47 protein-coding genes and 1 pseudogene (2 of these 48 cut by a window edge) are annotated in these 57,671 nt (G+C 69.5%); 26 read left to right on the plus strand and 22 right to left on the minus strand.

Going from position 1 to position 57,671, the window contains the following annotated elements; all coding sequences use genetic code 11:
• A protein-coding gene (locus HYG95_RS02210) for a polyamine aminopropyltransferase (RefSeq protein ID WP_181696316.1) crosses the window boundary here: on the plus strand, nt 1-55 show its end. The gene continues 1,475 nt to the left of window position 1, outside the view; 55 of the gene's 1,530 nt are visible here — the last part of the coding sequence; the start codon falls outside the window, past its left edge; the stop codon is at nt 53-55.
• A gap of 195 nt (nt 56-250) precedes the next feature.
• On the opposite strand, the gene HYG95_RS02215 is transcribed toward HYG95_RS02210, so the two are convergent.
• Nucleotides 251-586, minus strand: a complete 336-nt coding sequence (locus HYG95_RS02215; protein WP_181696317.1) for a hypothetical protein — start codon at nt 584-586, stop codon at nt 251-253.
• A 16-nt stretch (nt 587-602) separates the two neighbouring features.
• Nucleotides 603-1,670, minus strand: a complete 1,068-nt coding sequence (locus tag HYG95_RS02220; protein WP_181696318.1) for an NAD-dependent epimerase/dehydratase family protein — start codon at nt 1,668-1,670, stop codon at nt 603-605.
• Nucleotides 1,671-1,791: 121 nt separating this feature from the next.
• On the opposite strand from HYG95_RS02220, the gene HYG95_RS02225 reads away from it, so the two are divergent.
• From HYG95_RS02225 to HYG95_RS02280, 12 genes and pseudogenes are all read left to right on the plus strand, one after another.
• Nucleotides 1,792-2,406: a TetR/AcrR family transcriptional regulator gene (locus HYG95_RS02225; RefSeq protein WP_181696319.1), complete on the plus strand. Its 615-nt coding sequence runs from the start codon at nt 1,792-1,794 to the stop codon at nt 2,404-2,406.
• A gap of 86 nt (nt 2,407-2,492) precedes the next feature.
• Nucleotides 2,493-2,810, plus strand: a complete 318-nt coding sequence (locus HYG95_RS02230) for a nuclear transport factor 2 family protein (RefSeq protein WP_181696320.1) — start codon at nt 2,493-2,495, stop codon at nt 2,808-2,810.
• On the plus strand, nt 2,807-3,955 hold the full coding sequence (locus tag HYG95_RS02235; RefSeq protein WP_181696321.1) for an alkaline phosphatase family protein: 1,149 nt from the start codon (nt 2,807-2,809) through the stop codon (nt 3,953-3,955). Before HYG95_RS02230 ends, HYG95_RS02235 begins: the two co-directional genes overlap by 4 nt.
• A gap of 139 nt (nt 3,956-4,094) precedes the next feature.
• Complete coding sequence (locus HYG95_RS02240; RefSeq protein WP_067492235.1) at nt 4,095-4,412, plus strand: hypothetical protein; 318 nt, start codon at nt 4,095-4,097, stop codon at nt 4,410-4,412.
• A 119-nt stretch (nt 4,413-4,531) separates the two neighbouring features.
• On the plus strand, nt 4,532-5,785 hold the full coding sequence (locus HYG95_RS02245; RefSeq protein ID WP_181696322.1) for a transcriptional regulator: 1,254 nt from the start codon (nt 4,532-4,534) through the stop codon (nt 5,783-5,785).
• 88 nt (nt 5,786-5,873) lie between these two features.
• Nucleotides 5,874-7,361: an aldehyde dehydrogenase family protein gene (locus HYG95_RS02250; RefSeq protein WP_181696323.1), complete on the plus strand. Its 1,488-nt coding sequence runs from the start codon at nt 5,874-5,876 to the stop codon at nt 7,359-7,361.
• Nucleotides 7,361-7,768, plus strand: a complete 408-nt coding sequence (locus tag HYG95_RS02255; protein ID WP_181696324.1) for a DUF779 domain-containing protein — start codon at nt 7,361-7,363, stop codon at nt 7,766-7,768. The genes HYG95_RS02250 and HYG95_RS02255 overlap by 1 nt, the downstream gene beginning before the upstream one ends.
• Before the next feature lie 183 nt (nt 7,769-7,951).
• Nucleotides 7,952-10,297, plus strand: a complete 2,346-nt coding sequence (locus tag HYG95_RS02260) for a nitrate- and nitrite sensing domain-containing protein (protein ID WP_255494929.1) — start codon at nt 7,952-7,954, stop codon at nt 10,295-10,297.
• A gap of 1 nt (nt 10,298) precedes the next feature.
• Nucleotides 10,299-10,706: a roadblock/LC7 domain-containing protein gene (locus HYG95_RS02265; RefSeq protein WP_067492231.1), complete on the plus strand. Its 408-nt coding sequence runs from the start codon at nt 10,299-10,301 to the stop codon at nt 10,704-10,706.
• A gap of 11 nt (nt 10,707-10,717) precedes the next feature.
• A complete protein-coding gene (locus tag HYG95_RS02270) occupies nt 10,718-11,092 on the plus strand; it encodes a DUF742 domain-containing protein (RefSeq protein WP_067492230.1) in 375 nt (124 codons plus the stop codon).
• A complete protein-coding gene (locus HYG95_RS02275) occupies nt 11,073-11,672 on the plus strand; it encodes an ATP/GTP-binding protein (RefSeq protein WP_067492229.1) in 600 nt (199 codons plus the stop codon). Before HYG95_RS02270 ends, HYG95_RS02275 begins: the two co-directional genes overlap by 20 nt.
• Nucleotides 11,673-11,904: 232 nt before the next feature.
• Nucleotides 11,905-14,090: pseudogene (locus tag HYG95_RS02280) on the plus strand (molybdopterin-dependent oxidoreductase).
• A gap of 19 nt (nt 14,091-14,109) precedes the next feature.
• On the opposite strand, the gene HYG95_RS02285 reads toward HYG95_RS02280, so the two are convergent.
• Nucleotides 14,110-15,150 (minus strand): fused (3R)-hydroxyacyl-ACP dehydratase subunits HadA/HadB, encoded by a 1,041-nt coding sequence (locus HYG95_RS02285; RefSeq protein WP_181696326.1) that lies wholly within the window; start codon nt 15,148-15,150, stop codon nt 14,110-14,112.
• Nucleotides 15,151-15,262: 112 nt separating this feature from the next.
• Nucleotides 15,263-15,763 (minus strand): hypothetical protein, encoded by a 501-nt coding sequence (locus HYG95_RS02290; RefSeq protein WP_181696327.1) that lies wholly within the window; start codon nt 15,761-15,763, stop codon nt 15,263-15,265.
• A gap of 148 nt (nt 15,764-15,911) precedes the next feature.
• On the opposite strand from HYG95_RS02290, the gene HYG95_RS02295 reads away from it, so the two are divergent.
• From HYG95_RS02295 to HYG95_RS02305, 3 genes are all read left to right on the plus strand, one after another.
• Nucleotides 15,912-16,628 (plus strand): metal-dependent hydrolase, encoded by a 717-nt coding sequence (locus HYG95_RS02295; RefSeq protein ID WP_181696328.1) that lies wholly within the window; start codon nt 15,912-15,914, stop codon nt 16,626-16,628.
• 208 nt (nt 16,629-16,836) lie between these two features.
• Nucleotides 16,837-18,093: an alpha/beta hydrolase gene (locus HYG95_RS02300; protein ID WP_181696329.1), complete on the plus strand. Its 1,257-nt coding sequence runs from the start codon at nt 16,837-16,839 to the stop codon at nt 18,091-18,093.
• Complete coding sequence (locus HYG95_RS02305) at nt 18,090-18,902, plus strand: HugZ family protein (RefSeq protein ID WP_181696330.1); 813 nt, start codon at nt 18,090-18,092, stop codon at nt 18,900-18,902. The genes HYG95_RS02300 and HYG95_RS02305 overlap by 4 nt, the downstream gene beginning before the upstream one ends.
• 4 nt (nt 18,903-18,906) lie before the next feature.
• Here HYG95_RS02305 and HYG95_RS02310 read toward each other — a convergent pair whose 3' ends face one another.
• The gene (locus tag HYG95_RS02310; RefSeq protein WP_067492221.1) at nt 18,907-19,257 is read right to left on the minus strand and encodes a hypothetical protein; all 351 of its coding nucleotides are present in this window, start codon (nt 19,255-19,257) and stop codon (nt 18,907-18,909) included.
• Between the two features lie 69 nt (nt 19,258-19,326).
• Nucleotides 19,327-19,911, minus strand: coding sequence for an HdeD family acid-resistance protein (locus HYG95_RS02315; RefSeq protein ID WP_181696331.1), 585 nt, complete (start codon nt 19,909-19,911; stop codon nt 19,327-19,329).
• A gap of 172 nt (nt 19,912-20,083) precedes the next feature.
• Between HYG95_RS02315 and HYG95_RS02320 the strand changes: the two genes are divergently transcribed.
• Nucleotides 20,084-21,058 carry a glycosyltransferase family 9 protein gene (locus HYG95_RS02320; RefSeq protein WP_225280288.1) on the plus strand — a complete coding sequence of 325 codons (975 nt, stop codon included), beginning with the start codon at nt 20,084-20,086 and terminating at the stop codon, nt 21,056-21,058.
• On the opposite strand, the gene HYG95_RS02325 is transcribed toward HYG95_RS02320, so the two are convergent.
• Nucleotides 21,040-21,393 carry a helix-turn-helix transcriptional regulator gene (locus HYG95_RS02325; protein WP_181696333.1) on the minus strand — a complete coding sequence of 118 codons (354 nt, stop codon included), beginning with the start codon at nt 21,391-21,393 and terminating at the stop codon, nt 21,040-21,042. The genes HYG95_RS02320 and HYG95_RS02325 overlap by 19 nt on opposite strands.
• Before the next feature lie 184 nt (nt 21,394-21,577).
• Between HYG95_RS02325 and HYG95_RS02330 the strand changes: the two genes are divergently transcribed.
• A complete protein-coding gene (locus tag HYG95_RS02330; RefSeq protein ID WP_084456271.1) occupies nt 21,578-22,333 on the plus strand; it encodes a M23 family metallopeptidase in 756 nt (251 codons plus the stop codon).
• 3 nt (nt 22,334-22,336) lie between these two features.
• On the opposite strand, the gene HYG95_RS02335 is transcribed toward HYG95_RS02330, so the two are convergent.
• Nucleotides 22,337-23,233 (minus strand): LysR family transcriptional regulator, encoded by an 897-nt coding sequence (locus tag HYG95_RS02335; RefSeq protein WP_181696334.1) that lies wholly within the window; start codon nt 23,231-23,233, stop codon nt 22,337-22,339.
• A gap of 90 nt (nt 23,234-23,323) precedes the next feature.
• Between HYG95_RS02335 and mqo the strand changes: the two genes are divergently transcribed.
• Nucleotides 23,324-24,862 (plus strand): malate dehydrogenase (quinone), encoded by a 1,539-nt coding sequence (gene mqo, locus HYG95_RS02340; protein WP_181696335.1) that lies wholly within the window; start codon nt 23,324-23,326, stop codon nt 24,860-24,862.
• 191 nt (nt 24,863-25,053) lie between these two features.
• Nucleotides 25,054-26,076, plus strand: coding sequence for a hypothetical protein (locus HYG95_RS02345; protein ID WP_181696336.1), 1,023 nt, complete (start codon nt 25,054-25,056; stop codon nt 26,074-26,076).
• A gap of 6 nt (nt 26,077-26,082) precedes the next feature.
• On the opposite strand, the gene HYG95_RS02350 is transcribed toward HYG95_RS02345, so the two are convergent.
• The gene (locus HYG95_RS02350) at nt 26,083-26,409 is read right to left on the minus strand and encodes a hypothetical protein (protein WP_067492213.1); all 327 of its coding nucleotides are present in this window, start codon (nt 26,407-26,409) and stop codon (nt 26,083-26,085) included.
• 245 nt (nt 26,410-26,654) lie between these two features.
• Between HYG95_RS02350 and HYG95_RS02355 the strand changes: the two genes are divergently transcribed.
• Entirely contained in the window at nt 26,655-26,990 is a 336-nt protein-coding gene (locus tag HYG95_RS02355) for an RNA polymerase-binding protein RbpA (protein ID WP_067492212.1), read from the plus strand.
• A 63-nt stretch (nt 26,991-27,053) separates the two neighbouring features.
• Here the strand turns inward: HYG95_RS02355 and HYG95_RS02360 are convergent, their stop codons facing one another.
• From HYG95_RS02360 to HYG95_RS02400, 9 genes are all read right to left on the minus strand, one after another.
• Entirely contained in the window at nt 27,054-27,899 is an 846-nt protein-coding gene (locus HYG95_RS02360) for an ABC transporter permease (protein ID WP_247606747.1), read from the minus strand.
• Between the two features lie 41 nt (nt 27,900-27,940).
• Nucleotides 27,941-28,930, minus strand: a complete 990-nt coding sequence (locus HYG95_RS02365; RefSeq protein WP_181696337.1) for an ATP-binding cassette domain-containing protein — start codon at nt 28,928-28,930, stop codon at nt 27,941-27,943.
• Nucleotides 28,927-42,570, minus strand: a complete 13,644-nt coding sequence (locus tag HYG95_RS02370; protein ID WP_181696338.1) for an amino acid adenylation domain-containing protein — start codon at nt 42,568-42,570, stop codon at nt 28,927-28,929. The genes HYG95_RS02365 and HYG95_RS02370 overlap by 4 nt, the downstream gene beginning before the upstream one ends.
• A gap of 199 nt (nt 42,571-42,769) precedes the next feature.
• Nucleotides 42,770-44,335, minus strand: a complete 1,566-nt coding sequence (lnt, locus tag HYG95_RS02375) for an apolipoprotein N-acyltransferase (protein WP_370465649.1) — start codon at nt 44,333-44,335, stop codon at nt 42,770-42,772.
• 291 nt (nt 44,336-44,626) lie between these two features.
• On the minus strand, nt 44,627-46,210 hold the full coding sequence (locus HYG95_RS02380; protein ID WP_181696339.1) for an amidohydrolase: 1,584 nt from the start codon (nt 46,208-46,210) through the stop codon (nt 44,627-44,629).
• A gap of 30 nt (nt 46,211-46,240) precedes the next feature.
• Nucleotides 46,241-46,444, minus strand: coding sequence for a hypothetical protein (locus HYG95_RS02385; RefSeq protein WP_067492208.1), 204 nt, complete (start codon nt 46,442-46,444; stop codon nt 46,241-46,243).
• A gap of 32 nt (nt 46,445-46,476) precedes the next feature.
• Nucleotides 46,477-46,968, minus strand: coding sequence for an FxsA family protein (locus tag HYG95_RS02390; RefSeq protein WP_181696340.1), 492 nt, complete (start codon nt 46,966-46,968; stop codon nt 46,477-46,479).
• Nucleotides 46,969-47,041: 73 nt separating this feature from the next.
• Entirely contained in the window at nt 47,042-47,701 is a 660-nt protein-coding gene (locus tag HYG95_RS02395) for a response regulator transcription factor (protein WP_181696341.1), read from the minus strand.
• A gap of 21 nt (nt 47,702-47,722) precedes the next feature.
• Nucleotides 47,723-48,889: a sensor histidine kinase gene (locus HYG95_RS02400; RefSeq protein WP_225280297.1), complete on the minus strand. Its 1,167-nt coding sequence runs from the start codon at nt 48,887-48,889 to the stop codon at nt 47,723-47,725.
• A 56-nt stretch (nt 48,890-48,945) separates the two neighbouring features.
• Here HYG95_RS02400 and HYG95_RS02405 point away from each other — a divergent pair, with 56 nt between their 5' ends.
• A complete protein-coding gene (locus HYG95_RS02405; protein WP_067635509.1) occupies nt 48,946-49,713 on the plus strand; it encodes a TSUP family transporter in 768 nt (255 codons plus the stop codon).
• Here HYG95_RS02405 and HYG95_RS02410 read toward each other — a convergent pair.
• Nucleotides 49,710-50,354 carry a TetR family transcriptional regulator gene (locus tag HYG95_RS02410; protein ID WP_303745828.1) on the minus strand — a complete coding sequence of 215 codons (645 nt, stop codon included), beginning with the start codon at nt 50,352-50,354 and terminating at the stop codon, nt 49,710-49,712. The two genes, HYG95_RS02405 and HYG95_RS02410, sit on opposite strands and share 4 nt — an antisense overlap.
• Before the next feature lie 133 nt (nt 50,355-50,487).
• Between HYG95_RS02410 and HYG95_RS02415 the strand changes: the two genes are divergently transcribed.
• Nucleotides 50,488-52,017: a TldD/PmbA family protein gene (locus HYG95_RS02415; protein WP_181696342.1), complete on the plus strand. Its 1,530-nt coding sequence runs from the start codon at nt 50,488-50,490 to the stop codon at nt 52,015-52,017.
• A gap of 8 nt (nt 52,018-52,025) precedes the next feature.
• Nucleotides 52,026-53,405, plus strand: coding sequence for a TldD/PmbA family protein (locus HYG95_RS02420; protein WP_181696489.1), 1,380 nt, complete (start codon nt 52,026-52,028; stop codon nt 53,403-53,405).
• Between the two features lie 78 nt (nt 53,406-53,483).
• Here the strand turns inward: HYG95_RS02420 and HYG95_RS02425 are convergent, their stop codons facing one another.
• Nucleotides 53,484-54,641 (minus strand): erythromycin esterase family protein, encoded by a 1,158-nt coding sequence (locus HYG95_RS02425; RefSeq protein ID WP_181696343.1) that lies wholly within the window; start codon nt 54,639-54,641, stop codon nt 53,484-53,486.
• An 80-nt stretch (nt 54,642-54,721) separates the two neighbouring features.
• Between HYG95_RS02425 and HYG95_RS02430 the strand changes: the two genes are divergently transcribed.
• A complete protein-coding gene (locus tag HYG95_RS02430; protein ID WP_181696344.1) occupies nt 54,722-55,429 on the plus strand; it encodes a MerR family DNA-binding transcriptional regulator in 708 nt (235 codons plus the stop codon).
• 373 nt (nt 55,430-55,802) lie between these two features.
• Here the strand turns inward: HYG95_RS02430 and HYG95_RS02435 are convergent, their stop codons facing one another.
• Both HYG95_RS02435 and HYG95_RS02440 read right to left on the minus strand, forming a co-directional pair.
• Complete coding sequence (locus tag HYG95_RS02435) at nt 55,803-57,092, minus strand: acetyl-CoA C-acyltransferase (protein WP_181696345.1); 1,290 nt, start codon at nt 57,090-57,092, stop codon at nt 55,803-55,805.
• Between the two features lie 62 nt (nt 57,093-57,154).
• Nucleotides 57,155-57,535 (minus strand): PPOX class F420-dependent oxidoreductase, encoded by a 381-nt coding sequence (locus HYG95_RS02440; protein ID WP_181696346.1) that lies wholly within the window; start codon nt 57,533-57,535, stop codon nt 57,155-57,157.
• 67 nt (nt 57,536-57,602) lie between these two features.
• On the opposite strand from HYG95_RS02440, the gene HYG95_RS02445 reads away from it, so the two are divergent.
• Nucleotides 57,603-57,671, plus strand: partial view of a glyoxalase gene (locus HYG95_RS02445; RefSeq protein WP_181696347.1) — the beginning only. Its footprint extends 651 nt past the window's final position; the window shows 69 of its 720 coding nt (coding positions 1-69); it begins with the start codon at nt 57,603-57,605; the stop codon falls past the right edge of the window.

A 57,671-nucleotide genomic window follows, 5' to 3' on the forward strand; every position in this document is an offset into this window, starting at 1 on the left:
CTCCACCCTCATGCACCCGGTGATCCTCGACCTCCAACGCCAGGAATGGCGCTGAACCCGGCCCCGCCGCACGCCGGGTCCCTGACATCGACACCGAGGTCCTGATCCTGACAACCCGGTGAGCCGGATCGCCGGGACGGCACGGAATCCGCTTCAGCCGCACGCCGAGTCCCAGGACCGACCGAGGGTCCTACTCCTGATACGCCCGTGATCCTGGACGCGCAGCGCGGGGCATGGCGTCGGGTCCGGCTCACCCACAGGCCAATTGGGCTCCCATGATGGTCAAGGCCAGCACCGCCACCGCAGTCGACAGCGCCCGTCCCTGTCGCCGCATACGCCGGCCGAGACGGTTGAGCCGGGCACCTGCGCCCGTCGCCACGGCGCGCACCGCCGCACCAGCACTCAGCGCGGCCGAGGCCAGCCCGCGTCGCGCCCGGCGGTACACCGCGACCAGCGCTACGGACCGCAGCCGGTCCCCGAATACGGACGCGGTGTCCACAGATCCCGCGCCTTCGCCACCCGCGCGGCGGCGCCGCGTCCGTCGGAACGCACCGACGACGGTCAGGATCAGAGCGGTGATGAGCATCGTCTTCCCTTTCCGCTCAGCGTGTTCCGGCCGGAACGGCTGGTGCTGATCGACGCTTGCCCGGTGCGGTGACGATGCCGAAGGCGATCAGGCTGTCGGCTGTGTCGCGGACCGTCTGCTCCACCGGGCGCATGGTCCAGTCGAGTTCGCGGCGAGCCTTCTCGGCGCTCACCCGTTCGGCGCGGCCGAGGACCGGCACGGTGAGGCGGACGGTCTTGTCGAAGAGTGCGACGAGGCGGACCAGGGCGTTGGGCAGTACCCGCGTCGGCACGCGGAAGCCCTGGGGGCCGAAGTCGCGGGCGAGCATGCCTGCCAGCTCCCCCATCCACAGCGGCTCACCGCCACAGATGTACCGGTTGCCTGCTGCCGCGGGCACTTCCATGGCGAGCCGGTGCGCGATGGCGAGGTCGCGCACGTCGACCGGGGACCAGCCGGTGCGCACCGAACCCGGGACGTCGCGGGCGAGCAGGCGCTGGATCGGTGCGTGCGAGGTGCTGGTTCGTGGTTCGAGCAGTGGCCCGAGGATCATGCCCGGGTTCAGCACCACCAGTTCGAGATCGCTGGTGTCGCCGAGGGATTCGACGTACTCCCAGGCGGCGCGTTCGGCGAGGGTCTTGCTCTTCTGGTAGGCCGGAATCCGGTCGACGACCGACCAGTCGTTCTCGGTCCGCACGTCGCCGTTGTCGTGTCCGTAGGCGACCGCCGCCACCGACGAGGTGAGCACTACCCGACGCACCCCCGCCGCGGCGGCCGCGCGCAGCACCCGAAGTGTGCCCTGCACGGCGGGCTCGATGAGGTCGCGCTCGTTCTCCGGCGGACTGTCGGGGAACGGGGAGGCGACGTGCAGCACCGTGTCGCAGCCGGCTACCGCCTCGGCCCACCCGGCATCGTCGTCGAGCGTCGCGGCGGCGAATTCCAGGTCGCCGCCGGTGCGGCGGGCCAACTCGGTGAGGTGGGCGCGCTTGGCGGTGGCGCCCAGATCGCGCACGGTGCCGCGCACGGCGTATCCGTGTTCGAGCAGTTCGGCGATGCAGTGTCCGGCGACGAAGCCGGTGGCGCCGGTGACGAGAACCCTTGCGGTCATGGTGTTCTTCCGTTCCCTCGGAGGAGCCCACCCATCTGAGCGGTGCTCAGATAATCTAAGCACCGCATAGATATGCTGTCCAGTGCCTATTTTCCCGGGCGCGTCGCCTAGGCTCGGAGGAGTGAAGCGCACCAGTTACCACCACGGCGACCTGCGAGCCACCCTGATGGCGGCGTGCCTGCGCCTGATCGAGATCGAGGGGCTCGCGGCGGTGAGCCTGCGCCGGGTCGCGCGCGAGGCCGGGGTGAGCAGCGGTGCGCCGTACCACCACTTCGCCGATCGCGCCGCGCTGCTGTCGGCGCTGTCGGTCGACGGTTTCCAGCGCCTGGCCGAGGAATTGATCGCCACGCGGGCGCAGGCGAGCAGCCCACTGGCCGCGCTCACCGAACTCGCCGCCACCTATGTGCGGTTCTCCCGCGAGAATCCGGCCCTGTTCCGGCTGATGTTCCGGCCCGAATTGTCGCAACCGGACAAGCATCCCGACGCCGCGCACGCCGGTGACACGGCCTTCGGCGTGCTCGCCGACACCGTCACCGAATGTGTCGCCGCCGGACAACTTCCCGCGAACCAGGCCGACACGCTGGCCGTGGCATGGTGGAGTCTCGGCCACGGACTGGCCTCGCTGTGGCTCGACGGCCACCTCGAAAAGCGCAGTGAGCAGCTGGGAACCAACGCGCCCGACCTCGTCGACGAGATCATGCGCGCCTTCACCGCGCTCGTGGCCACGCGTACCTGAAAATTTTGCGATGCGGGGTGTGCGAGCGGCCCTAGAGTGGGTAAGGCTGTTCTACCCAGTGCGCCCGAACACGAGCAGGAGGCCCGATGGCTGAGACTGTGAAACTCGATCCCGCGGTCGAGGCGTTCGTCGACGCGCTCAACGCCCAGGACACCGACCGCTTCTACGGCGTGCTCGCCGAAGACGCCACCATGTCCGACGACGGCGTGGAACGCAACCTCGCGCAGTGGACCGAGGCCGAGATCTTCAGCGCCAACGGGCATCTGGAGGTCGACACGGTGGAAGCCGACGGACTCGAGTTCACCGCCGACTACACCAACAGCCGGTGGGGTTCCATGCGCACCACCTGGCGATTCGATGTGCGCAACGGCCTCATCAGCCGCTTCGAGACCGGACAGGCGTGAACGAACTTCTCCTCCCGCGTTACGGCCACGCGTCACTGGCCGACCTGCTCCCCTCGATCCTGGCCTGCCTCGGCGTGCCCGGCGAGCACGACCGCCTCGGTCTCGAGCTGGATGTCGACCATGTGTGCGTGCTGCTCGTCGACGGTCTCGGTGCCACCGCGCTGGACGCCGAAAGCGCTGCGGCGCCGTTTCTTTCGGGATTGCCCGCAGCCACCCTCGATGCCGGTTTCCCGAGTACGACGGCGACCAGCCTGACCACCCTCGGCACCGGTCTGCCGCCGGGTGAGCACGGCACCGTCGGCTACACCTTCCACCTGCCGGGGCAGGACCGCCTGTTCAACGGCCTGCGCTGGCAGCTCACCGGCGAGGGTCCGAAGGTCGACGCGATCGCCGAGTTCCCCCCGGAGCGAATCCAGCCGCACCGCACCACCTTCGAACGCGCGACCGCCGCGGGCATCGCGGCCGTCCAGGTGGCACCGAGCTACCAGGACGGCTCGGGTCTCACCCGCGCCGGCTGGCGCGGTGGCGGTTTCCGGACGGCGTTCTCGGTGGGCGACCTGGTCGACGGGGTGCTCACCGCGCTCGGCTCGGCACCGAAAAGCCTTGTCTACACCTATCATTCGGATCTCGACACCACCGGGCACGCGCGCGGCCCGCAGACCAGGGCATGGCGGTTCGAACTGGCCAACGTCGACCGGATCGCGGCCGAGCTGGCAGGCAACCTACCGCCGCGCTCGGCGCTGATCGTCACCGCCGATCACGGCATGGTGCCGCTGGTGCACCGCATCGACTTCGACACCCACCCGCACCTGTCCGAGGGCGTGCGCGCGCTCGGCGGCGAACCGCGGGCCCGCCACGTCTACACCGAAGCGGGGGCCACCGAGTCGGTCGCCGACACCTGGACGGGCACGCTCGGTGACGAGTTCGTGGTGCGTACCAAGGCCCAGGTCATCGAGGCCGGGTGGTTCGGCCCGCGCGTGCACCCCGAGGTGGCGGCGCGGATCGGCGATCTCGTGGTGGTCGCCACCGGGACGAGCGGGGTGATCCGCAGCGGCGCCGAGCCCCTGCAATCGCAGATGCCCGGCCATCACGGGTCGCTGACCGCCGACGAACTGCTCGTGCCGTTGCGAATCCACCGCAGCTGACCGCTGTGTTCGATGGTGCCGACCCGCGAGAGCCCTGCGTGGACATGCTCCGCTACCGCCTCCGGGCCCGCCGCGATCGGCATCTAGTCTGAAGCGGATCCCGGCGAGTCGTCCCGGGCGCGACCTTTCAGGAGGAACCATGCACGCCACCCGCAGCGGCGCCGTCGCGGTCGGACTCGCGGTGCTGGCGGCACTGGTGACCGGCTGCTCCGATGTCGAGCGCCTGCTCAACCAGGGCGGCGACACCCCCTGCCGCGATTACATCAATCAGGAACCGGACACCAAGCGGATCACCATCACCAAGGCGATCAAAGAGCAGACGGGCAACGACAACGAACCGGCGGGCACCGTGGTCGACGCGATGATCGTGCAGGTCGATCTGCTGTGCGCGGGCCAACGTAATATCGATACCCCCATCAAGAACGCCGATATCGCGGGCCTGTTCCTGAACAAATAACCGACCACGCGTCAAGCCGACGCGACAGGGCACACCCCGGTGACCCGGTAGTCCGCAAGCGATCCCGGCCCACGCCGGTGGCACACCTGATAGACAGGAACAGCCACCGACGAGCAGGAGTGAACGTGGGCGCATCCGACGATCCGATTCCCGGATCGCCCAGGCCCGACGGGCTCGCGGACTATCGCGGCGCGATCGAGAAGCAATGGAACCGCCTCGCCGCCCCGTCGCGTCCACTGCAACTGCCCCGCGACACCGGACCCGTGCGCCGGGAGGTGGCCAAATCCTGGCAGCGTTCCCTGCACACCGTCGATCCCGCCCAGACCGTCGCGCCGGGGCTGGACGACATCAGCGGCCGCTGGCGGGAGTCACCGCTGCGCAGGCCGGTCACCGAACTCGCGGGCCAATTGCGTGGTATCGCCGAGGATTCCGGCTACCTCGCCGTCGTCAGTGACGAATCGGGCACCATCCTGTGGACAGCGGGCGACCGCACCCTGCGCCGCCAGGGTGAGCAGGTGAACTTCGCCCCCGGCGGGGTGTGGGACGAAAGCCATATGGGCACCAACGGCCTGTCGCTCGCCCTGCACGACGACCGGGCCTGCACCGTCTTCTCCGCCGAACACCTGGTGGCCGCCCTGCACGGGTGGGTCTGCTATTCGGCGCCCATCCACGGACCAGACGGCCGCACCGTCGGTGTCCTCGATCTGTCCTCCACCTGGGAACGCTCGCACCCGATGGTGATGACCTCGGTGCGCGCCCTCGTGACGGCCGTGGAGACCATGCTGCGCGCCGAGGCACCCACCCCCGTTCCCGGCGTGCGTCTCGAATGTCTCGGCGCCGCAAGGCTGCTGCGCGACGGCCGACCTGTCCCGCTGCCGCCGCGCCAGCTCGAGATCCTCGCCCTGCTCGCCCTCGAACCCGACGGGTACACCCCGGAACAGCTGCACGCCGCCGTCTACGGCGACCGCGCGGTATCGCTGAACACGCTCAAAGCCGATGTCTCCCACCTGCGCCGGGCGACCAGGGGCGAGATCACCAACCGCCGGTACATGCTCACCGGTGCGGTGTCGTGCGACGCGGTGGAACTGCTCGCGGCCATCGAGGGCGGCGACCTCACCTCGGCGCTGTGGCTGTATCGCGGACCGCTGCTACCCGGCTCGGACCTGCCCGGCGTGCACCAGTGGCGCGACCACCTCGATGTCGGCCTGCGCGACGCGGTGCTGGCCAGCGATCGCCCCGAGCACGCGGTGGCCTTCGGGCAGCGCTGCCCCGGCGATGTCGCCGTGCACGAACACGCGTTGCGGCTGCTGCCGCGCGACGACGTCCGCCGAGCCGTCGTCACCGCCCGTCTGTACACCGCGCGCCAGGGCTGACCTGCGCGAACGGTACGACCAACCTCGCACCAACCTTCGCCGACCATAGTGTGTCCCACCACGCACGAGGTCGCGAGGAGCGAGACGCATGATCTACGGCAAGCCCGGATCGGATACCGGCATAGTCAGCTATGCCGCCCGATACGACAACTTCATCGGAGGCGAATGGGTCGCCCCCGTCGAAGGCCGCTATTTCGACAACACCTCCCCGGTCGACGGCGAGGCGTTCTGCGCCGTGGCCCGCTCCGGCGCCGCCGACATCGACCTGGCACTCACCGCCGCCCGCCGCGCCGCTCCCGGCTGGGCCGCCACCTCCCCGTCCGCCCGCGCGGGCATCCTGCTGGCCATCGCCGACCGCATCGAGAACAGCATCGAACCGCTGGCGGTAGCCGAGACCTGGGACAACGGCAAACCCGTCCGGGAGACCCTGCACACCGATCTGCCCCTCGCCGTCGACCACTTCCGGTATTTCGCCGGCGTGCTGCGAGGACAGGAGGGAACGATCTCCACGGTCGACAGCGAGACCGTGGCCTACCACCTGTCCGGCCCGCTCGGCGTCGTCGGACACATCCTGCCGTGGACCTACCCGATCCTCACCGCCGCATGGGAACTCGCGCCCGCCCTCGCGGCAGGCAACTGCGTCGTACTCGAACCGGCCGAGCAGACCCCGGCCTCGCTGCTGCTCGTCGTGGAGCTGATCGCCGACCTGCTGCCCGACGGTGTACTCAACGTGGTCAACGGATTCCGGGCGGAGGCCGGCGTCCCGCTGGCGCGCAGCCCGCACCTGGACAAGCTCACCTTCACCGGTGACACCGCCACCGCACGGGTGATCCTGCGGCACGCCGCCGAGAACATCGTCCCGGTGTCGCTGCGGCTGGGTGGCAAGTGCGCCAACGTGTTCACCGCCGACGTGCTCGCCGCCGACGACACGTTCCTCGACAGCGCCGTCGAGGGATTCGTGATGTTCGTCCTGAACCAGGGTGAGGTCGGCACGTGCCCGTCGCGTGCGCTGATCCACTCGTCGATCTACGACGAGTTCCTCGCCCGCTGCATCGCCCGCACCGAGGCCGTCGTGTCCGGTCATCCGCTCGACACCGAGACGATGATCGGCGCGCAGGCCGGCAACGACCAGTACGAAAGGATCCTGTCCTACTTCGATATCGGCAGAGCCGAAGGCGCCCGCGTGCTGACTGGAGGGGAAGCACGCAAGGTCGACGGCCTGCCGGGTGGGTACTACATCGAACCCACCGTCTTCGAAGGCGACAACTCGATGCGGATCTTCCAGGAGGAGATCTTCGGCCCGGTGCTCGGGGTGACCCGCTTCGACACGCTCGACGAAGCGGTGCGGGTCACCGACGACACCGCCCACCGCCTCGGTGCGGGCGTGTGGACCCGCGATCTGGGCACCGCGCACCGGTTCGCGGGCGCGGTCGGCACCCGCCGGGTGTGGGCCAACTGCTATCACCCCTATCCCGCGCAGGCCGCGGGCGAGAACACCGCCATGATGCTCGGGCGCTACCAGCGGTCCAAGAACCTGCTTGTGCGCCATTCGACGACGACACCAGGGATGTTCTGATGCAGAACACGATCCACCGCGTGGATATCACCGAACGCGCCCAGGACCTGCTGCGCCGCGTCATCGAGGACAACGGCCCGGTGCTGTTCCGGCAGGCGGGCGACTGCTGCGGGGACAACTCCGCGCCGATGTGCTTACCCACCAGGCAGTTCCCGATCGAGAAGAGCGACATCCTGCTCGGCCGGTTGAGCTGGCACACCGAATTCTGGATCAGCCCGGAACAATTCGAGTGCTGGAAAGACACCCACCTCACCATCGATGTGACCCGTGGGCCCGCCTCCGAGCAGTCCCTGGAAGCCTCGCACGGCCTGCGATTCGTCCTGCGCGCGCGGCAGTTGACCGCGGCGGAGAACGCGGCGCTCGCGGCCGCACCGCCACCGCGCACCGGTGCCGACCGCACGCTGTAGGCGCGGGAGAAGACCTGACCTGGCCCACCCCTCCGGGTACGCCAGGGCACGGCGAGCCCCCGCCGACTGGGCCATCGCGGCTCAGCCGGCGGGGCGAGCTCGAAATCGTCCCGAATGCCAAATCGCGTCTCGCTCAGCGAGACCCGTGCGGCAACACTGCAACAATTCCGTTACGTTATGGCGATGTTCTTAGCGAGACTCGGTGTTCGCACCCGGATTCTGGCGATCGCTCTCATCCCCAGTCTGACCCTGGTGGTGGTCGGCGTCGGCACGGCGGGCTACCTGGTCGAGGAGAGCAACAAGGCCAAGACCTGGGCGACGGAGATGCAGGCGGCCGTCCCCTATACCCGCGCGCTGATCGAAGCGGTGCAGTCGGAACGTCAGCTCACCCTGGCCTATCTGGCCGGTGACGACACCGCCGCCGACGCCCTCGGCCCGGCCAGGACCCGCCTCGACGCGGCAGTGCAAGGCCTGATCGATATCTCCACCGATATCCGCGCGGTCGACGATTCCGAAATCGGTGACGACAAGGGCGGATTCAACACTCTCAAGACGCATCTGACCGGTGTGCGCCAGGGCGCCGACGCGCGGATGCTGCCCGCCAACGACGCCTACACCTTCTTCAGCCGCCTGCTCGACGTGCTTACCCAGGGCACCAAGGTGGCCGAGCGCGCCGCCCCCGACGCGGGGGTGGCCTCCGGTGTGGCCGAGGGTGTGCGTCTGTTGCACGCGGCCGAGGCGATGTCGCGCAGCAATGCGATCTCGCTGTCGCTGGTCACCGCCGACGGCCCGACGGGCATCCCGATCGAGGAGCTCATCAACCAGATCGGTTACTACCACACCGAATTGGCCGGCATCGTCACCGAGCTCGACGAGGACGAGCGCGCGCCGATCGCCGCGATGATGTCCTCGCCGCACTTCGCCCAGCTCGCCGCGATGGAGTCGGCGATCGTGAGCCGTTTCGCCGCGCCGCAGCAGCCGACCGGCTCGTCGACCCGGACGCAGGCCGTCACCGCCCTGCCCATGTCGATCCCCGAATGGCACACCGCCGCAGGCGAAGTCAACCGGGCCATGATCGAGGCCTACGGTGCGCACAACAGCCATATCCAGAAGCTGGCGGAGAAGACCGCGCAGCGCGCCGAGGTGAACGCGGCGATGGCCGGTGGCGGCGTCGTCGTGGTCAGTCTGCTGGCGTTCCTGGTCGCGGTGATCCTGGCCAACCGGATCATCCGCCGCCTGCGCAGGCTGCGCACCGAAACCCTCGCCCTGGCCGACGAACAGCTGCCCGCCACCATGCGCGCCTTGCGCGAGGGCGGTGAGGTCGATCCCGCCGACATCGCCCCGAAGCTCGACTTCGGTCGCGACGAGATCGGTCAGGTCGCCGACGCCTTCGAGCACGCCGCCGCGGCGGCGCTGCGCGCGGCCGTCGACGAGGCACGCACCCGCGAGGGTGTGCGCGCGGTGTTCCTCAATATCGCCCACCGCAGCCAGATCGTGGTGCACCGTCAGCTCGAGATCCTCGACGAAGCCGAACGCAGCCAGGAGGATCCGGCGCTGCTGGAGACCCTGTTCCGGCTCGACCACCTGGCCACCCGCGAACGCCGCAACGCCGAGAACCTCATCATCCTCGGCGGTGGCCGCCCGGGTCGCCAGTGGCGCAACCCGATTCCGCTTATGGACATCGTGCGCAGCGCCATCGGCGAAACCCTCGACTACGCGCGCGTGCGGGTCACCAAGCTGCCCGAGGTCGACGTCGTCGGCACCGTGGTCGCCGACCTCGTGCACCTGCTCGCCGAGCTGGTCGACAACGCCACCGCCTTCTCGCCCCCGCAGTCGCGGGTCGAGGCGGGCGGCAACATCGTCGGCAAGGGTGTGGTCGTGGAGATCACCGACCAGGGCATGGGTATGAGCCCCGAGGACCTGGCCCGCTACAACGACATGCTCGCCGACCCGCCGGACTTCGGCGTGGGCACGCTGTCCTCGGATTCGCGTCTCGGCCTGTTCGTGGTCGCGAGACTGTCCACCGCGCACGGTGTTTCGGTGCGGCTCAGCGAATCCGACTACGGCGGCATCCGCGCCATCGTGCTCATCCCGCAGAACCTGCTCGCCGGGACCGCGGCGATGCCGAGCTCACCCGCCACCACCGGCCCGCTGCGCCGTGGGCTGCCCCGCCCGCACGAGCAGGCGCCCGCCGCCGCGCTCGAGCAGGCACCGGTGGCCACCCTCGTCGCCGAACCGCCCGCACCGCGCGCCGCCGAGCCGATCGTGGACACCCGCGTCGTGGAGGTCGAAGCCCCGCCGCAGCCGGAGACCGGCCCCGACGGCAGGCCCCTGCTGCCCCGCCGCCAGCGGCAGACGAATCTGCGCCCCGAACTCGCCGAGGAACCGACCACCGCCGAAACGACCGCACCCGCGCCGCGTCCCCGCTCCGCCGAGCAGGCCCGCGACCTGATGTCCGCGATCGAGATCGGCACTCGACAGGGCCGCAAGCCCCTGTCGAACTCTCACCAGGACGAACAGGAAGGCTGAGGTGAACTCTCCCCAACCAGGTGATCTCAACTGGCTGCTCGACGATCTCGTCGACCGGCTGGCAGGGGTCCGCTACGCGGTCGTGCTGTCCACCGACGGGCTGCTGCTCGGGCGCTCCACCCAGATGAAGCGGGAGGACGCCGAGCATTTCGCGGCGATGTCGTCCACGCTCTACGGGCTGGCGCGCAGCGCGGGCAACCGGTTCGACGGCGGCGGCGTACGCCAGGCCGTGATCGAACTCGATCGGGCCGTCCTGTTCGTGACCTCCGCCGGTGACAACGCCTGTCTGGCGTTGCAGGCCACCGAGTCGGCCAATCTCGGGATGGTCGCCTACGAGATGAACCTCACCGTGCAGCGGGTCGGCAGCTTCCTGTCGGCGGAACCGCGTCACGGGCTGGCCGAAATATAGGACGCGGCACCATGACTCGACTCGGCGATCCGTGGTTCGACGACGCGGCCGGACCCCTGGTCCGGCCGTACGCGGTGACCCGCGGCCGCACCATGGGTGCGGCGCACGACCTGGACATGCTGACAGTGGTTGTCGCGGTGCATCCCGCGCCGACCCTGCGCAGGCCCGAACCCGAGTACGGCACGATCGCACAGCTGTGCAAACGTCCGCAGTCGGTGGCCGAGGTGTCGGCCGTGCTGAAACTTCCTCTTGCGGTGACCAAGATCCTCGTCGGTGATCTCATCGGCGACGGCCACCTCATCTTCCGGGCACCGGTAGCGGCCGAGGCAGGCGCCGGCGACCTCAACGTATTGCGAGCGGTTCTGGATGGCATCCGAAAACTTTGACCCGACCATGAGCAGGCACCTCGCCGCCTCGGTCAAGATCCTCATCGCCGGCGGCTTCGGCGTCGGCAAGACCACGATGGTCTCCTCGATCAGCGAGATCGCCCCGCTGCGCACCGAGGAGCTGATCACCGAGGTGAGCACCGGTGTCGACGATCTGTCGGGGGTGGAGCAGAAGTCGACGACCACGGTCGCGCTCGACTTCGGCCGCATCACCATCGACCGCGACCTGGTGCTGTACCTGTTCGGCACGCCCGGCCAGGACCGCTTCTGGTTCCTGTGGGACGAACTGTGCCGCGGCGCCCTCGGTGCGATCGTGCTCGCCGATACCCGCAGGCTGAGCAACTCCTTCGCCGCCGTCGACTTCTTCGAACGTCGTGGGCTGCCGTTCCTGATCGCGGTGAACTGCTTCGACGGTGCTCCCCGCTACACCGTGGACGAGGTCCGCGACGCGCTGGACCTGGACCCGAACACCCCGGTGATCCTGTGCGATGCCCGCGACCGTCCGTCGGCCAAGGCGGTGCTCACCCACCTGGTGGAGTACCTCATCGACCGCGCCACCCGCACGCCGGTCACCACCTAGCTCCCACGGCGACGCCCACCAGCACCCCTGGTGGGCGTCGCCCGTTTCAGTGTCCCGGCCTGGACGATGTGACCCGAGCGCTGCGCCCGCAGGTGCGGCAGCACGGCCTCGATCTCACGCTGCGCGGATCGTGCACGCGTTCAGGTCGCGGATTTCCGACCGTAGTCGGATCTGCGGAGCGTCCGAACCGGTTAGCGTGGGACCAGGCGTTCTGCGGAAGGCGGGAAAAGCTGTGGACAGCAAGACGATCGCGCGCCAATGCACACTGTGCGAGGCACACTGCGGAATTCTGGTGACGGTGCGGGAGGACCGCGTCACCCGGATCGAAGGCAATCCCGACGACGTCCTCTCCCGGGGCTACATCTGCCCGAAGGCCACCGCCATGGGCGGCCTGCATCACGACCCCGACCGATTGCGCACCCCGATGCGACGCACCGCCACCGGATTCGTTCCGGTGAGCTGGGACGAGGCGTTCCGGGAGATCGGCACCAGACTGCGGGCCGTGCGCGCTGCGCACGGCCCGAGCGCGATCGCCATGTACATGGGTAACCCGGCAGCGCACAGTTCGTCGGTGCTCTACGGCGGGTTGTTGCGGGCGGCGCTGTTCACCCGCAACTTCTTCACCGCGTCCTCGATCGACCAGTTCCCGCAGGAATTCACCGCCTGGCGGATGTTCGGATCGAATGTGCTGATGCCGGTGGCCGATATCGATCGCACGCACCGGCTGGTGGTCCTCGGGGCAATCCGGCGGTGTCGAACGGCTCGATCACCACCATGCCCGGCGCCAAACAGCGCATCAAGGACGTCCGCAAACGGGGTGGCACGGTGGTCGTGATCGACCCGCGCCGTACCGAAACCGCCCGGCTGGCCGACGAGCACATCGCCGTGCGGCCCGGTGGGGACGTCTATCTGCTGCTCGGCATGCTGCACGTGCTCCTCGGCGAGGCGCTGTGCGACGAACGCCGGGTGCGCGCGCAATGCGTCGGCTGGGACGAGCTGGGCGCCCTGGTCGCCGACACCACGCCCGAGCGGATGGCCGGGCCCGCCGGGGTCGACGCCGACACCATCCGCACCCTCGCCCGCAACCACGCGGCCGCGCCCTCGGCGGTGCTGTACGCGCGCATCGGTGTGTGCCAGCAGGTCACCGGCACGATGACCCACTGGCTGGTGAACACGATCAATGCCGTCACCGGCAACCTCGACCGGCCCGGCGGTCAGATGTTCGCCACGCCCGTCGTCGACGGCGCGCGGTACGCCAAGCACCTGCGCGTGGGCCACGGCGCGTGGACCGACCGCACCGGCACCTACGGGTCTTTCCGCAGCGAATTACCCGTCGCCGCACTCGCGCACGACATCCTCGAACCAGGCGAGGACCGGATCCGGGCGATGATCACCTACGCGGGCAACCCGGTGCTTTCGACACCACAGGCGGGCAAGCTCGACGAAGCCCTCGCCGCCCTCGATTTCTTCGTCGCCGTTGACATGTACGTCACCGAGACCACCCGGCACGCCGACTTCATCCTGCCGCCCGTCTCCGCGCTGGAACGCGAGGAACTGAACCTGCTGTTCCCCATCTTCAGCGTGCGCAACAACGCCCGCTACGACGCGAAGGTGTTCGACCCGCCCGCCGACGGCAAGGACGACTGGCAGATCCTGGCCCGCCTCGTCACCGAGGTGACCCCACTGCCCGCCCGCCGGCTCACCGGCCGGGTCCTCGACGCGGTCTTCGAACAGCTCAGCCCCCTGCGCTTGACCGCGGCCGCGGTGGCGGCAGGCCCGTACGGGGTCTTGCGGCGCGGCCGAAAAGGTTTGACGCTCGGCAAGATTCGCGACACACCGGGCGGCATCGACCTCGGTCCGTTGCGCCCGCGCCTACCCGAACTGATCGGCACCCCCGACCGGGCGGTCCACCTGGCGCCCGACGATTTCCTCACGGCGGTCCGCACAGTCCTCGACGAAACCGACTCCCCCAGAACCGAATACGACCTGCAACTGATCGGCCGACGGCACCTGCGCAGCAACAACTCCTGGCTGCACAACATCGAGTCGATGGTCAAGGGCCGCGACCGCTGCACGGTCCTGATGCATCCCGACGACGCCGCCGCCCGCGGCCTCGCCCACGGCGACCAGGCCACCGTCGAGTCCCCGGTCGGCGCCATCGAGGTTCCGGTGGAGATCAGCACCGATATCCGCGCCGGTGTGGTGGCCGTGCCACACGGATACGGCCACCGCGAACCCGGCGTCGGCTGGCAGGTGGCCGCCGCGCTGCCGGGCGCCAACGTCAACCTGCTGCACGACCCGGCCCGCACCGACCCGCTCTCGGGCACGTCGGCAGTGAACAACACCTGGGTGCGGGTCGGCCGGGTCGAGAAGGCACGCAGCGCAACCGGATCCGAGGTGGCCGTGGCGCCGCGGTGAAAGTCACCGCGGCGGACGGTCAGCGGAAACGCAGGTCGGCGGTGGCCAGACCGAAGATCTTGCGACCCGCCGACTTGGCGACGACCGCGATCACTGCGGTGCGGGTGACCGGGTCGAGGGACTTCACCCGGCCGGTGTACTCGACCTGCCCGCCCTCGCGGCCGACGATCGTGTAGTTCGACAGGCGGACACCGTAGCGGGTCACCGCGCCCGGATCGCCCGACCAGGCGGACAGGAAGCCCGCGCCGAGGCCCATGGTCACCATGCCGTGGGCGATGATGTCGGGCAGCCCGGCCAGCTGGGCGATGCGCTCGTCCCAGTGGATCGGGTTGCTGTCGCCGGACACACCGGCGTAGTTCACCAGATCGCCACGCGACAGGCGCGCGTCACGCAGCGGCAGTTCGTCGCCGACACTGAGGTCCTCGAAGGCGAGCGTGGTGCTCGGCACCCGGGCGGCCCCGGCGGCGGACAGGTGGATGTCGCCCTCGGGGCGGCGCGGGGTCTCGGCGTCGGACGCGGCGGCGTCCTTGTCTTGGCTGAAGACCTTCACCCCGTGCACCATCACGTTCTCCACCGCACGCGTGATCTCGGGATCCACCCCGTCGTCACCGGTGATGCCGACGACCGTGGTGTGCATGATGTGCACGGTCTCGCCGGATTCGTCGGCGAAGGTGTTGGTGACGGTGATGAGGTCCTTGCCCGCGATACGGCGCACCGAGGACAGCTCCACGTCCACGGTCAGGCGGTCACCGGCGACGATCGGCTTGTGCTGCTCGAAGACCTGCTCGGTCTGCACGAACATGTCGTAGCCGACGACGACCGATTCGAACAGGTGTCGGTTGGCCGCCATCGCGGGAATGGAGACGAACGTCAACGGGGCGACCAGACCCTGGTATCCGAGCGCGGCGGCCGCCTCGTCCTCCCAGTGCGCGGGATGGAAATCCTGCACCGCGCGGGCATATTCGCGCACCTTCTCACGGCCGACCTCGTAGACGTCGTCCACCCGGTAGTAGTGCCCTACCTTCGACGCGATATCGGGGGCTTCGGCCACGGAAGTCACTATGGATCACCTTCGTTCGGGGGACGGACTCCCGGCAGGGTAGCCGACGAGCCCGTCCACCGGGCGCACCATGGCACAGTTCACAATCACGCGAGCTGTGCGATGGGCTCGATCAGAACGAGGGGACGTCGCTCGTCGAGGCGTTGCCGCCGATCGAGGGCTGCAGGGTGATCTCCCACTCGGTGTCGGCGTCGAACACGTCGTCGAACTTCGAGAACTCCTGATCCCGGGTGAAGCCGAGTGCGGCCTGGTCCCAGTCGGTTCCGTACTTCATGTAGACGAAGTAGGAGCCGGCGATGCCGCTCAGCGTGGCGTTGGAGTTGCCCTGCACGTAGATCGTGGCCTGCGGCGACTTCGGGTCGCTGCTGGTGACGACGATCGCGCAGTCGGAGGAATTGCCGTTGACGATCTTCAGCTCGCCCGACCCGTTGAGGCCGTTCTGCTGGACGACGGCGCCGTTGTCGGCCCGGCGGTTCTGCAGCGGGGCGGCGACGGTGCTCGAGGTCGAGGTGGACCCCTTACCGGTCGGTGCGGATTTCGTGTCGTCCAGGCAGGCGCTCGTGGCGAGCGCGGTCGCAATGGCGATCACGGCGAACAGGCGGCGGTGAAGCATTCTTCCCCCGTACTCAGGACCGGAATTCGATACCGGTGTCGGCGCACAGTATTGCGCGAAATGCCGGAATTGTCAGATCGCTTGTCGGCGTGACCGGTTCGCTCCTGGGCATATGCGAGCAGGTCCTTACGTCCTCTAACGTTGCGGGGTGCTAGGACATTCACACGCGACCAGTGGGGCGCTGGCCTGGGCGGGGACCGCCGCGGCGCTGCCGCTCACCGTCGCCGCCTTCCCCCTGTTCGACAGCCAGACAACACGATTCGGCGTCGCCGAGCTGATCATGGGCACCTTCCTCACGGCGGGTGCGGCCCTGCTGCCGGACGCGGATCACCCGAGCGGGACCATCTCGCACGTGCTCGGGCCGGTGTCGCATCACCTGTGCCGCTTCATCTCCTGGGTGTCGGGCGGGCATCGGCACGGCACGCATTCGCTGTTGTTCGTCGCGGGCGCGGTGGGCGCCACCTGGGCCGGTGAGCACTGGCTCGGCAGGCCGTTCACGCTGAGCCTGGTGTTCTTCCTGCTCGCGCTGGCGGTTCGGTCGTTGCACCTGTGTCCGCCGGGCAAGAGTGTGCGCACGTACGGCACGGTGATCGTGCTGGCCAGCGCGGGCACCTTCGCGGTGGACCACTGGATCGTCGACCGGCCCGCCTGGTTGCCGATCTGCGTCGGCCTCGGTTGCCTCGCGCACCTGCTCGGCGACTGCCTCACCGAGCGCGGCTGCCGGCTGTTGTGGCCGTTCCCGCTGCGCACGCGGGTACCGCTGATCGACCGCACCGGTAACCGGGTGGAGACCTGGGTCATCTCACCCCTGTTCGTGCTCGGCACGATGGGCGCGCTCTGGTACGCGATCACCCAGCAAGCCTGACCGTGCGAGGACGGCGGAACCCCTCACCCCGCCGTCCTTGCCCGTTCTTTTCCCGGGTTCCAGTGAGGGCATATATAGTCAGATGCGCATATCGCGCTGATCTAATGCCTTGTGCTGGAGCACGGAACACGACCGGAGAGTCCGGTCAGATCTCCCGAAGCCTCCCCGAATCCGCCGCGTTTCAGTGCACAGTTGTACTCTCAAAAGCGTGACCGAGCAACTCTCCCAGTCCCAGGCCGAAGTCCAGGCGCTCGCCCGCCTGGCCGGCGACGAGTTCGTCGGTGCGATCGACGGGATCGCGGCCATCCACCGCGCCATCAGCGATCGGGTGTTCACCGCCGTGCGCGCGGGAGTCGGGACGGCCGCGGATCCGGTGAAGGTCGTGCACGACGCCATCACCGAGAGCGTGTACGCGGTCGTCGGCGGTACCGGGCACGTCGTCGGCGAGATGGCGAGCGCGGTGCAGGTATCCGGCCTACCCGCGCCCTCACGCACCGTCTGGGGCGCGGGCTTTCTCGCGGCCGTCCAGGGGCTGATCGGTGACGCGCTCGAGGACGACGCACCGATCCTGGCCTCCCCCATGACCATTCGTGTCGACGGCGCGCCGGTCCCGGCCGAACAGCTGGCCGCGCATGTTCCCGTGCCGACCACCAAGCTCGTCGTCCTGCTGCACGGGCTGGTCGAGACCGAACACGCCTGGCGCCTCGGCGGCAGGCCGACCTACGGCGAACGCCTCGAAGACGACCTCGGTTACACCCCGGTCTTCGTGCGCTACAACACCGGCCTGCACATCTCCGAGAACGCCGCGCAACTCGACGCCCTGCTGACCCGGCTGGTCGAGCAGTGGCCGCTCCCGGTCCACGAGATCTGCCTGATCGGTCACTCCATGGGCGGGCTCGTCGCGCGCAGCGCCTGCCACCGGGCCGAGCAGAGTGACGCCGTCTGGGCGCGTTCGGTGCGACAAGTGGTGTGCCTCGGCTCGCCACATCTGGGTGCCCCGCTCGAACAGTTCGTGCACTACGCGGCCGCGGTGCTCGACCGGCTGCCCGAGACCCGCCCGCTGAGCACCCTGCTGCGCAGGCGAAGTGCGGGCATCCGCGATCTACGCCAGGGCTCCCTCGTCGACGAGGACTGGCGCGACCGCGACGTCGACGCGCTGCGCGCCGAGGCGGTCCGCGAGGTGCCGCTGCTGACCGGCGCCGATCACTACTTCGTCACCGCCACCGTCACCCATAGTCCGAAGCATCCGCTGGGGATGGTGGTCGGCGACGGGATGGTGTTGCGCGGCAGCGGTTCCGGGGTCGGGCGCAGCAGGCGCATCGGTTTCGACAGCGGCAACGGGTTGCACGTGCCGGGCGCCAACCATTTCAGCCTGCTCAATCACGACGCCGTCTACACCGCACTGCACGGATGGTTGTCGGGGACGCCCCACCATCCGGTCCAGCTCGATACGCTGGGGTCATGACTCTCGACCACGGCGATCCCGGCGACGCACCGGCCATTCCGCTGCCCACCGCTCCCCTGGCCAACGACGCGCGACCGTCCGCCGCCGAGGAGGCCAGAACGATTGCGGCCGCGTCCAATACGGGCACCCTGGCCAGCCTGACCGCCGACGGCGCGCCGTGGGCGTCGTTCATCACCTACGGGCTGCTCGACGGCGCGCCCGTGCTGAGCGTGTCGCGCCTGGCCGAGCACGGGCGCAATCTGGCCGCCGATCCGCGTGCCAGCATCGCGATCGTGACGCCGGACATGCCCGCCGATCCCCTCGCGGGCACGCGCATCACCCTGGCCGGTGTGGTGGAGCGGCCGAGTGGCGCCGAGGCCGAGGCGGCCCGCGCCGCACACCTGGCCGCGGTACCCGCCGCGAAGTACTACATCGATTACAGCGATTTCACGCTGTGGGTGCTGCGGGTCGAACGGGTGCGCTGGGTCGGCGGCTACGGCCGGATGGATTCCGCGACCGCCGCGCAGTACCTGGCCGCACGACCGGACCCGATCATGCCGCAGGCGGCGCCCGGCATCGCCCACCTCAACGCCGACCACGCCGACGCCCTGCTCGCCATGGCCACCCAGCTCGGCGGTTTCCCCGATGCCACGGCCGCGAGCTGCGAACGGGCCGACCGCTACGGTCTCGAACTGCGGGTCGAGACACCGCGCGGGGTGGCACGCACCCGCGTCGGCTATGCCGAACCGCTCACCGAGATCGGTCAGTTGCGAGCCGCGACAGTGGAGTTGACGCGGCGGGCGCGGGCGATGGCCGGTCAGGTCTCGTAACCGGTCAGTTCCAGAGCACGGCGACCAGCACGTTCACGATGGCGAGTCCGCCTGCGGCATCGGTCATCCAGCCGACCTGCTTGCCGCGCTTGGCATCGGCCCGGCCGACTTCGGCGAACCCGGCCACCGCGATCGAGATGACGAGTTTCACGGCCAGTTTCGTCGTGTCGGGTTCCTTGTCCAGCGATTCGACGCCGGAGGCGAGGCCCGCGAGGATCACGCCGGTGACGAGCTGAGCGCGGGCGCCCCACACCATCAGTTCCGAGACCACCGGGCGCGACGCGACATACCCACCGACCACCGCGGCCATGCCGAGCAGATGGGTGACGACCACCAGGTCGTAAACGAATTCCATGACTGCCGAGCGTAGTTCACACGACAATGGCCGGCACCCGATGGCGCCGGCCATTGTGGACGAATGCGGCTAGCGGGTGGCCTGGTCGAGCAGGTGCGCGTCCTTGCGCATCCCGAACGCCGTGATGACCTCCATGATGCCGATGACGATCAGGAAGATACCCACGACGAGAACCAGCGTGGCGATGGAGCCGATCGGCCAGACGATCAGGATCACACCGGCGATCGCGCTCAGCACACCGTAGAAGATCTGCCAGCCGCGGCCCGGGATGCTCGGTTCCGAGATCGCCGCGAAAAGCACGGTGATGCCGCGGAACAACCAGCCGATGCCGATCCACAAGCCGAGCAACACGATCGAGGTGAGGTCGTCGCGGAAGCAGAACACACCGATGATCAGCGACAGCACACCGCTGATGAACGAGAGCACCCGCAGGCTCGTACTCGGCAGATGAGTGAATGCGGCGACCAACTGGAAGATGCCGCTGGCAACCATATAGATACCGAAAAGAACGCCCGCGACAAGCAATGACGGACCGGGCCATACGAGCACGATGATGCCGAGGACCACCGCGAGAAGACCGGTGACCAGAATTGTTTGCCAGGTTTTCTTGGCAAGCGCGGTAAATGGGCTCTCCAACACGGTATTTGTCGTCATGACGAGATGTTATGCCCGCCAGCTCTCATTCCCTGGAAAGTTGCTGAAGCTGTGATCGTGTCGCGGCACACAACCCGCCGCCGAACGGGCGGGACGCGGCGCGCGGTGACGAGCGACACCTCATTGCCACTGCGAACGTTTGGCGCGTTCCGGTCCCGGGTAGGTGATGGGAGTGTCGGTTGTACTCGTGCTGCAAGCTCGTGGACTCGGTGATCTGCTCGCCGCGGTCCCGGCTCTGCGTGCCCTGCGCCGGGCCGAACCAGGCAGCCGGATCGTGCTGGCCGCGCCCCATCGCCTCGAACAGATCGTCGACCTGATCTCCTCGGTCGACGAACTCGTCGCCACCGCCGATCCGGCGGCCCTGATCTGGGACGGCCCCGCGCCCGAGCTGGCGGTGAATCTGCACGGCCCGGACGGTGCGAGCGCGCGAGCGCTGGCCGATACCGGCGCCAAACGGATCATCGGGCACCGGACGCCGGGCCTGCCCCGGCTCACCGGGCCGCGCTGGGATCCCGAGGCCCACGTGGCGGATCGGTGGTGTCAGTTGCTCGAGAGCGAGGGCATCGCCGCCGATCGGCGCAACCTCGGACTGGTCCCGCCGGTTGCCTCCATCAGCCGTCGCGACTGCGTGGTGGTGCATGTCGGCGCCGGTGCGCCCGCGCGCCGCTGGCCGCCGGAACGGTTCGCCGCCGTGGTGCGGCACCTGATGGTCCTCGGCCGCGACGTGGTACTCACCGGTGATCCGTTCGAACGCGACATCGCCGTGCAGGTGGCCGCACAGGCGGGCCTGCCCGACGACCGGGTACTCGCGGGCAGGCAGAACCTCACCGATCTCGCGGCCACCGTGGCCGGTGCCGCCCTCGTGATCTCCGGCGATACCGGCGTCGCCCATCTGGCCACCGCCTTCGGCACCAGGACCGTGCTGCTGTTCGGGCCCACTCCGCCGCGTCGTGGCGGTCCGCCCGCGCATCTGCTCGGCAGGCACGCGGTGCTGTGGGCGGGGCAGGTCGGCGATCCCGATGCCCGCACCCCCGACCCCGGCCTGTTGCGCATCGGAGTGCCCGAGGTGATCGCCGCGGTCGACGCTCAGCTCGACAAGCAGGATTGGGCCGAGTCGAGTCGCTCGCGTTATCGCCGGGTGGGCTGACCGGCGGGCGGTGCGGCAGCGGTCGGCTGACCGGCGGCTCGCAGTGCAGCGGCATGCGCGGCCAGGGCGCTCGGCCAGAACTGTTCGAGGTAGTCGCGCGCGTCGTTGAGGCCACGCGGATCCAGGGAGTACAGGTGACGGTTACCGTCGCGGCGCATGCTCACCAGGTGCGCCTCGCGCAGGATGCGCAGGTGCTGGGAGGCGGCCGAGCTGGTGATACCGGTGGCCTCGGCGAGCTCGGCGACCGAGCGTGGACCCTGCGGCAGCGACTCGAAGATCGCGCGCCTGGTCGCGTCGGATAACGCGGTGATTGCCCGAACTCCGTTAGCGTCCACTGAACAAGTGTGCGCGGATAACGCCTGGTCGGCAATGATCTTGCGGTCACGGTATTTCACCCGGTCGCTCCCGGGAATTTCTGTTTTCGAGATGCGATTGTTATAGATCAACTGGGGTCATAGCCGCTCGTGATGGCAGCCACAGGATTCGCCGCGTCGGTTACGAATTAGCTACCTTCGAGACATGTTCGTGACCAACCCGTTATCCGCCCGAATCTCCGACGCCTTCGCAGGTCGTCTGGGAGGCGTTGTCGCGGGTGCGGTGGCCCTGTCCGCACTCGTGGGAACGTCCGCCGCCGCCTTCAGCGGCCCCGAGACCCCTACCACCACCGCCGTCGCGGCGTCTTCGGCAGACGCCCTCGGCGTTTCGCAGGCCCGCTTCACCTCCGCCACCGCGCCCGAGGTGCAGGCCGAGACCCCCGCCGCCGCACCGGTGGCCTGGGAAGAGCACCGCGAGGCCATCCAGGCCGCGCTGCCGCCGCTGCCCGCGCCGCTGCCCTTCATCGCGCCGCCCCCGCCGCCGCGCCCGCAGACCGTCCGACCGGTCAACGGTCGCCTGACCTCCTACTACGGCCCCCGCTGGGGTGCCGCGCACAACGGCATCGACTTCGGTGACCCGATCGGTGCGCCGGTCTTCGCCGTCACCGACGGTACCGTCATCGAGACCGGCCCGGCCTCCGGGTTCGGCCTGTGGGTCCGCGTCCAGCAGGACGACGGCACCATCGGCGTGTTCGGTCACGTCAACGAGATCCTGGTCCAGCCGGGCCAGCACGTGAACGCCGGCGACGTCATCGCCACCGTCGGAAACCGTGGCCAGTCCACCGGCCCCCACCTGCACTACGAGGTGCACGTGCCGGACGGCTCGCTCTACGGCGCTCCGATCGACCCGCACCCGTGGCTCGCCGCGCGCGGTATCGACGTCGGCGTCCCGCAGGACTGATCCTCACCACCCACTGATCGCCGCCCGACCGGCGATCAGGAAATCCCGCAGCCGCGCGACCGCGAGCGTCGACCCATGGTCTCCCGAGACCAGGCCGATCTCGCGGTCGCGTTCGCCATCGATGCGCACCACGGCCAGGTCGGGGTGCGGTGTCTCGGCGGGCGGGAGCAGCGCCACGCCGAGCCCCAGCGCGACGAGCGCGCGCAGTGTCTCGAACTCGGTGATCTCGAACAGCACGCGTGGCGTGAAACCTGCTGCGGCGCACCAGGAATCGAGTAGCGCACGCAGCTGATAGCTCGGCGGGTTGGCGATGAACGCCGCATCGGCGAGTTCGGTCAGCGCCACCCGCGAGCGCCCCGCCAGCGGGTGGGTTCGGGCCACGTGCAGATCGATACGCTGGCGCCCGAGGACGACCGTCGGCAGGTCGTCGGGCGGCGGGATCATCACCGCGAGATCGAGCCTGCCGTCGCGGACCTGCTCGGCCAGCGCCTCACCGTGGGCCTGCACCAGGTGCAGGCGGATGCCGGGTGCGCGGGTGTGGAACTGGGCGAGCAACGCCGGGACGCTGATCGGTCCGAGGGTGAGCGGGAATCCGAACCGAACGAGACCGGTCTCCGGGTCGGCGTCGGCCCGCACGCGGCGCACGGCGTCGTCGAGCGCGCGCAGCACACCGCGCGTTCGTTCGTGCAGGTCACGGCCCTGTGGCGTGAGCGTCACGCCGCGCCCCGACGGCTGGAACAGGGATACCCCGAGATGCTGTTCGAGGGTCTTGATCCGGCGGCTCAGTGACGACTGGGGCACCCCGAGACGCTGCGCCGCACGGGTGAAGTTGCCCTCCTCGGCGGCCGCGTCGAAGGCCGCGAGCAGGGGCGCGACGGCCTGCGCGCCGTATTCATCCATATCCGGATCATATGCCCGGCGATTCCGTATTGGACGGATCGGTGGTGGCGGCCCGACGATGGCGGTACACGGCTTATCGGGAGGTTCGACATGGATGCCAGGACACACGAATCCGGTTGCGGGGACGACATTCTCGACGCGGTGCTGATCGGTGGCGGCATCATGTCGGCCACCCTCGGCGCGCTGCTGAGCAGCCTCGCTCCGGACTGGTCAATCGCGCTGTTCGAGCGACTCGGGGAACCGGCCGGCGAGAGTTCCGGTGTGTGGAACAACGCGGGCACCGGGCACTCGGGGCTGTGCGAGCTCAACTACATGCCCGACCCTGACGACGCGAGCAAGGCCGCGCGGATCGCCGAGCAGTTCGCCCTGTCCCGGCGGTTCTGGTCGGCGCTGGCCGCGCGCGGCGCGTTCCCTGACCAGGACGCAGCCGGCGCGTCGGCCGAGCGCAGTCCCCTCGGGGCCTTCCTGACATCGACACCGCACGTGACCGTGGTCTTCGGCGACCGCGATATCGCTTACCTGCGGCGTCGCTGGGCCACCCTGCGCGAGTTGCCCGCCTTCGCCGAGATGGAGTACACCGAGGATCGCGCGGTGATCGGTGCGTGGGCACCGCTGCTGGTGCGCGGACGAGCCGCTGACGAACCGATGGCGGCGACCCGGCACATCGGCGGTACCGATATCGACTTCGGCGCCCTCACCAGGGCGTTGCTGGCGACGATGACCGAGGCGGGCAATCCGGTGCGGTTGCATCGCGAGATCACCGGCTTGCGGCGCGGCGCCGACGGGCTGTGGACCGTGCGTGGGCGCGATCTGGATTCCGGGCGGACGTTCCGGGTTCGCACCCGGTTCGTGTTCGTCGGCGCGGGCGGTTACGCGCTGCGGCTGCTGCAGCGGGCCCGGCTGCCCGAGGTGCGTGGGTACGCGGTGCTGCCGATGGGCGCGCAGTTCCTGCGGACCGGTAATCCCGATGTGGTCGCCGAGCACGAGGCGAAGGTGTACAGCCAGGCCTCGCTCGGCGCGCCGCCGATGTCGGTGCCGCATCTGGATCGGCGGGAGGTCGACGGGGCGGCCGCGTTGATGTTCGGCCCGTACGCCACTTTCAGCACCCGGTTGCTGCGCCACGGGTCCCTCACCGACCTGTTCACCACCGTGCGCCCGCACAATGTGGTGCCACTGTTGTCCGCGTGCTTGCGGAATCTGCACCTCGGGCGCTATCTGCTCGGTCAGCTGCTGGCTTCACGTCGGGACAAGTTCGCCGAGCTGCGGCGGTTCTATCCCACCGCCGACGCCGCCGACTGGGAACTGATCCAGGCCGGTCAGCGCGCTCAGCTGGTGAAACCCGACGGGCGGTTCGGCGGCGAACTCCAGTTCGGCACCGAACTCGTCACCGGGGCCGACGGTACGATCGCCGGTCTGCTCGGTGCCTCGCCCGGCGCTTCCATCGCCCCCGACATCATGCGCGATCTGCTCGATCGCTGCTTTCCCACGCGACGCCACGAGTGGGCGCCGTTGCTCACCGAGCTCCTGCCGGACGCCCCGGAAACGAATTCGGCGGGGATTCCGTTGGCTACTGTGCTCTCCCTTGTCGCCCAACAGATTTCGCCGGACGATGCCTCCAGCGACAGCTGACACTCCGGCAACCGCGCGCCCTGGAATGGTCACGGCGCCGCAGGCTCGCTCAGGGGTGAGGCACGCACCGAGTTCTAGGGGTCGTCCCACGGGTGAGCCAGGGGTGAGGTCGGCATAGTACGGCGGTAGGGGTACCCGGACCGTTCCGCAGCGGGAGGTGCTGGGGCGCACGGCATTTCTACCGTCGGGACATGGCGACGATCGACCTCACCCACACCCTGTCCCGCTTCCGGCTCCAGACCGGGCCGAGGAGCGAGCAGGCACCCTGGCACGGCCCGCTGTTGGTCAATTCGGCCCTGATGTCCGCGCTGGTCGTGGTGTCGATGATCGGCATGGTCGTCGACGACCGGTTGCTGCTCGGTGAATCGGTGTGGCTCAAACCGGCGAAGTTCGGTTTCGCGTTCGCCGTCTACGGCATGACGCTGGCCTGGATACTGCGGTTGCCGCATCGGGGCCGGCGGGCCACCTGGTGGCTCGGTACCGTCTTCGCGGTCACCGGGGTGCTCGACGTCGGCTTCATCGCGCTACAGGCGGCGCGCGGGACCTTCAGTCATTTCAATACCGCCGCCGATCCGGTCAATCAGATCGGCCAGCAGGTCTTCGCCTCCGGTGTTCCCGGCCTGTTCCTGGCGAATCTTGTTCTGGTGGTGATCATCTCGTGGCAGAAGCTCACCGATCGTCCGACCGCGATCGCCTTGAAGGCCGGATTGTGGCTGGCGGTGGCAGGCATGATGCTCGGGTATCTGATGGGCTTCACCGGCGCACAGCTGGTGCGTCAGGCCGACGGCACCGTGATCGGGTTGATGGCGGGGCACACGGTCGTGCCGGGCTCCCCCGGCGACACTGCCCGCGACGGGCTCGGCGCGATGCCGATCACCCACTGGAGTACCACCGGTGGCGATCTGCGGATCCCGCATTTCGTCGGACTGCACGGCATCCAGGTACTGCTGGTCCTGGCCGTCGCGCTGACCGCGCTCGCCGCCCGCTATCGGTGGCTGCGGACCGAGCGGACCCGCGCCGCACTGGTCGGCGTCGCCGCCATCGGGTACGCCGGACTGCTGACTCTCGTGTTCTGGCAGGCACTGCGCGGTCAGCCGCTCACCGGTCCCGACCTCGCCACGGTCGGCGCGACGCTCGGGCTGATCGGGTTCGTCGCCGCCGGTGTCACCGCGATCTACCTACGTTCCCGCGAGACACCGGCCGACCCGGCCTAGCCCCAGTCAGCGCAGGCGTTCGGCTTCCTTGGTCAACTGCACGAGCGTCGCACTCAACTGCGCCAGCTCGGCCTGATCCGCGCCCTCGGCCACAGCCGTCGCCACGTCCTCGGCCGCGCAGCGCGCCGCGAACCACCGGTCGGCCAGGTCGGCGGCCTCCTGGGCGGTGAGCACCACCGCGTCCTCGGGAATCCCCGTCCCCTTGAGGCTCGTGCGGTGTTCGTAGGCACGTTGCCGACACGACTGACGGCAATAGCGGCGACGCCGACCCGATTCGGAATCGACGATCTCCCGCCCGCACCACGAGCAGGACAGCAGGCGACTGCGCGACATGCTGCGAAACCCTAGCGGCCCCACGACCGATCCGGCGGTTCAGGTCTCGCTGAGCGGGCACTCACCCAGTGGGTCCGACGGCCACCCTGGCCGTAGCGACTACAATGGAACAGTTCAGTCTTCCCGCGCGTTGAACGGTAGTACCACGTACCGGTTGTCGGCCGCCTCGATCTGGACTGACCAGAGGGTGCGGGGAACAGGCCGACAACCACGCGGCGCCAGCCGCCAAAGACACAGGAGCACACATGGCAGATCGCGTACTCCGGGGCAGTCGGCTCGGAGCGGTGAGCTACGAGACCGATCGCGACCATGACCTGGCCCCGCGCCGGATCGCCCGCTACCGCACCGACAACGGTGAGGAATTCGACGTCCCGTTCGCCGACGACGCGGAGATCCCGCCCACCTGGCTGTGCCGTAACGGCCAGGAGGGGCAGCTCATGGAGGGCACCTCGGTCGAAACCAAGAAGGTGAAGCCGCCGCGCACCCACTGGGACATGCTGCTGGAGCGTCGCAGCAAGGAGGAGCTCGAGGAGCTGCTCAAGGAGCGCCTCGACCTGCTCAAGTCCCGCCGCCGCGGCTAGCCACCGGCGACAACGGCGAAGGCCGCCTCCCCTCGGGAAGGCGGCCTTCGCCGTTTCATCTCGTCAGTGACTGGCTACTTTTCGGTACTGCAGCAACGCAGCAGGCATGGCGACGGCCAGGATGACCAGCGAGCAGATCACCGCGTAGAGGATGCAGTTGTCGGCCGCCCAGCCGGTGGCCGGGGCGAACGACGGCGGTGCGGAGTTGTCGAACAGTTTGCGCCCGGCGGCCGAGACGGCGGTGATCGGATTCCATTCGGCGATGGTGCGCAGCGGACCGGGCAGGGTCTCGGCGGAGATGAACGCCGAGGAGATGAACGACAGCGGGAACATCCAGATCAGGCCCGCGCTCTGCGCCACCTCGACGGTCGGCGAGATGAGCCCGGTCAGCGCGCCGACCCAGGACATGGCGAAGGCGAACAGCAGGATGATGGCGAAGGCCAGTGCGGCGTCGGCGATGCTGCCGTTGATCCGCCAGCCCACGATGTACCCACAGATCACCATCACCCCGAGGCTCGCGACATTGACCACCAGATCGGACAGTGTGCGGCCCATCAGCACCGCGAGCCGCGACATCGGCAGCGTTCGCATCCGGTCGATGATCCCCTTCTGCAGGTCACCGGCCAGCCCGACCGTGGTGAACGCGGCGTTGAACGCCACGGTCTGGGTGAAGATGCCCGCGAGCAGGAACTCACGGTACTGGTCACCGCCCAGGGACGCGCCGAAGATGTAGGCGAAGAGGAACACGAACATCAACGGCTGGATGGTCGCGGTCACCAGCAGCGTCGGCACCCGCAGGATGGTGAGCAGGTTGCGGTAGGCCACGATCGCGCTGTCGCGCAGGAACCGGGCCCGCGGCGGGGTCTGGTCGGCGGCAGCGGGCCGCGAGGAGCCCGGGGTGATGGGCATTTCGCGGGTGTCGTTGTCCGCCTCGACGTCGGGGGCCACGCTCACGACAGGATCTCCTCTGGCACGTCGTCGGTTTCGGGTTCGGTGGCCGGTTCGGCCGGGGTTCCGGTGAGCGAGAGGAACACGTCGTCGAGGGTCGGGCGGACCACGACGGCGTCGAGCACGCACACCCCCGCGTCGTCGAGCCGGCGCAGGGCCTCGACCATCGTGCGGGAGCCGTTACCGACCACCACCGATACTTCGTCGCTGCCCGGCTCGTGGATCGGCGTGCCGACACCCACCTGATCGAGGACCGAGACCGCGAGATCGGGACTCTGCCCGGCGGCCAGGGTGACCGTGAGCCGGTCGCCGCCGATGGAGGTCTTGAGTTCGTCGGCGGACCCACGGGCGATGACGGTGCCCTTGTCGATCACGGTGATCCGGTCGGCGAGCAGGTCGGCTTCCTCCAGGTACTGGGTGGTGAGCAGCACCGTGGTGCCGTCGTCGACGAGGTCGCCGATCACCTTCCACATGTCGAGGCGCCCACGGGGATCGAGGCCGGTGGTCGGTTCGTCGAGCACGACCACCGGCGGTCGTGCGACGAGAGAACCGGCCAGGTCGAGGCGCCGGGCCATACCGCCCGAGTAGGTGCCCGCGCGTCGGCTCGCCGCGTGGTCGAGACCGAGCGCGGTGAGCAATTCCTCGGCACGTTCGGTGGCCTGCTTCTTCGACATGCCGTAGAGGCGCGCCACCATGCGCAGGTTCTCGTATCCGGTCAGGTTCGCGTCGACCGCCGCGTACTGGCCGGACAACCCGAGGCGGGTGCGGGCCGCGGCCGGATCGGCCAGCACATCGACCCCCGCCACGCGCACCGTGCCCGCGTCGGGGCGAAGCAGGGTGGTGACGATCCGCACGGTGGTCGTCTTGCCCGCGCCGTTGGGCCCGAGCAGGCCGAGCACCGTGCCCGCCGGTATCTCGAGGTCGATCTCCTTCAGTACGCGCACCTTGCCGAAACTCTTGGCGAGGCCGCGCACTTCTACCGCCAGACTCACGGACGCATCTCCTTCTCGGCGCCGCCGCACACGGTGATCCCGGGCACCCCGTCGAGGTGGCGGTGCAGCACGGGGCCGATCGCCGCCAGCGCCTCCGGTGTGGTCATCGCCGCGTGCCTGCAGGGCAGGTCGTGGTTGTGGATGGTGCCGGTGACGAACTGTTGCCAGGAACCGGCCCGCCTGGCGGGATCGGCGGCGTTGATCTCGTCCGCCGCCGCGGTGAAGAACAGCAGATCGCCGTCGAAGGTACGCGGCCGGAACGCGTTGGCCATCACCGTCCCGTCGGCGTACCCGGTGTAGAGGCGTTGCAGATTGTCCACCGACAGTGCCGCGAACGGCCCCGGCTGTGCCCGCAGCAGATCGGCTGCTTCGTGCAGGTCGAGGTCGGCGGGCAGTGGTGCGCCGTCGACGAGGTCGGCACCGAACTCGCCGAGGATGTCGGCGACGCTCGGCATCGCGGTGTCGAGCCAGCGGTCGCCGAGCTGGTAGCTGTCCATCATCGCCAGCAGCGCCACGTCCTCGCCCAGTTCCTGCAGCTGCACCGCGATCTCCTGGGCGATGAGCCCGCCGAGCGACCAGCCGAGCAGGTGATACGGCCCGTGCGGCTGGATCGCCCGGATATTGGCCACGTAGTGACCCGCGGCCTCCGGGATGGAGGTGAAGCTGTCCTGACCGGACACGTGCGGGGCCTGCAGGCCGTACACAGGACGATCGGGAGCCAGGTGTGCGAGCAGCCCCGAGTAGCACCAGGCCAGGCCGATGGCCGGGTGCACACAGAACAGCGGGGTGTCGTGCGGCCCGGTCGACGGGCGGATCGGCAGCACCGGTTCCAGGGCGGCGGCCATCACGTCCGCCGGGTCCGCGCCGTCGAGCCGGGCGGCGATGGCGGCCGGTGTGGCATCGCCGAACATCATCTGCACCGGCATCTCGTAGCCCTGCTCCCGCAGTGCCGCGACGACTTTGGTGGCAAGCAGCGAGTTGCCACCCAGTTCGAAGAACCCGTCGTCGGCGCCGACCCGCTCGACACCGAGCACCTCGGCGAAGGCGGCACACAGCGCCACCTCGGCAGGCGTCACCGGCGCGCGGTACCCGCCCGAGGCGGTGAACACCGGTTCGGGCAGCCGGGCACGGTCGAGCTTGCCGACCGGGCTGAGCGGCACCTCGTCGAGCAGCATGATCGCCTGCGGGACCATGTAATTGGGCACGTGCGCACCGATGTGCTCGAGCAGTTCGGGCACCGTCGGCGACGCGCCGGCGCGGGCCTTCACGTACGACACCAGCGCGGTGACCCCGGCCTGAGTGGTGTGCCCGACGGTGAGCGCCAGCTCCACGTCGGGGTGCCGGGCGAAGGCCACGTCGATCTCGCCGAGTTCGATCCGGAACCCGCGCACCTTCACCTGGTGGTCGGTGCGGCCGACGTATTCCACGTCGAGCGCCGACTTCCTGCCGTCACGCCAGCGCACCAGGTCACCGGTGCGGTACATGCGTTCACCGGGCGCACCGTAGGGATTGGCGACGAAACGCTGCGCGGTGAGCCCCGGCCGATTGTGGTAGCCGCGGGCCAGCGCCGCACCGGCCAGCTGCAGTTCGCCCGTGACGCCGATCGGGGTGGGGTGCAACCGCCGGTCGAGCACCGTGGCCGAGACACCGCGGATGGGACCGCCGATGGTGATCGGACCCTGCGGGCTCATCGGTTGCGGCATCAGGGTGACGATGGTCGTCTCGGTCGGCCCGTAGACGTTGTAGAAGTTGCGCCCCGGCGCCCAGCGGGCGAGCAGGTCTGGCGGCAGCGCCTCACCACCGGTCAGGATGTGCGCGAGCGAATGCACACCCGTCGGATCGACGGTGCCGAGCGCCGCGGTGGTGATGAAGGCGTGCGTGATCCGCTCCCGGATGAACAGCTGACGCAGTTCTTCGCCACCGACGATGCCCGCGGGCGTGATGACGAGGGTGCCCGCCCCACCGAGCGCGAACAGGATGTCGAGCATCGACCCGTCGAAGCTCGGGGTGGCGAAGTGCAGCACCCGGCTGCCCGGTCGCACGTCGTAGCGGTCGGCGCATTCGGCGGCGAAGTTCGAGATGCCGCCGTGGGTGACCACCACACCCTTCGGGGTGCCGGTCGACCCGGAGGTGTACACCACGTAGGCCGGGTTGGCCAGGCGCAGCGGCCGGACCCGGTCCGCGTCGGTGATCGGCGCGTCGTCGGTGCCGAGCACGGTGGCGCGGGTGTGTGGGTCGTCGAGCACCAGCCACCGGCAGTCACCGGGCAGCTGGTCGCGGTGCGCGAGCAGGGTCAGCCCGATCGCGGCGCCGGAGTCGGTGAGCATGTGGCTGATCCGCTGCGCCGGGTAGTTGGGGTCGACCGGTACGAACGCGGCCCCGGCCTTGGCGACGGCCAGCATGGTCGCCACCGACTCTACCGAGCGCGGAATACCGAGTGCGACAAGGCTTTCCGGGCCGATACCCTGTCCGATGAGCAGCCGGGCGAGCCGGTTTGTCCAGCGGTCGAGGGCGTCGTAGGTGACCACGGTGTCGCCCGCGCTGAGCGCCACACCGTCGCGTGCCCGCGCCGTCGCGGCGTCGAACACCTCGGCCAGGGTGACCGGGGTGTCGGGCCGGGCACCGTGGACGGGTGCCAGCGCGGTCCACTCGACCGCGTCGAGCAGGGCCAGGTCGCCGACGGCGGTGTTCGGGTCGGCGGCGACAGCGGTGAGCAGCCGCACCAGGCGGTCGCCGAGGCGGCGCGCGGTGACCTCCTCGAACAGGTCGGCGGCGTAGTTCACCGACAGGGTGATGCCGTCACCGACGCGATCACCGGTCTGGGTCTCGGTGAAGGTGAACTGCAGATCGAACTTGGCGATGCCGGCGTCGGCGTCGACCGCCTCGATCCGCAGGCCGGGCAGTTCCAGCATCCGCACCGGGTTGTTGCGCACCGAGAGCATCACCTGGAACAGCGGGTGATGCGCCTGCGAGCGTGCGGGATTGAGCACCTCGACCAGTCGCTCGAACGGCAGGTCGGCATGGGCGAAGGCGTCGAGGTCGCGGTCGCGCACGGTGCGCAGCAGGTCGACGAAGGCGCGGTCGTCGGACACCTCGGTGCGCAGCACCAGGGTGTTGACGAACATGCCGATCAGCGCGTCGAGCGCCGGATGACCACGTCCCGCGCTGGCGGTGCCGACGACGATGTCGTCGGTGCCCGTCACCCGGTGCAGCAGCACCGCGAGCGCGGCGTGCAGCACCATGAACATGCTGACGTTGTTGGCGGCGGCGATCCCGCGCAGCGCCCGGTGAGTGGCGGCGTCGACCGTGCAGTCGACGGTGCCGCCCCGGTAGGAGGGCACCGGCGGGCGCGACCGATCGGCGGGCACGGTGAGCAGTTCGGGCAGCCCGTCGAGGGTGTCGCGCCAGTGGTCGAGCTGCTTGCGGATCAGCGAGTTCTCGTCGTCCTCGGTGCCGAGCAGCTGCTGCTGCCACAGCGTGTAGTCGGCGTACTGGATCTCGGGGATCTGTTCGCCGAACGGTTCACCGGTGCGGATGCCACGGTACGCGGCGGCCACCTCGGCGGCGAGCGGTTCCAGCGACCACCCGTCCATGGCGATGTGGTGCACCACCAGCACGAGCACGTGCTCCTGAGACCCGGCGACGGCCAGTTTGGCCTGGGCGGGCACCGGCAGCCCGGTGCGGTCGACGGTGATGAGCGCGGCCCGCAACGGCACCGAGACCGACAGGTCGAAGCCAGGTGCGGCGAAACGGGCGACGGCGGCGTCGACCTCGTGCGGTGTCGCACTCGCATGGAAGAGAGTGACCGCCGCGATCTGCGGGTCGAGCACCAGCTGCTGCGGCTCGCCCGCCGTTTCCGGGAACACCGTGCGCAACGTCTCGTGCCTGCGTTGCACCGTGTGCAGGGCGGCGATGAGTGCGTCGAGGTCGATCGGACCGTGCAACCGCAGCACCACCGGGATGTTGTACGCACCGGCGGACTGGTCCTGCGCACCGGCGTTGAACCGGTTGAGGAACCACAGCCTGCGCTGGGCCGCCGAGAGCGGGATCCGTTCCGGGCGATCCTGTTTCACCAGGTCCGGGCGGCCTTCGTCACCGGACGGCCCGGTCTCCACCAGCGCCGCGAGCTCGGCGACGGTCGGTGCGGCGAACACGGTACGCACCTCGAGGCGCACATTGCTCGCGGCCGCCAGCCGGGCGACCAGCTGGGTGGCCAGCAGCGAGTTGCCGCCGATGTCGAAGAAGCTGTCGGTAGCCGACACGTCCTCGACGCCGAGCAGATCGGCGAACACCCTGGCCACCAGGCGTTCGGACTCGGTGCGCGGGGCACGGCCCGCCGCGACGGTGAACTCCGGTTCGGGCAGTGCCGTCCGGTCGAGCTTGCCGACGGGTGTGAGCGGCACGGCGTCGATCAGGTTCAGCGAGGCCGGAACCATATGCCCGGCCAGGTGTTTGACGGCGTGATTGCGCACGTCGGCCAGATCGGCCGGGACCGCGTCTTCACCCAGCTGCACCCAGGCGACGATCCGGTCGTCACCCGCGATGGTGCGCACCTCGGTGTGGGCGAAACGGACATCGGGATGGCTGCCGAGCACGGCACTGATCTCACCGAGCTCGATGCGGAAACCACGCACCTTCACCTGGTGGTCGCTGCGGCCCAGGTAGTCCAGTTCGCCGGTGGCGGTCCAGCGCACCACGTCGCCGGTGCGGTACATCCGGCTGCCCGCGGGCCCGCACGGGTCGGCGACGAAGCGCGACGCGGTGAGCCCGAACCGCTGGTGGTAGCCCTGGGCGATACCCGCGCCACCGATGTAGAGCTCGCCGGGAACCCCGACGACGACCGGTTTCAACCGCTCGTCGAGCACCAGGGCCCGCGATCCGCGCACCGGTGTACCGATGGTCACCGGCACACCCACCCGCAGCTCCGACATGGCCGCGATGACGGTGAACTCCGTCGGCCCGTAGGCGTTGACGAATCGGCGCCCGGGCGCCCAGTTCTCCACCAGATCCGGCGGCACGGCCTCGCCACCGGCCATCAGCCCGCGCAGTCGCGGCAGCGGCCAGCGGCTCGCATCGATCGAGGCGAGTACGGCCGGGGTGAGGAAGGTGTGGGTGATCTCCTCACGCTCCAGCAGGGCGCCGAGTTCGTCACCGCCGTAGACGTCGATCGGGCCGATCACCATCTCCGCGCCGGAGTACACCGCGAGCAGCATGTCGAGCACGGAGACGTCGAAGCTCGGGGTGGAGAAGAAGAACGTCCTGGCGAACCGGTCGAGGCCCATCCGCTCGCGCAGATCGAGCGCGAGGCTGACCAGACCACCGTGGGTGACGGTGACGCCCTTGGGCAGACCGGTGGAACCGGAGGTGTAGATCTGGTACGCCAGGTCGGCGGTGTGGATGGGACGGATGCGTTCGGCATCACGGATCGCGGCGTCGTCGTATCCGGCCAGCTCGGTGTGCAGGTCGGGATCGTCGACCAGCAGCCACCGGGTGTCGAGCGGTCCGGCGGCCTCGCGCAGGGCGGGGGCATCGGCGCTCGTGGTGAGCACGGCGCGCGCACCGGAGTCGGTGAGCATGTGCCGCACCCGGTCGGCCGGGTAGCGCGGGTCGACAGGCACGAACGCGGCACCGCTCGCGGCGACACCGAAGATGGCGAGCGCGCAGTCCAGTGACCGGGTGAGGCCGACGGCGACCCGATCGCCGGTGCCGATGCCCCGTGCGATGAGGGCGCGACCGAGCCGGTGGGCACGTCGGGCCACCTCGTCGTAGTCGAGTTCACCGACCTCGCCCGCCACGCTGCCGCCGGCGAACCATCGCAGCGCGGGCCTGTGCGGGTACCAGTCGGCGGCCCGGTCGATGATGTCGGACAGCACCACCGGGGTGACCAGCGCCGGACCCTGCGCCGGGACGAGCGCGCGATGTTCGGCGACGGTGAGCTGGTCGATATCGGACACCAGCCTGCGCGGATCGGCGGTCACCTGGGTGAGGATCGCCGCGAACCGGGTGGCCAGCGTCTCGATCGTCTCCTGGTCGAAAAGCTCGGTGGAGTAGACGAATTCGAAGCGCTGCCCGTCGCCGTCGGGGGCCACCCGCAGTTCCAGGTCGAACTTGGCGCGGGCGATGTCGAGTTCCTCGGCGCGCAATCGCAGGCCCGGCAGCTCCAGTTCCGGTGCGCTGTCGTCCTGCATGCTCAGCGCCACCTGGAACAGCGGGTGCCGGTTGTTGGCCCGGCTGTCGCGGCCGAGCGCGTCGACGACCCGTTCGAACGGCAGGTCGGCGTGCGCGAGCGCGGCCAGCTCCGAATCGCGGTCGGCGTGCAGCAGTTCGGTGAAGCTGGCGCCGGGATCGACGTCGGAGCGCAACACGAGGGTGTTGACGAACATGCCGACCAGCTCGTCGAGCTGGATGTCGGTGCGTCCGGCGACCGGGGTGCCGATCGGGATGTCGCGACCGCCGGTGACCCCGCGCAGCAGCACCGCGAGCGCCGAACGGACGACCATGAACAGGCTGACACCGGTCTCGGCCGCCAGCTCCTCCATCGCCTCACGCAACGGCGCCGACACCGGGCACACCACGGTGGCCGCCGTGCCGACCGGTTCGGCCGGACGCGGTCGGTCGAACGGCAACGGCAGTTCGTCGGGCAGTTCGGCCAGTGCCTCGCGCCAGAACGCGAGCTGGGTGGCGGCGATGCTGTCCGGGTCGTCCTCGGCACCGAGCACGGCCCGCTGCCACAGGCTGAAGTCGGCGTACTGCACCGGCAGCGGTTCCCGCACCGGAACGCTGCCACCGGCACGCGCCACGTACGACACCGCGAGATCCTTGGTCAACGGGCCGAGCGACCACCCGTCCGCGGCGATGTGGTGCACGACCACGCCGAGCAGGTATTCCTGAGTCCCGGTGCGCAGCAACGAGACTCGCAACGGCGTCTCGTGGGTCAGGTCGAAGCCCTGCCTGGCGAACTCGGCGAGCATCTCCTCGGCCCGTGCGGGTTCGGTGTCGACGGGCTCGATCGCCGGCACCGACCCGGCCGTCGGCAAGACCACCTGCTGGGCGCCGGAGAGGTCCTCGGGGAAGACCGTGCGCAGCACCTCGTGCCGCTGCACCAGGTCGGTGACCGCGCCGCGCAATGCGTCGATATCCAGATCGCCGCCGATTCGCAAGACGAAAGCGATGTTGTAGGCGCTGGATTCGGGCGACAATCGGTTGAGGAACCACAGTCGTTGCTGCGGCAGCGACAGTGGTATGCGTCCCGGGCGCGGGGTGTGTACCGCCAGCGCCACCCGCTGCGTCCGGGGCGCTTCCGCGATCAAACCGGCGATGCCCGCCACCGTCGGCGCCTCGAAGATCTGGCGCACCGGCAAATCGACCTCGAAGTCTGCGTGCAGCGCCGCGGCCAGCCGGGTGGCGAGCAGCGAATTGCCGCCGATGTCGAAGAAGCTGTCCTCCGCGCCGGGCACCGGCCTGCCGAGGATCTCGGTGAACACCGCGGCCACCCGCATCTCGAGGTGGGTCCGCGGAGCGCGCGATCCGCCTGCTGCCGCGAATTCCGGTGCGGGCAGGGCCTTTCGGTCCAATTTGCCCGCCGGTGTCACCGGCATCCGGTCGAGCACCGCGAGCGCGGCGGGCACCATGTAACCGGGCAGTCTGCCGCGCGCGGTGTCGAGCACGGCCGCCGGTTCGATCGGCCCGTCGGCGGTGACGTAGGACGCGAGCCGCTGCTGACCGTGTTCGTCGACGTGCACCACGGTCGTTGCCGAGCGCACTCCCGGGTGTTCGCGCAGCACATGGTCGATCTCGCGCAGCTCGATACGGAAGCCACGGATCTTGATCTGGTCGTCGGCGCGCCCGAGGAAACGCAGGCGACCGGTGGCGTCGGCGACCACGAGATCGCCGGTCCGGTACATCCTTTCGCCCACACGGCCGTGCGGATTCGCGACGAAGCGCTGCGCGGTGAGGCCGAGTTTGCCCAGGTACCCACGCGCCACACCGGGACCGGACACATACAGTTCGCCCGGAGTCCCCGGCGGCACCGGGTGCAGCCGGGAATCGAGGACGAACAAGCGCATCCCGCGCACGGGCGCACCGAGCGGCACCGGCTCGCCGGGCACCATGGCGGCGCTCGCGGTGACCGCGACGGTCGCCTCCGACGGGCCGTACATGTTGTGCATCCGGTATCGACCGGCCCAGGTGTCGACCAGTTCGTCGGAGCAGGCCTCGCCGCCGACGATGACGGTGTTGAGTTCGGAGAACTCACCGGCGGGCACGGTCGCCAGGGCGGCCGGGGTGATGAACGCGTGCGTGATCCGTTCCGAGCGGAGGAATCCCGCCAGTTCGGCGCCGCCGTACAGGTCGGCGGGGGCGACGACGACGGTCGCGCCCGCGGCGAAACCGAGCAGCAACTCCAGCACCGACGCGTCGAAACTCGGTGAGGAGAAATGCAGGGTACGGGCGGCATCGGTCACCCGGAACAGCTGGGTCTGCTCACTGGCCAGCGACGAGATGCCCGTATGGGTGACGACAACCGCCTTGGGCAGGCCGGTGGAGCCCGAGGTGTAGATCAGGTACGCGGGCTGGGTCGGCCGCATCGGGTGCGTGCGCTCGATGTCGCGCACAGGCGCGGCCGAGCGGTGTGCACAGTCGGCTTCGAAGGCTGCGGTCCCGAACACCAGCCATTCCGGCGCCCGGCGGTGCTTGCCGACGGTGGTCGGCAGCGCGGCGAGGTGTTCGGGCAGGGTCAGCCCCAGCACCGCACCGGAGTCGCCGATCATGTGCGCGATGCGCTCGGCGGGGTACGCCGGGTCGACCGGCACGTACGCGGCACCGGTCTTGGCGACCGCCCAGATGGCGATGATCGATTCCAGCCCACGCGGCAACGCCACCGCCACCACCGTCTCGGGGCCCGCACCGTGCGCGATCAGACTGCGCGCCAACCTGTTCGAGCGCTCGTCGAGCTCCCGGTAGGTCGTGTCGAGCCCGAGATAGCGCACCGCGACCGAATCGGGCAGGCGCTGGGCGGTATCGGCGAGCAGGCGGGCGAGGGTGTCGGCCGGTTCGGCCGGTGCGCCCGCCACGGGCACGAGCCGCGCGATCTCGCGACGGTCGAGCAGCGGCAGATCACCGATCGGTTCCTGCGGCGCAGCCAGCGCGGACCGCAGCATGGTGGTGAACCGGCGGGCGATGGCCTCGACGGTCGAGCGATCGAAAACATCGGTGGCATACCCGAATTCGGCGTGCAGCGGCCCGTCACCATGGTTGTCGCGTACCTCGAGCTGCAGATCGAACTTGGCGACACCGGTCTGCACCGGCACGAGTTCGGCGGCCACACCGGGCAGTTCGACGCGCAGCTCGGGGGTGCGGTCGTAGGACAGCATCACCTGGAACAGCGGATGCCGGTTGGTCGACCGGTCCGGGTTCACCAGTTCGACGAGCCGTTCGAAGGGCACATCGGGGTTGGCGAAGGCGTCGAGGTCGGTTTCGCGGACCTGGTCGAGCACCCGGTCGAAACCGGCGCCGAGGTCGACATCGGTGCGCAGCACGAGGGTGTTGACGAACATGCCGACGAGTTCGTCGAGCGCCGGATCGGAGCGTCCCGCGATCGGGGTGCCGATGGTGATGTCGGTGCTGCCGCACACGCGCGCGAGCACGGTGGCCAGCGCGGCGTGCAGCACCATGAACATGCTCACCCCGCGGCCGCTGGCGAGTTGGCTTGCCGCGCGGCGCGTTTCGGCATCGATGGTGAAGGCGACCGTGTCGCCGCCGGTGGTCCGTCGCAGCGGGCGCGGGCGGTCGAGCGGCAGGTCGAGCTGATCGGGCAGCCCTGCAAGGGCCCGGCGCCAGTGCCCGAGCTGACGCCCCAGCGGTGCCTCCGGGTCGGTCTCGTCACCGAGCAGTTCCCGTTGCCACAGTGCGAAATCGGCGTACTGCACGGGCAGCGGCGTCCACCGCGGCGCGTTGCCCTCGGCGCGGGCGGCGACGGCGGTCATCAGATCCCTGGCCAGCGGAGCTACCGACCAGCCGTCACCGCAGATGTGGTGCAGCACCACGACCAGCAGATGCTCGTCCGGGGCCAGGCGGTACAGCACCACCCGCAGCGGAGTCTCGCCGCGCAGGTCGAAGCCGCGCCCGGCGACCTCGGCGACGAGGTCGTCGATGCGGCCGTCCCCGTCGTGCGCGACGAGATCGGGTGCCACGGCGGCGGCGGGATGGATCAGCTGGTACGGCCCCTCCGGGCCGTCGGGGAAGCTGGTGCGCAGGCTTTCGTGGCGGTCGAGCACGTCTCTGAGGCCGGCCCGCAGGGCGGCGAGGTCGAGCCGACCGGTCAGCCGCAGCGCCAGCGGCATGTTGTAGGCGGCGGCGTGTTCGGCGAACCGGTTGAGGATCCAGAGCCGCTGCTGGGCCAGCGACAGCGGCACCCGTTCCGGCCGGGTCGCCGGAACCAGCTCGGGCGTGGAGGTCTCGGGCCGGTGGGTGCTGATGTACTCGGCCAGCGAAGCGATGGTCGAGGCCTCGAACAGATGCCGGATGCTGATGCTCGCGTCGAGGGTGGTGTTGATCCTGGCGACGGCGCGCGCGGCGACGAGCGAGTTGCCGCCGAGGTCGAAGAAGCTGTCCTGCACGCCGATTCCGGTGCCGTCGAGGGCGAGCACCTCGGTGAAGATCTCGGCGAGCGCGCATTCCAGCTCGGTCTGCGGTGCGTCCGCCCCGGTGGTCACCCGCACACCTACCTCGGGGGCGGGCAGTGCCTTGCGATCCACCTTGCCGTTGGCGCTCAGCGGCAGTTCGTCGAGCACGACCAGCGCCGAGGGCACCATGTAGGAGGGCAGCGCCCGGCGCAGCGCCGCCATCAAGGCCGCCACCTCCGGTGCGGCGGCGCCCGGTGCGGCGACCACATAGGCGACGAGTTCGTCGTCGCCGGTGCGGCTGGTCCGCGCCACGCAGACAGCACGGGCGACACCGTGCTGGGCGAGCAACGCGGACTCGACCTCGCCGAGCTCGATGCGCAGGCCACGGATCTTGACCTGGAAGTCGGTGCGCCCCAGGTATTCCAGGACGCCGCCGTCGAGCTGCCAGCGGGCCAGGTCGCCCGTGCGGTACATCCGTTGCCCGGGGGTGAACGGGTTGGCGACGAACCGATCGGCCGTCAGATCGGGCCTGCCGAGGTAGCCGCGCGCCAGCTGGGTGCCCGCGAGGTACAGCTCGCCGACCACGCCGGGCGGGACCGGGCGCAGCTGCGGATCGAGCACATAGGTCTTGGTGTTCCACACCGGCGAGCCGATCGGCACGGTGGTCGCCCCGACCGGGCACGGCCAGTAGGTGACGTCGACAGCGGCCTCGGTCGGCCCGTACAGGTTGTGCAGCTCCGGCCCGCGCAGCGCGGCATGGAAGTCGGCGACGGTGGCGCCGGGCAGCGCCTCACCGCTGCAGAACACCCGCCGCAGGTTCGCCCCGCCGCGCACGCGCGGATCGGTGACGAACAACGACAACATCGACGGCACGAAATGCGCTGTGGTGACCGACTTCTCGGTGATGATTCGCGCCAGGTACGCCGGATCGCGGTGCCCGCCGGGTGCGGCCACGACCAGCCGAGCCCCGACCTGCAACGGCCAGAAGAACTCCCAGACCGACACGTCGAAGGTGGCCGGGGTCTTCTGCAGCACGGCGTCGCTGTGGTCGAGCGGGTATTCGGCCTGCATCCACCGCAGCCGGTTGACGATGGCGGCGTGCGTGACCGCCACACCCTTCGGCTTGCCGGTGGATCCCGAGGTGAAGATGACGTAGGCGGGGTGTTCGGGCCGCAGCGGCGCACGGCGGTCGGCGTCGGTGATGGGGGCGATGTCGTGCCCGGTGACGTCGAGGGTGTCCAGGTCGACGCGCAGAGCACCTGCGGGCAGCCGCACACCGTCGCGAGCGGCGGTCAGCACACACACCGGTTTCGCCTGTGCCACAACGGCATCGATGCGATCGACCGGATGCTCCGGATCGATCGGCAGGTAGGCGGCGCCGGTGGCGAGCACGGCGTACATACCGATCACCATCTCGATGCTGCGGTGCAGGCACAAGCCGACGGTGGTCTCCGGGCCCGCACCGCGCGCGATGAGTTCGCGGGCCAGCTGGTTCACCCGTTCGGACAGTTCGGTGTAGCCGATGGCGCGGTCACCGTACTCGAGCGCGACGGCGTGCGGGCTGCGTCGCACCTGGTCGGTGAACAGCGAGACGAGCGTGCCGGTGGGCACCGGGATCTCGGTGGCATTCCATTCCCGCAGCACGCGTTCGCGTTCGGTCGCGGTGATGGCGTTGAGCGCGTGGGCCGGGCTGTCGGGGGCGGCGGCCAGGAACCGGGCGAGGAAGTCCAGGTAGCGGGCGTGATGCGCCGAATTCTCTGTCTCGCCGTAGAGGCGGGGGTTGGCCTCGAAGTCGAGCTGGATGCGGCCGCCGTCGCCGTTGTAGATATTGATGGAGAGGTCTTCGACGGGGCCGGTCGCCAGCACGTGCAGCTGACCGGTGATATCACCGAATTTCAGCTCGTCGTGGAACAGCATGATGTTGACCATCGGCCCGAAGAACCCACGTGCGTCGCGCGAGTAGCCGCAGTCGCGGCGGATGTCGTCGGAGCGGTAGCGCTGGTGCCGCAGGGCGCCGGTGATCTGCAGTTCGGTCTGGCGCACCACATCGGCGACGGTGGTGTTCTCGTCGAAACGCACGCGCAGCGGAACGACGTTGGACACCACACCCGCCGAGCGGCGCAACGCCACGGTGGTGCGCGCCGAGACGGGCAGGCTCAGCACCACGTCGGGATTGCCGGTGACCGAGCGGACGTAGGCGGCGAGGGCGGCGACGATGAGCGCGGAATTGGCCGAGTTGTGCGCGGTGATCGCCTGCGTGAGCAGGGTGTCGAGGTCGGTGTCGAGCACGGCGGTCGCTCGGTGACGGCCGGGGTCGTGGGTGTCGCCGGTCGCCGTCACCGACGACAGCGTCATCGGCTCGCCGACACCGGCGAGTTGTTGCATCCAGTACTCGCGGTCGGCGTGGAAACGGCTGGACTCGCGGTAGCGCGACTCGTCGGCGTAGAGGTCGACCAGTGCGGCGGCGCGCGACACGGAGGGCTCGCGCTGCTCGCCGACCGCGGTGTAGATCTCGGCGGTGCGCGCGAGCGCGTTCATCGCCCCGTATCCGTCGATCACGATGTGGTGACCGCGCTCGTACCAGAACCAGTCGCGCTCCCCGATGCGCAGCACCACATTGATGGTGAGCGGCTCGTTCTCCATGTCGATGGGCGTGCTGGCGTGCTCGTTCATCCACCGTAGTGCGGCCGCGCGCGGATCGGGCTCGCCGCGCAGATCGATACGGGCCCAGCCGGGCCGCCAACTCGGATCGACGCGCTGATGGGGTACGCCGTCGATCTCGAGTAGGCGCACGTGTCCCACCTGGGATTCGGCGCCGAATCGCTCGATGGCGTAGAGCAGCCTGCCCGGGTCGAGATCGCCGTGCAGTTCCACGTAGTGCGCGATCGTGAGCGGAATGTCGGGCCTGATCCGTTGCGCGTACCACAGCGCCGTCTGACCGGGCGACAAAGCGAACGGCTGGCTCGAGTCCTCGTCGGTGACGCATGAGCTGACGCGGTCGGTGGCCAATGAACTCATCAAGCACTCCGTTCTGGTGTGTCACGACTCCCCGAGCAGCGCCCGGGCACACGACGGCCCAGGGCGTGGCTATCCACGCCCATGATTCGGAGTACTCCGGCGGCCGGATGGCTACCGATCTGGACTTATTTCGCGCTCAACGAATTACACCCCTGTAGCAGCAACTCGATGCCGCTTCCCCCGGGTTAAAACAAACCGCTTATTCAGAATTTCCTGAGCCGCGCATAACCTGCGTCTGGTTAGCTCGGCGGCGGCGGGCCAAGAGCAGTCCCGCGCCGATCGCGGTCAGGATAACGGACGCCAGTTCGGGCGCCGCACCGGTCCTGGTCGCGATCGTCGCCGTGTCGCGCAATGGTAGCTGGGCGACCAGCGCCGCGGGGACGACTTGGTCGGAGTGCTGCGTGAGAGTGCCGTCGGCGGTGATGATTCCACTGACCCCGGTGGTTGCCGCGACCACGAGCGCCCGCCCGTGTTCGACCGCGCGCACCCGCGACATCGCCAATTGCTGATACGTCATTTCACTCTCGCCGAAGGTGGCGTTGTTGGTCGGGACAGTCAGCAATTGCGCGCCCGCGGCAAGGGATTCCCGGAATGCCCGGTCGAAGGCGACCTCATAACAGGTGGCGACGCCGATTCGGACATTCGCGGCAGTGACGGTGCCGTCGCCGTGGCCGGGTACGAAATAGCCCGCGCGATCGGCATAGGAAGAGAACAAACGGAAGAAACTTCGCATCGGCAGGTATTCGCCGAAGGGTTGGATGATTTTCTTGTCGTGGCGCTCCCCCGGTCCGGCGGCACCGTTCCAGACGATCACCGAGTTGGTGGTGGTCCGGTCGCCGTTCACCAGGACCGCGCCGACGAGGATCGGGGCACCGATGCGCTCGGAGGCGCGGGTGATGACGGCGGCGGCGTCGGCATTGCGCAGCGGGTCGATATCGGAGGAGTTCTCGGGCCAGATCACGATGTCGGGTTTGCGCTCCTGACCGCGTGCGACGCTGTCGGCCAGTTGCTCGGTGCGCCGGACGTGGTTGTCGAGGACGGCGCGGCGCTGAGCGTTGAAGTCGAGTCCGAGCCGGGGCACGCTGCCCTGGATGGCGGCGACCGTGATCGTGCGCAGACCGTCGTCGGGGGCGGGCAGGGAGGGGCGCAGCGCGAGCCCGGCCAGCGGCGCGACGATCACGGCGAGACCGGTCAGCGCGATGCCCTTGTCGACAGTGCGCTGTCCGGCGCGCACCCGCAGCACGAGGGCGGCGAGCGCGGTGCCGGTGAGGGCCACCGCGAAGCCGATCAGCGGGGCGCCACCGTAGGCCGCCAGGGGCAGGTACCACCCGTCGGCCTGCCCGAAAGCAATTCTCCCCCAAGGGAATCCACCGAAGGGAACATTCGAGCGCGCCCATTCGGTCGCCGTCCACGCCAGCGCCAGCCACACGGGCCATCCGCGGAGTCCGCCGAGCCACCGCGCGAGCATGCCCCAGAGCCCGAAGAACACCGCGCACGCCGTCGACAACGCCAGCCACGGCACGGGGCCCACGTAGATCCCGGTCCACGGCAGCAACGGCAGGAAGAACGCCAACCCGCCGAGCATCCCGTACCCGAACGCGGCCCGCACCCTGCTCGTCCCGTGGACGGCGAGCGTCAGCAGCGCGACAGCGAAGGGCGCGAGAAACCACAGCGGCCGCGGCGGAAAACTGGCGAACAGCAGCACCCCACCGAGCACCGCCAGGGCCATCCGCCCGAACACGGCCCCAGCCGTCGCCGTCCCCACCGCTCGATCGGAACCGGCATCGCCTTCCCGCCCCGCGCCCCGCTCCGACGGCGACGTGCCGTCGGGTCCGTGAGTATCGCTCGTTTCGGAGGCGGGCCGGTGCGTCGACCTTCCCGACTCAGTGGAGCGGACGTCGACAGTGCCCGCTTCCGGCACGGAAGGACTTTCGTGCTCCTTGTCGCCGGGATACGCAGGTCCCTCGGCCGGTCCCGATGGCTCGGTGGGTAGGGGCCGGTCGCCGGTGGCGGGGTCGATCATGCTGTCGCGCTCCGTGATTCGTGGCGGGTCGGCTCAGGCCGCGTAGATGGTCGTGCCGTTGTGCACGGTGCGCAGACAGGTCGGGAGGGGCGCGTCCGGGTCGAGGGCCGGCAGGCCGGGGACGCGCGAGCGCGGATCGGTCGACCAGCGCTGGACGGTGTCGGCGGCCGCGGCGACGACGAGGTCGCCCGCCTCCCAGACCGCGTAGGAGGCCGGTGCGCCGGGAACGAGGGTGCCCGCCATCCCGTCGCGGACACCGCCCGCGCGCCAGGCGCCACGGGTGGCGGCGGCGAAGGCGGCGCGCGGTGACAGTCCGTGGCCGGAGGTGCGGTGGTGCACCGCGGCACGGATCTGCTCCCAGGGATTCAGGGTCGTCACGGGGGCGTCGGAGCCGATCGCGAGGGAGATCCCGGCGGCCGCCATCGCGGCGAACGGATTGAGCCCGGCGGCCCGCTCGGCGCCGAGGCGGGTGGCGTACATGCCGTCGGTTCCACCCCAGGCGGCGTCGAAGCCCGGTTGCACCGACAGGATCACCCCGAGCCGGGCCAGCTGTTCGATCGCGGCGGCATCGGTCATCTCGGCGTGCTCGACCCGGTGCCCGCGCGCGGCGACGGCGGGGCCGCCGAGTTCGCTCGAGACCCGGGCGAATCCGTCGACCACCAGGTCCATGGCCGCGTCGCCGATGGCGTGGAACCCGGCCTGGATCCCGGCTTCGGTGCAGGCGCGCAGGTGGTCGGTGACGGCATCGGCGTCGAGGAAGTTCTTCCCGCAGCCGGCGGCGTCGGCGTACGGTTCGCGCAGCAGCGCGGTATGCGAGCCGAGCGACCCGTCGACGAACAGGTCGCCGCCGAGTCCGTGCACGCCGAGTTCGCCGAGCAGCGCGCGCGCCTCGTCCGCGCCGCGCACGGCCTGGCCCCAGTAGGCGCGCACCTGCACGCCGTGGTCGAAGGCGAGCAGTTCACGCACGTCGTCGCGGCTCGAGATGTCGGGTCCGGCGCATTCGTGCACGGCCACGATGCCGTGCACGGCGGCGCTGTCGAGGGCGGCGGTGCGGGCCGAATCCCGTTGGGCGCGAGACAGTCCGGCCAGGGCGACGGCACGTACCCGGTGGTGGGCGTCGGCGCGCAGCGGTTCGCCACGGTCGCCGGACTCACCGGCGGCATCGAGCAGAGCCGACGACGCGACCGCCGAGTGCGCGTCGATGCGCGCGAGGTAGACAAGCCTGCCCGGCCCCGCGGCCTCGTCGAGTTCGGCGACCGTCGGCGGCCGCTGCTCGGGCCAGGTGGTGTCGTCCCAGCCGTCTCCGATGATCACCCCGCCGGGCTGCCGCGCGGCGTGGGCGCGCACCGCGTCCAGGAGGTCGGCCAGCGAGCGCGCGCCGCGCAGATCCAGCCCGGTGAGCCGCAGTCCGAGGGCGGTGACGTGGACGTGCGGGTCGACGAACGCGGGCGCGACGAACGCGCCGTCGAGGTCGATGATCTCCGCGTCCGGGTGCATGGCTCGCCCGGGCGCCTCGGCGCCGAGCCACACCACGGTGCCGTCGGTGACCGCCATCGCGGTCGCGTCCGGGGAACTGGAACTGTAGAAACGACCGCCGATCAGCAACTGGGTACTCACGGTGCCCCAGTCTGCCGTATCGGCGGATCGTCAGGTCGGCAGGGACAGCACGGCGCACACGTCGGCGTCGCCGAGTCCCGCCGGTGTGTGTCCGCCCGCTCGGGCGGCGATCAGTTCCAACCGCCACGCGGCGGTGGTGAAGTCCGACATCGACTGTCCGGCAGCGGTACTCGCTCGGCGTACCGCGTCGGCCAGTTCCTCGCTCACCGTGACGGTGATCTGCTCGGTGGCCATGCGGGTCACTGTAGACCGTCGGCGCGGGTCGGTCAGGCGGAACCCAGCGCGCGGGGGCCGCGGGTGTGACCGTCGTCGTACCACTGGCCGACGACGTCGCCGTCGACCACGTCACCCCCGGCGTCGACGACCACGCCACGGTAGGGCGAAGGCGCGAACGAGGGCAGCGGGCCGAAGCGCCGGGTGCCGAGCTTCTCGAGGACCGGGCGCAGCAGCGCGCGGGTGGGCGGGAACAGGGCGAGCAGCCCGAGCACCCCGGTGACCAGCCCCGGCACGAACAGCAGGACCGATCCGGTCGCGACGAGCAGCCCGTCGGCGACCGCGCTCTCCGCGCTCACCTCACCGCGCGAGGCCCGGCGGAACCGGTCGAACACCCGCCGCCCCTGCTTGGCGAGCAGGGCCAGTCCCACACCGGAGACCGCGACGAGCACCAGCAGTGCCCACCCGACCCCGATCACCTGGGCGAGGCCGACGAGAGCGGCGATCTCGACGACGAGGTAGAGCACGAACAGCAGGGCGGTCATGGTGATCCTTTCGGACGATCTACCCGTTCAACGCACGAGCACGCGTTTTTTCTCCCGGCCCGAGGCGGATCACTCACCCTCCGGGCCGCACCAGCCCGGTCTCGTACGCCAGCACCACCGCCTGCACCCGGTCGCGCAGCCCGAGTTTGGTGAGCACCCGGCCCACGTGTGTCTTCACGGTGGCTTCGGACAGGAACAGTGCGGCGGCGATCTCGGCGTTGCTCTGCCCGGCGGCGATCTGCTCGAGCACCTCGCGTTCGCGGACGGTGAGCACGTCGAGCACCGCCGGGTCGCGCAGCCCGGCCGGGTCGTCGGCGACGAGGCGGTCGAGCAGGCGTTTGGTCACTTTGGGTGACACCACGGCGTCACCGGCGGCGACACTGCGGATCGCCGAGACGAGGTCTTCCGGCGGGGTGTCTTTGAGCAGGAAGCCGCTCGCCCCCGCGCGCAGCGCGCCGAGGGCGTGTTCGTCGAGGTCGAAGGTGGTCATCACGAGCACGCGCACGCCGTCACCGGCGGCGACGATGCGGCCGGTGGCGGTGACGCCGTCGACCACCGGCATGCGCACATCCATCAGCACGACGTCGGGACGTAGTTCCCCCGCACGGCGCACGGCTTCCTCGCCGTTGGCCGCTTCGCCGACGACCTCGATGTCGGGGTGGGCGCCGAGGACCATTTTCAGGCCCATCCGCATGAGTTCCTGATCGTCCACCACGAGCACACTGATCGGCATTCCCTCACCCTAACGGCCCGTTCAATCGGTTTCGGCGCGTAGCGGGAGGCGGGCGCTCACCTGCCAGCGCCCGTCGGGCAGCTTGCCCGCGTGCAGGGTGCCGCCGAGCACCGCGACGCGTTCGCGCATGCCGACCAGGCCCATACCGCCACCGTGAATCGAGCTCTCCTGCACGGGAACTCCGCCGCTGTCGGTGATCTCGACCAGGATCTCCTCGGCGCCGCGCTGCACCCGCACCACGGCCTTGGCGCTCGCACCGGCGTGCCGGAGGGTGTTGGTGAGCGACTCCTGCACGATGCGGTGCACGCCGAGGCTCACCTCGGGAGCGATGTCGTCGAGTTCGCCGGTGAGCTCGAGGTCGACGGCCAGGCCGGCCTCACGCATCATCTGCGCCAGTTGCGCGATGCCCGCGCTGCCGTGCTGGGGCAGCAGTTCGGGTGCGTGCTCGGTGCGTAACAGTGCGACGGTGCGGCGCAGTTCGCGCAGGGCGTCGCGGCCGGTGCCCGCGATCGTCGACAGCGCGCGTTCGGCGGCGTCCGGGTCGGTGCGCAGGGCGTATTTCGCGCCGTCGGCCTGCACGATGATGACGCTCACCGCGTGCGCGACCACGTCGTGGAGTTCGCGGGCGATGCGGGTGCGTTCGGCGGCGACGGCCTCGTGGGCGCGGCGTTCCTTGTCGTAGTCGGCGACGGCGAGCCGCGCGGCGACCTCGGCGTCGTAGGCGTGCCGGGCGCCGTTGAACTCCGCCAGCGTCCAGCACAGCGCGTAGATGGCGCCGACCAGGATCAGGTCGCCGCCCTTGGGCTCCCGCACCAGCAGCACCGACAGACCCAGATCGAGGGCGAGGAAGCCCACATAGATCAGCCCGTCACGGCGTCCGACGTAGGCCACCAGCGTGTAGAGCATCACCCCGAGCCCGATCAGCGCCACATGCGGTGCGGTGCTCTCGTTCAGCAGGTAGGCGGTGAACGTGCACAGCAGCGACAGCACGAGCAACACCGCGGCCATCGCTCGCGGGTACAGACGGCGCAGCACCACCGGCAACGGCAACAGCACCGACAGCGCGAGGTAGACGACCTTGTTCCTGGCCTCGCCCACGCCGAGGACGTCGAAGCACAGCAGCATCGCCGCGAGGAGGGAGTCGGCGACGATGGGTCGGCCGCGAAGCCACAGACTGAACCGGCGCACCGGCCAAGCCTAGGCGCCCGCTGGCTTTCCGGCCGTGATCTTGATTGCCTTGACGCGTGCAACTCGGAGACTGGACGGTGCTACTGGTGGCCGCGGCGGCGGCGGGCTGGGTCGACGCGGTGGTCGGCGGCGGCGGGCTGATCATCCTGCCCACCCTGTTGCTGGTCGCCCCCGGCATCGCACCGCAGACGGCGCTCGGCACGAACAAGATGGCCGCGCTGGCGGGAACAGCCACGGCGGTACTGACCTTCGCGCGCAAGGTGCCGATGCAGTGGAAGGTGCTGGTGCCCGGTGGGGTGATCGCCGCGATCACCGCCGCGTGCGGTGCGGCGGCCGTGTCGCTCATCGACCGCGAACTGTTCATCCCGATGGTGATGGTCGTGCTCGTCGGCGTGGCGATCTTCGTGACATTGCGCCCGAAGGTCGGGTTGACGATGGCGACGCACCCGCCGACGCGACGCAAGGTGATCCTGGTCGTCGCGCTCGCCTCGGGCCTCATCGGCCTCTACGACGGTTTGCTCGGCCCCGGCACCGGAACCTTCCTCATCATCACCTTCGCCACCCTGCTCGGCACCGAGTTCGTGCGCGCCGCGGCGATGGCGAAGGTCATCAATTGTGGGTCGAACGTGGGCGCGCTGCTGTATCTCGGCGCCACCGGGCACGTGCTGTGGGGGCTCGGCGCGGGCATGGCGGTGGCGAATATCGCCGGTGCCGTTGTGGGTTCGCGGATGGCGCTGGCCAAGGGCGCGGGCTTCGTCCGGGTGGTGCTGCTGGTTGTCGTCGTGGTGATGGTGGTGCGGCTGGGCTGGCAGCAGTTCGCCTAGCGCACCGCGTCGGGTTGGGCGGCCAGCCACGGTTGTAGGACCCGCGAAGTGGTTTCGTGGATCTTGCGGTGCAGGCGTTCACCGTCGTCGATGCTGTGCTGCGGTTGCTGGAACAGCACCGTCAACGCGCCCGAGACCGCGCCGACCACGGCGCCGACCAGGGCGGCGGCGCCGACCTCGTCGAGTTCGTGGGGAAACGCCAGGTGCAGTTGCCTGGCGATCTCGCGCTGGGCGACGAGCTGGGCATGCGCGGCGCGACCGCTCACCGACGGAACGGTGCGCGAGACGCGGGCGCGCAGGGCGGCGATGCGGGCGCCCAGGTCGTCGACGAGGTGTTCGCCGGGGTTGTCGCCCGCGGCGCGCAGGGCACGCAGCAACACCTCGACGGGTCGCTCCCCCGGCCTGCGGGTGGCGATGGCCGCGACCGCCGCGCGCACGCGGTCGTCGGGTTCGGGGAAGAGCAGTTCTTCCTTGCTGGCGAAGTAGTTGAAGAAGGTCCGGGTGCCGACCTCGGCCGCGGCCGCGATTTCGGCGACAGTGGTCTCCTCATAGCCTGCTGCCTCGAACAATTCGACGGCGGCCAGCAGAATCGCACGACGGGTTCGTTCCCTTTTTCGATCGCGGAGGGCAGATGGCGGCACGGCGGGCACCCTACGGCATCCGCGGGTTCTCCGGCGGGAGGATCGGGGCCCGCGCGTCACGGTTGTCGCTGCCCCGGCCCGGTTTTCACGCAGGCCTGGGCACGTGTCGGTGGGAGCCGCTAGCGTAGTCGCGGTGAGTACCACGACTTCACACGAGGTGGACGAAGAGTTCCGCGCGCTCGGGCTCGCCGCGCTGGCCGAGGCCGCGTTGTCGGCGGCCCGCGCGGCGGGAGCCGAATATGCCGATCTACGGGTGCAGCGGTTGGTGACCCAGTCGATCCGGTTGCGCGACGGCCGGGTCGAGGCGGTCACCGATGCCACCGAACTCGGGTTGGCGGTGCGTGTGATCGTCGATGGCACCTGGGGTTTCGCGTCCCACGCCGCCCTCACCCCCGAGACCGCCACCGAGGTGGCGCGTCGCGCGGTGACCGTCGCGCGAGCTCTGCGTTCGCTGAACCGGGAGCGGGTGGAGCTGGCCGACGAACCGGTCTACGACAACGTGTCCTGGGTGTCGGCCTATGATCTCGATCCGTTCGCGGTGCCGACGGCCGACAAAGTGGCGCTGCTGCAGGACTATTCGGGGCGGTTGTCCTCGGCCGACGGCGTCGACCATGTCACCGCCTCGGTGTTGCAGGTCAAGGAACAGACGTTCTATGCCGACACCGCGGGATCGTCGATCACCCAGCAGCGGGTGCGGTTGCATCCGGAACTGGAAGCGGTGACCGTCGACGCCGCGGCCGGGGTGTTCGAGACCATGCGTACCCTCGCCGCGCCGGCGGGTCGCGGGTGGGAGTACGTCACCGGCGCCGACGGAACCTGGGACTGGGCAGACGAACTCGCGCGAATCCCGGGCTGGCTGGCCGAGAAGGTGAAGGCGCCGTCGGTCGTGCCCGGTCCGACCGATCTTGTGATCGACCCGACCAACCTGTGGCTCACCATCCACGAATCCATCGGGCACGCCACCGAGTACGACCGGGCGATCGGCTACGAATCCGCCTATGCGGGTACGTCGTTCGCCACTCCCGACAAGCTCGGCACCTTGCGGTACGGCACACCGATCATGCATGTCACCGGTGACCGCACGCAGGTGAACGGGCTGGCCACCGTCGGTTACGACGACGAGGGTGTGGCGGGCCAGCGGTGGGATCTGGTGCGCGACGGTGTCCTCGTCGGCTACCAGCTCGACCGTGTCTTCGCCCCGCGCCTCGGCCTGGACCGTTCCAACGGCTGCTCCTACGCCGATTCGCCGCACCATGTACCGATCCAGCGGATGGCCAATGTGTCGCTGCAACCGGATCCCGACAGCGACACGAGCACTGCCGAGCTGATCTCGCGGGTCGAGGACGGTCTCTACGTCGTAGGCGACAAATCCTGGTCGATCGATATGCAGCGCTACAACTTCCAGTTCACCGGACAGCGGTTCTTCCGGATCCGCAACGGGGAGCTGACCGGTCAGGTGCGTGATGTCGCCTACCAGGCCACGACAACCGATTTCTGGGGGTCGATGGAGGCGGTCGGCGGGCCGAGCACGTGGCAGCTGGGTGGGGCGTTCAATTGCGGTAAGGCTCAACCGGGTCAGGTAGCGGCGGTGAGCCACGGTTGCCCGTCGGTGCTGGTGCGCGGGGTCAATATTCTCAACACCCGGACGGAGGGCGGCCAGTGAGCGCGAGTGTGTTCCCGGCGGGGGCTGTGGTCGAGCAAGCACTTGCCGCGTCGACGGCCGACGAGGCGATCGTGCTCGTCACCGACGCGCACGAGGCGTCCCTGCGGTGGGCCGGTAATTCGATGACCACCAACGGTTCGTCGGTGTCGCGATCGTGGGCGGTGATCTCGATCTTCCGCGACGGACCGAACTCGGCTCGGGTGGGCTCGATCTCGTCGACCAGTGTCGATCCGGCCGACATCGCGGCCGTCGTGCGGGCCGGTGAGGAGGCCGCGCGCACGGCCGAACCGGCCCAGGACGCCATGCCGCTGCTCGAGCCGACCGAGGACGACTCGGCCACCTGGGAGCAGGCGCCGGGCAGCACCGGGATCGAGGTGTTCGCCGGGCTGGCGCGCGATCTGTCGGCCGGGTTCGACGGCACCGACCGGCTCTACGGTTTCGCCCACCACCAGGTGCACACCACCTGGCTCGGCACCTCCACGGGCATCCGCCGCCGGTTCACCCAGCCCACGGGGTCGGTCGAGATCAATGGAAAGCGCGGGAAGGGCAGCGATCTCGCCAGCGCCTGGGTCGGCGTCGGGACACCCGATTTCGTCGATGTGGACACACCCGGGCTGCTGTCGGAGCTCTCGCGGCGCCTCGACTGGGCCGCCCGCCGGGTCGACCTGCCCGCGGGCCGCTACGAAACCTTGTTGCCGCCCTCGGCGGTCGCGGATCTGATGATCTACATGGCGTGGAGCATGGAGGGACGCGGCGCCCAGGAAGGGCACAACGCGTTCGCCCGTGCGGGCGGCACGCGTGTCGGTGAGCGACTCACCGACCTCTCGCTCACCCTGTATTCCGACCCGAAGGCGAGCGGCCTGGAGTACCGGCCGTTCGTGGCGACACCCTCCTCGTCGGAGTCGCTGTCGGTGTTCGACAACGGTCTGTCCGCGCGGCGTGTCGACTGGATCTCCGGCGGCGCCATCGAATCGCTGATCTACCCGCGCGCCACCGCCGCCGAATTCGGCACCACCGCAACGGTTCCCGGTGAGAACCTGCTGCTCACCGGCGGCGGCGACGCCACCCTGGACGACATGATCGCCCGAACCGAACGCGGCTTGCTGCTCACCTGCCTGTGGTACATCCGCGAGGTCGATCCGGCAACCCTGCTGCTCACCGGCCTCACCCGCGACGGTGTGTACCTCGTCGAAGACGGAAAAGTCACCGGCGCGGTGAACAACTTCCGCTTCAACGAGAGCCCCCTCGACCTGTTGCGGCGGGTCTCGGAAGCAGGCGCGACCGAGATCACTCTTCCTCGCGAATGGAAGGACTGGTTCAGTCGAACGGCTATGCCCCCGTTGCGGATTCCGGACTTCCACATGTCGTCGGTGAGCCAGGCGACCTGAGCCGAAGGGGCCGGCGGTGCATGCCCGCACCGCCGGCCCAGGGTTCGCCTACGCGACCGCGCGACCCGGCAGTGGGCTCTAGCCCCAGTCGGCGAGACTGGTGGCGCTTCCCTCCGCCAGGTGCAGGATCACGTCCGCACCCTCGATGGTGTCGGGATCCAAGGGGAAGTAGCCCTGTTCGGGTTTCGTATCCGTCCGGATTTCCGCAGTGCCGAGGGTATCGGCGGCCACCAACCCCCAAGTGGGTGTTGCCTTCTGGAGTATGCCCTCGTACGTGCCCGGGTCGGGTTCGCCGAGTTCCAGGCCGGCGCTGCGCCCGAGGCTGCCGAGGATCGCCTGGTAGCGCTGCCCCATCAGTGCCGCGACGATCGCGCCCGCGCCCGACCAGGTGAGATTCATCGGGCCCATTCGCATGATGCTCGAGGTGCGGCGCAGGTGCAGGTTGTGGGCGCACACCAGGGTCGGGCCGCGTGAACTCTCGACGGTGCGGATATCGAGCAGGTTCTCGGCCATCAGGGCGTCGCGGGTGGCGGACAACGCCGACCAGCGTTCGTCGTCGGGAAGAGGGTCGGCGGCTCGTGCGTGGTAGCGCAGCAGCCCGAGTCCGGTGGTGAGATGGACTGCGGCCCTGTGCCATTCGTCGAGCGAGGTGGCGGCGATTCGTTCCGGTGCCTTGGCATGGAGGCGGACGAGCAGGTCGTCGGCGATGACGCGCAGGCGCGCGGCATCGGTGCCCGCGCCCACCGAGACGGCCGGGTCCATGATCGCCTCGGTGCGGTTCCACCGGTCGTCCGCACCTGCCACCTCGCGGATGTCGAGGTCGAGTTGTAGGTAGTCGCAGGCATATTCGAGGTAGGGGCGCGGACTCGGTGCGTACATGGTTTCCATCGCGCCGTCGAAACCGTGGATGCTCACGCGGTCCTCGGGCGGCAGTTCGGCGTTGTGGGCGTGTAGGCGGGCCACCAGTTCCCGGTTGGCGTCGAAGGCGCCGAAGCCATGTGTGAACCCGGTCCTCATCACCTCGTCGAGGGTGCCGACGCCGTGGCGCACATAGTCGTCCACGGTGAGGGCGGCGGCTCGGTCCGTTTCCAGGGCGATGGACCGGAAACCTCCGTCTACCAGTTCGCCGAACAATTCGTTGCGCACGGCCGCGAAGCCCGGTTCCTTGTGCGTGGGTTCGCCGAATGCGAGGAGCTCGCAGGTGGACGGGATGGTGTTCCAGATTCTCTGATTCATATGAGTACATCGTATCGTTGAAGAAACGGTGTAAATCTGGCCGGGCTTTCTTCGATAATAGCCGAGTAAAGTCTCAAACTGTGAGGAAGCTGCGTCCGTCGGATCTGGCCCAGGAGCACGGCATCTCCACCCAGGCGGTGCGCAACTACGAACAGGACGGGTGTCTCCCACCCGCCGACCGCACCCCCGCCGGTTACCGCGTCTACACAGAGCTCCACGCGGCCGCTCTGCGCACCTACCTCACCCTGATCCCCGCCTTCGGCCATGCCACCGCGAGTCGCATCATGCGCGCGCTGCACGACGACCGCCTCGACACGGCTCTCACCGAGATCGACCGTGCCCACGCTCGTCTACTCGAGGACCGCGAAACTCTCGCCTCTGTCCGCCGCGCGGTCGACCACCTCACGAGCGAATCATCCTTCTCCACAGTGGATTCCGAGGCTGCGTACACCATTGGCGAACTCGCCGCGCACCTGCGGCTCACCCCTGCCACGCTCCGAGCTTGGGAAGCGGCAGGCATCCTCTTGCCTGTCCGCGATTCCGCCACCGGCTACCGGGTGTACACGTCCACCGACCGTCGTGACGCTCATCTGGCGGCGATTCTCCGTCGCGGTGGTTACCGGCTCGAGCACATCGCGGTCGTCATTGCGCAGATCCGTGGGGCAGGGAGTACCGAGGGTCTGACTGCTGCTTTGAGCGGATGGGAGGGCAAGCTGACCGAGCAGGGGCTTGCGATGCTTGATGCGGGGGGTGTGTTTCGTGGGTACGTGGGTGTGCTCGGCATGTAAGTGGTTGCCTTGGAATAATTTTCGTGACTGGTGAGCTGTTGGTCTCGGGTACAGGTCGGGGCTTTCACGTACTGCAGGTTCGGCCCGACTGGACGGCTCGAGTGGTGCCGCCTGCCGGATTCCTGGTGGTGTGGAACGCCCTCGGTGTTTTGTGCACCACGGGGGTATTGGGCTGTATTTTTGGAGCGCTGGCGCGCTCGAGCGCGGCCCCTGAGGGGCCACGCGAACAGCGCTCGAGACTTGCGCTTCGCGCATGCGCTTCGAGCGCTGTTCGCGCGGCCGGGCCGCTGCGCCGCTTCGCGGCGGACCCTCCTCGAGGTCGGGTCGTGCGGGGCTAGGAGGGCGGTCATGGCGGACTTGAGTGGTCCCCGCCTCACACCCTCTCGAGCACCGCCGAGGCCCCGATCCCACCTGCCGCGCAAATGCCCAACAGCGCGGTCTCTTTCCCGCTCCGAGCCAGCTCATTGGCCATAGTCGTCACCATTCGGGCACCGGTGGCGCCGAACGGATGCCCGAGCGAGATGGAGCCGCCGTGCACGTTCAAGGTGTCGATATCGACGGACCCCACCGCTTCGTCGCGGTCGAGCCGGTTCTTGGCCCACTCCGTACTCTCCAACATACGAAGCACCGAAAGGGTCTGCGCTGCGAAGGCTTCATGGATATCGACGAGGTCGATATCGCCCAGGGACATACCTGCCTTGTCGAGCGCACGCGGCATCGAGATCGCCGGCCCGATGAGCACCTGGTCCGCTGGGTCGACGCTCACATAACTCCACGACCGGAATGCGGCCAGTGGCGTGAGGCCCAGCGCCCGAGCCTTCTCCTCGCTCATCAACAACACCGCCGACGCACCATCGGTGAGCGGGCTCGCGTTACCTGCGGTGACGGTGCCGTTCTCGGCGAACACCGGCTTCAGCGCGGCAAGCTTCTCCACGCTCGTATTCGCCCGGACCAGACCGTCGGTCTCGATCCGTTTGCCGGACGGCGTCTCGATCGGCACGACCTCGTCATCGAAGCGGCCCGAGGCGATAGCGGCGGCGGCGCGCTGGTGGGAGCGGGCGGCGAAAGCGTCCTGGTCGGCGCGGGAGATGCCGTTGATCCTGGCCATCTTCTCGGCGGACTCACCCATCACCTCACCGGTGGTCCGCTCGGAGATCTTCGGCTGACGCGGCAGGATGTCGGTGAACGGCGCGAGCTGACGCACCACGTCGAGGTAGTCCTTGGCCGACGGCTTGCCGAGGGCGACCGGCGCGACCGCGTGCACCACTTTCTGCGGCAGCTTGATCTCGGCGTTGCTGGTGGAATCGCTGCCGCCCGCGATCATGATGTCGTATTCGCCGCGTTCGATCGCCGCGGCCGCTGAGGTGACGGCCTGCAGACCCGACGCGCACGCCCGCGTCACGGTGTATCCCTCGCACCCGAAATCCAGGTTCAGATCCAGGGCCACCTCGCGCGCGATATTCGGCGCGTGGCTCGGCAGGATCACCCCGCCCCACACGATGGACTGGATCTCGGCGGGCGCGATGCCGGTGCGCGCGAGCAGACCGCGCACCGCCGCACCGGCCAGGGCGATACTGTCGAGCCGGGTCAGGTCGGTGAACGCGCGGACGAACGGGGTGCGGGCACCCGCGATCACGACGGCGCGGCGGCGGTTCTCGGCCATGGGGGTCCTTTCGTCTGAACCCTCACGGTATCCGATACCAGCGGTACTGGGTACCGTTTCGGTCAGGCGGGCGTGATCTCGAGGCCGATGGTGCCGTCCTTGCCCCGCCGCAGGTTGCTGAAGAAGATCACCAGCGGGCCGGTGAGCCGGTACTTGCGGCGCAGCAGCGAACGCACCTGCTCGGTCTCGGCGCCGTCGAGCACGCGCGCGGTGCCCGACACCACCGCGCCGTGCGTCTTACCGCGCGCATCGCACGGCTGCACGGTCACCTCGGCGTTGCGGCGGATGCGCTTGACCTTCCAGCTGTCGGTCACCGTCCAGACATACAGCTTGTCCTCGCGCGACACGGCCCACACCGGGGTACCGACGGGTGTGCCGTCCTTACGATACGTGGTGAGCAGAACATAGTTCGCGGTCGCGGCCTCGCCCAGGCGGTTCGTCATCCCCTGAGCCTAGCGGTGCGAAAACTGGTACGGGCGGGGCGCCGGAAAGGTTCGTAGGCTCGGATTCATGAGCGATGCCGCAGTGCCGATGTTGTGGAGTGGTGATCTCGGGGCCACGTTGGCGTTCTATCGAACG

It is taken from the genome of Nocardia sp. GTS18 (genome assembly GCF_013839555.1).
GTDB lineage: Bacteria > Actinomycetota > Actinomycetes > Mycobacteriales > Mycobacteriaceae > Nocardia > Nocardia rosealba.

Excerpts from the sequence above, each read along its gene's own strand:
- HYG95_RS02215 (WP_181696317.1), bottom strand. The coding sequence starts at position 586 with ATGCTCATCACCGCTCTGATCCTGACCGTCGTCGGTGCGTTCCGACGG.
- HYG95_RS02220 (WP_181696318.1), bottom strand. The coding sequence starts at position 1,670 with ATGACCGCAAGGGTTCTCGTCACCGGCGCCACCGGCTTCGTCGCCGGA.
- HYG95_RS02230 (WP_181696320.1), top strand. The coding sequence starts at position 2,493 with ATGGCTGAGACTGTGAAACTCGATCCCGCGGTCGAGGCGTTCGTCGAC.
- HYG95_RS02240 (WP_067492235.1), top strand. The coding sequence starts at position 4,095 with ATGCACGCCACCCGCAGCGGCGCCGTCGCGGTCGGACTCGCGGTGCTG.
- HYG95_RS02250 (WP_181696323.1), top strand. The coding sequence starts at position 5,874 with ATGATCTACGGCAAGCCCGGATCGGATACCGGCATAGTCAGCTATGCC.
- HYG95_RS02255 (WP_181696324.1), top strand. The coding sequence starts at position 7,361 with ATGCAGAACACGATCCACCGCGTGGATATCACCGAACGCGCCCAGGAC.
- HYG95_RS02260 (WP_255494929.1), top strand. The coding sequence starts at position 7,952 with ATGTTCTTAGCGAGACTCGGTGTTCGCACCCGGATTCTGGCGATCGCT.
- HYG95_RS02270 (WP_067492230.1), top strand. The coding sequence starts at position 10,718 with ATGACTCGACTCGGCGATCCGTGGTTCGACGACGCGGCCGGACCCCTG.
- HYG95_RS02275 (WP_067492229.1), top strand. The coding sequence starts at position 11,073 with ATGGCATCCGAAAACTTTGACCCGACCATGAGCAGGCACCTCGCCGCC.
- HYG95_RS02290 (WP_181696327.1), bottom strand. The coding sequence starts at position 15,763 with ATGCTTCACCGCCGCCTGTTCGCCGTGATCGCCATTGCGACCGCGCTC.
- HYG95_RS02305 (WP_181696330.1), top strand. The coding sequence starts at position 18,090 with ATGACTCTCGACCACGGCGATCCCGGCGACGCACCGGCCATTCCGCTG.
- HYG95_RS02310 (WP_067492221.1), bottom strand. The coding sequence starts at position 19,257 with ATGGAATTCGTTTACGACCTGGTGGTCGTCACCCATCTGCTCGGCATG.
- HYG95_RS02315 (WP_181696331.1), bottom strand. The coding sequence starts at position 19,911 with ATGACGACAAATACCGTGTTGGAGAGCCCATTTACCGCGCTTGCCAAG.
- HYG95_RS02330 (WP_084456271.1), top strand. The coding sequence starts at position 21,578 with ATGTTCGTGACCAACCCGTTATCCGCCCGAATCTCCGACGCCTTCGCA.
- HYG95_RS02335 (WP_181696334.1), bottom strand. The coding sequence starts at position 23,233 with ATGGATGAATACGGCGCGCAGGCCGTCGCGCCCCTGCTCGCGGCCTTC.
- mqo (WP_181696335.1), top strand. The coding sequence starts at position 23,324 with ATGGATGCCAGGACACACGAATCCGGTTGCGGGGACGACATTCTCGAC.
- HYG95_RS02345 (WP_181696336.1), top strand. The coding sequence starts at position 25,054 with ATGGCGACGATCGACCTCACCCACACCCTGTCCCGCTTCCGGCTCCAG.
- HYG95_RS02350 (WP_067492213.1), bottom strand. The coding sequence starts at position 26,409 with ATGTCGCGCAGTCGCCTGCTGTCCTGCTCGTGGTGCGGGCGGGAGATC.
- HYG95_RS02355 (WP_067492212.1), top strand. The coding sequence starts at position 26,655 with ATGGCAGATCGCGTACTCCGGGGCAGTCGGCTCGGAGCGGTGAGCTAC.
- HYG95_RS02360 (WP_247606747.1), bottom strand. The coding sequence starts at position 27,899 with ATGCCCATCACCCCGGGCTCCTCGCGGCCCGCTGCCGCCGACCAGACC.
- HYG95_RS02370 (WP_181696338.1), bottom strand. The coding sequence starts at position 42,570 with ATGAGTTCATTGGCCACCGACCGCGTCAGCTCATGCGTCACCGACGAG.
- HYG95_RS02385 (WP_067492208.1), bottom strand. The coding sequence starts at position 46,444 with ATGGCCACCGAGCAGATCACCGTCACGGTGAGCGAGGAACTGGCCGAC.
- HYG95_RS02390 (WP_181696340.1), bottom strand. The coding sequence starts at position 46,968 with ATGACCGCCCTGCTGTTCGTGCTCTACCTCGTCGTCGAGATCGCCGCT.
- HYG95_RS02395 (WP_181696341.1), bottom strand. The coding sequence starts at position 47,701 with ATGCCGATCAGTGTGCTCGTGGTGGACGATCAGGAACTCATGCGGATG.
- HYG95_RS02425 (WP_181696343.1), bottom strand. The coding sequence starts at position 54,641 with ATGAATCAGAGAATCTGGAACACCATCCCGTCCACCTGCGAGCTCCTC.
- HYG95_RS02435 (WP_181696345.1), bottom strand. The coding sequence starts at position 57,092 with ATGGCCGAGAACCGCCGCCGCGCCGTCGTGATCGCGGGTGCCCGCACC.
- HYG95_RS02440 (WP_181696346.1), bottom strand. The coding sequence starts at position 57,535 with ATGACGAACCGCCTGGGCGAGGCCGCGACCGCGAACTATGTTCTGCTC.